This window comes from uncultured Brachyspira sp. (genome assembly GCF_910588665.1).
In the GTDB taxonomy this organism is placed as follows: Bacteria; Spirochaetota; Brachyspiria; order Brachyspirales; family Brachyspiraceae; genus Brachyspira.
Genome location: NZ_CAJUPR010000010.1, coordinates 1 through 57,671 on the forward strand (window position 1 = coordinate 1; position 57,671 = coordinate 57,671).

The 57,671-nt window shown below is 31.0% G+C and carries 45 protein-coding genes and 1 tRNA gene (1 of these 46 running past the window's edge); 22 read left to right on the forward strand and 24 right to left on the reverse strand.

Features of this window, described 5'->3' with window-relative positions:
• On the reverse strand, positions 1–604 hold a 604-nt coding region (locus QZ306_RS08140; RefSeq protein ID WP_295162888.1), incomplete at its 3' end, for a restriction endonuclease subunit S.
• Positions 605–630: 26 nt separating this feature from the next.
• On the reverse strand, positions 631–1,557 hold the full coding sequence (lgt, locus tag QZ306_RS08145; RefSeq protein WP_295162890.1) for a prolipoprotein diacylglyceryl transferase: 927 nt from the start codon (positions 1,555–1,557) through the stop codon (positions 631–633).
• 283 nt (positions 1,558–1,840) lie between these two features.
• Here lgt and QZ306_RS08150 point away from each other — a divergent pair, with 283 nt between their 5' ends.
• The 3 genes from QZ306_RS08150 to QZ306_RS08160 all read left to right on the forward strand — a co-directional run bounded on the left by QZ306_RS08150 (position 1,841) and on the right by QZ306_RS08160 (position 5,193).
• Positions 1,841–2,125 carry a hypothetical protein gene (locus QZ306_RS08150; RefSeq protein ID WP_363322651.1) on the forward strand — a complete coding sequence of 95 codons (285 nt, stop codon included), beginning with the start codon at positions 1,841–1,843 and terminating at the stop codon, positions 2,123–2,125.
• A gap of 23 nt (positions 2,126–2,148) precedes the next feature.
• On the forward strand, positions 2,149–3,366 hold the full coding sequence (locus QZ306_RS08155; RefSeq protein WP_295162893.1) for a tetratricopeptide repeat protein: 1,218 nt from the start codon (positions 2,149–2,151) through the stop codon (positions 3,364–3,366).
• Positions 3,367–3,510: 144 nt separating this feature from the next.
• On the forward strand, positions 3,511–5,193 hold the full coding sequence (locus QZ306_RS08160; RefSeq protein ID WP_295162895.1) for a GerMN domain-containing protein: 1,683 nt from the start codon (positions 3,511–3,513) through the stop codon (positions 5,191–5,193).
• Positions 5,194–5,338: 145 nt separating this feature from the next.
• Here the strand turns inward: QZ306_RS08160 and QZ306_RS08165 are convergent, their stop codons facing one another.
• The 3 genes from QZ306_RS08165 to QZ306_RS08175 all read right to left on the reverse strand — a co-directional run bounded on the left by QZ306_RS08165 (position 5,339) and on the right by QZ306_RS08175 (position 10,457).
• Positions 5,339–6,919, reverse strand: a complete 1,581-nt coding sequence (locus tag QZ306_RS08165; protein ID WP_295162897.1) for a peptide ABC transporter substrate-binding protein — start codon at positions 6,917–6,919, stop codon at positions 5,339–5,341.
• Positions 6,920–7,241: 322 nt separating this feature from the next.
• Positions 7,242–8,843 (reverse strand): peptide ABC transporter substrate-binding protein, encoded by a 1,602-nt coding sequence (locus tag QZ306_RS08170; RefSeq protein ID WP_295162898.1) that lies wholly within the window; start codon positions 8,841–8,843, stop codon positions 7,242–7,244.
• 9 nt (positions 8,844–8,852) lie between these two features.
• The gene (locus QZ306_RS08175; RefSeq protein WP_295162899.1) at positions 8,853–10,457 is read right to left on the reverse strand and encodes a peptide ABC transporter substrate-binding protein; all 1,605 of its coding nucleotides are present in this window, start codon (positions 10,455–10,457) and stop codon (positions 8,853–8,855) included.
• 144 nt (positions 10,458–10,601) lie between these two features.
• On the opposite strand from QZ306_RS08175, the gene QZ306_RS08180 reads away from it, so the two are divergent.
• Both QZ306_RS08180 and QZ306_RS08185 read left to right on the forward strand, forming a co-directional pair.
• A complete protein-coding gene (locus QZ306_RS08180) occupies positions 10,602–11,831 on the forward strand; it encodes a DUF3298 domain-containing protein (protein WP_295162901.1) in 1,230 nt (409 codons plus the stop codon).
• A gap of 217 nt (positions 11,832–12,048) precedes the next feature.
• Complete coding sequence (locus QZ306_RS08185) at positions 12,049–13,200, forward strand: iron-containing alcohol dehydrogenase (RefSeq protein ID WP_295162903.1); 1,152 nt, start codon at positions 12,049–12,051, stop codon at positions 13,198–13,200.
• Here the strand turns inward: QZ306_RS08185 and QZ306_RS08190 are convergent.
• The 3 genes from QZ306_RS08190 to QZ306_RS08200 all read right to left on the reverse strand — a co-directional run bounded on the left by QZ306_RS08190 (position 13,197) and on the right by QZ306_RS08200 (position 16,387).
• On the reverse strand, positions 13,197–14,060 hold the full coding sequence (locus QZ306_RS08190; RefSeq protein ID WP_295162905.1) for a ribonuclease H-like domain-containing protein: 864 nt from the start codon (positions 14,058–14,060) through the stop codon (positions 13,197–13,199). The two genes, QZ306_RS08185 and QZ306_RS08190, sit on opposite strands and share 4 nt — an antisense overlap.
• Positions 14,061–14,084: 24 nt before the next feature.
• Positions 14,085–15,503: a cysteine--tRNA ligase gene (gene cysS, locus QZ306_RS08195; RefSeq protein ID WP_295162907.1), complete on the reverse strand. Its 1,419-nt coding sequence runs from the start codon at positions 15,501–15,503 to the stop codon at positions 14,085–14,087.
• A gap of 296 nt (positions 15,504–15,799) precedes the next feature.
• On the reverse strand, positions 15,800–16,387 hold the full coding sequence (locus QZ306_RS08200; protein ID WP_295162909.1) for a hypothetical protein: 588 nt from the start codon (positions 16,385–16,387) through the stop codon (positions 15,800–15,802).
• Positions 16,388–16,646: 259 nt separating this feature from the next.
• On the opposite strand from QZ306_RS08200, the gene QZ306_RS08205 reads away from it, so the two are divergent.
• The 4 genes from QZ306_RS08205 (at position 16,647) to ptsP (ending at position 20,986) form a co-directional block, all read left to right on the forward strand.
• The gene (locus tag QZ306_RS08205) at positions 16,647–18,041 is read left to right on the forward strand and encodes an HD domain-containing protein (RefSeq protein WP_295162912.1); all 1,395 of its coding nucleotides are present in this window, start codon (positions 16,647–16,649) and stop codon (positions 18,039–18,041) included.
• Positions 18,042–18,043: 2 nt separating this feature from the next.
• Positions 18,044–18,817 (forward strand): type III pantothenate kinase, encoded by a 774-nt coding sequence (locus QZ306_RS08210; RefSeq protein ID WP_295162914.1) that lies wholly within the window; start codon positions 18,044–18,046, stop codon positions 18,815–18,817.
• A gap of 128 nt (positions 18,818–18,945) precedes the next feature.
• On the forward strand, positions 18,946–19,212 hold the full coding sequence (locus tag QZ306_RS08215; RefSeq protein ID WP_295162916.1) for an HPr family phosphocarrier protein: 267 nt from the start codon (positions 18,946–18,948) through the stop codon (positions 19,210–19,212).
• Positions 19,213–19,240: 28 nt separating this feature from the next.
• Complete coding sequence (gene ptsP / locus QZ306_RS08220) at positions 19,241–20,986, forward strand: phosphoenolpyruvate--protein phosphotransferase (protein ID WP_295162918.1); 1,746 nt, start codon at positions 19,241–19,243, stop codon at positions 20,984–20,986.
• Between the two features lie 167 nt (positions 20,987–21,153).
• Here ptsP and dnaX read toward each other — a convergent pair whose 3' ends face one another.
• The 8 genes from dnaX to QZ306_RS08260 all read right to left on the reverse strand — a co-directional run bounded on the left by dnaX (position 21,154) and on the right by QZ306_RS08260 (position 30,556).
• A complete protein-coding gene (dnaX, locus tag QZ306_RS08225; protein ID WP_295162920.1) occupies positions 21,154–22,704 on the reverse strand; it encodes a DNA polymerase III subunit gamma/tau in 1,551 nt (516 codons plus the stop codon).
• Between the two features lie 247 nt (positions 22,705–22,951).
• Complete coding sequence (locus QZ306_RS08230) at positions 22,952–23,419, reverse strand: V-type ATP synthase subunit K (protein ID WP_008721414.1); 468 nt, start codon at positions 23,417–23,419, stop codon at positions 22,952–22,954.
• A gap of 79 nt (positions 23,420–23,498) precedes the next feature.
• Complete coding sequence (locus QZ306_RS08235) at positions 23,499–25,367, reverse strand: V-type ATPase 116kDa subunit family protein (RefSeq protein WP_295162927.1); 1,869 nt, start codon at positions 25,365–25,367, stop codon at positions 23,499–23,501.
• Positions 25,364–25,963 (reverse strand): V-type ATP synthase subunit D, encoded by a 600-nt coding sequence (locus tag QZ306_RS08240; protein WP_295162929.1) that lies wholly within the window; start codon positions 25,961–25,963, stop codon positions 25,364–25,366. Before QZ306_RS08240 ends, QZ306_RS08235 begins: the two co-directional genes overlap by 4 nt.
• 20 nt (positions 25,964–25,983) lie before the next feature.
• Positions 25,984–27,309, reverse strand: a complete 1,326-nt coding sequence (locus QZ306_RS08245; protein ID WP_295162931.1) for a V-type ATP synthase subunit B — start codon at positions 27,307–27,309, stop codon at positions 25,984–25,986.
• A complete protein-coding gene (locus QZ306_RS08250; protein WP_295162934.1) occupies positions 27,302–29,065 on the reverse strand; it encodes a V-type ATP synthase subunit A in 1,764 nt (587 codons plus the stop codon). Before QZ306_RS08250 ends, QZ306_RS08245 begins: the two co-directional genes overlap by 8 nt.
• Before the next feature lie 28 nt (positions 29,066–29,093).
• Positions 29,094–29,930, reverse strand: coding sequence for a DUF2764 family protein (locus tag QZ306_RS08255; protein ID WP_295162936.1), 837 nt, complete (start codon positions 29,928–29,930; stop codon positions 29,094–29,096).
• Positions 29,931–29,941: 11 nt separating this feature from the next.
• Positions 29,942–30,556 carry a V-type ATP synthase subunit E gene (locus tag QZ306_RS08260; RefSeq protein WP_295162937.1) on the reverse strand — a complete coding sequence of 205 codons (615 nt, stop codon included), beginning with the start codon at positions 30,554–30,556 and terminating at the stop codon, positions 29,942–29,944.
• A gap of 255 nt (positions 30,557–30,811) precedes the next feature.
• Between QZ306_RS08260 and QZ306_RS08265 the strand changes: the two genes are divergently transcribed.
• The 7 genes from QZ306_RS08265 to hpt all read left to right on the forward strand — a co-directional run bounded on the left by QZ306_RS08265 (position 30,812) and on the right by hpt (position 38,130).
• The gene (locus tag QZ306_RS08265) at positions 30,812–32,362 is read left to right on the forward strand and encodes an acyl CoA:acetate/3-ketoacid CoA transferase (RefSeq protein ID WP_295162939.1); all 1,551 of its coding nucleotides are present in this window, start codon (positions 30,812–30,814) and stop codon (positions 32,360–32,362) included.
• A gap of 28 nt (positions 32,363–32,390) precedes the next feature.
• The gene (locus tag QZ306_RS08270) at positions 32,391–33,782 is read left to right on the forward strand and encodes a GntP family permease (RefSeq protein WP_295162941.1); all 1,392 of its coding nucleotides are present in this window, start codon (positions 32,391–32,393) and stop codon (positions 33,780–33,782) included.
• A 105-nt stretch (positions 33,783–33,887) separates the two neighbouring features.
• Entirely contained in the window at positions 33,888–34,292 is a 405-nt protein-coding gene (locus tag QZ306_RS08275; protein WP_295162943.1) for a MaoC family dehydratase, read from the forward strand.
• A gap of 53 nt (positions 34,293–34,345) precedes the next feature.
• Positions 34,346–35,491, forward strand: a complete 1,146-nt coding sequence (locus tag QZ306_RS08280) for an acyl-CoA dehydrogenase (RefSeq protein WP_295162945.1) — start codon at positions 34,346–34,348, stop codon at positions 35,489–35,491.
• A gap of 37 nt (positions 35,492–35,528) precedes the next feature.
• A complete protein-coding gene (locus tag QZ306_RS08285; protein ID WP_295162947.1) occupies positions 35,529–36,314 on the forward strand; it encodes an electron transfer flavoprotein subunit beta/FixA family protein in 786 nt (261 codons plus the stop codon).
• Between the two features lie 35 nt (positions 36,315–36,349).
• The gene (locus QZ306_RS08290) at positions 36,350–37,372 is read left to right on the forward strand and encodes an electron transfer flavoprotein subunit alpha/FixB family protein (RefSeq protein WP_295162949.1); all 1,023 of its coding nucleotides are present in this window, start codon (positions 36,350–36,352) and stop codon (positions 37,370–37,372) included.
• Between the two features lie 227 nt (positions 37,373–37,599).
• Positions 37,600–38,130 carry a hypoxanthine phosphoribosyltransferase gene (hpt, locus tag QZ306_RS08295; protein ID WP_295162950.1) on the forward strand — a complete coding sequence of 177 codons (531 nt, stop codon included), beginning with the start codon at positions 37,600–37,602 and terminating at the stop codon, positions 38,128–38,130.
• A 50-nt stretch (positions 38,131–38,180) separates the two neighbouring features.
• On the opposite strand, the gene QZ306_RS08300 is transcribed toward hpt, so the two are convergent.
• From QZ306_RS08300 to QZ306_RS08325, 6 genes are all read right to left on the reverse strand, one after another.
• Positions 38,181–38,861, reverse strand: coding sequence for a uracil-DNA glycosylase family protein (locus QZ306_RS08300; protein WP_295162952.1), 681 nt, complete (start codon positions 38,859–38,861; stop codon positions 38,181–38,183).
• A gap of 47 nt (positions 38,862–38,908) precedes the next feature.
• A complete protein-coding gene (locus QZ306_RS08305; protein ID WP_295162954.1) occupies positions 38,909–40,348 on the reverse strand; it encodes an NAD(P)/FAD-dependent oxidoreductase in 1,440 nt (479 codons plus the stop codon).
• A gap of 73 nt (positions 40,349–40,421) precedes the next feature.
• Positions 40,422–41,903 carry a glycerol kinase GlpK gene (gene glpK / locus QZ306_RS08310; RefSeq protein WP_295162956.1) on the reverse strand — a complete coding sequence of 494 codons (1,482 nt, stop codon included), beginning with the start codon at positions 41,901–41,903 and terminating at the stop codon, positions 40,422–40,424.
• Between the two features lie 21 nt (positions 41,904–41,924).
• Positions 41,925–42,665: an MIP/aquaporin family protein gene (locus tag QZ306_RS08315; RefSeq protein WP_295162958.1), complete on the reverse strand. Its 741-nt coding sequence runs from the start codon at positions 42,663–42,665 to the stop codon at positions 41,925–41,927.
• Positions 42,665–43,162 (reverse strand): ferritin family protein, encoded by a 498-nt coding sequence (locus QZ306_RS08320; protein ID WP_295162961.1) that lies wholly within the window; start codon positions 43,160–43,162, stop codon positions 42,665–42,667. Before QZ306_RS08320 ends, QZ306_RS08315 begins: the two co-directional genes overlap by 1 nt.
• A gap of 472 nt (positions 43,163–43,634) precedes the next feature.
• On the reverse strand, positions 43,635–45,557 hold the full coding sequence (locus QZ306_RS08325; RefSeq protein WP_295162964.1) for a hypothetical protein: 1,923 nt from the start codon (positions 45,555–45,557) through the stop codon (positions 43,635–43,637).
• Positions 45,558–45,876: 319 nt separating this feature from the next.
• On the opposite strand from QZ306_RS08325, the gene QZ306_RS08330 reads away from it, so the two are divergent.
• From QZ306_RS08330 to QZ306_RS08355, 6 genes are all read left to right on the forward strand, one after another.
• Positions 45,877–47,481: a peptide ABC transporter substrate-binding protein gene (locus QZ306_RS08330; protein ID WP_295162966.1), complete on the forward strand. Its 1,605-nt coding sequence runs from the start codon at positions 45,877–45,879 to the stop codon at positions 47,479–47,481.
• Positions 47,482–47,658: 177 nt separating this feature from the next.
• Positions 47,659–48,852 carry a bifunctional phosphopantothenoylcysteine decarboxylase/phosphopantothenate--cysteine ligase CoaBC gene (gene coaBC, locus QZ306_RS08335; RefSeq protein ID WP_295162968.1) on the forward strand — a complete coding sequence of 398 codons (1,194 nt, stop codon included), beginning with the start codon at positions 47,659–47,661 and terminating at the stop codon, positions 48,850–48,852.
• Between the two features lie 36 nt (positions 48,853–48,888).
• Complete coding sequence (locus tag QZ306_RS08340) at positions 48,889–49,596, forward strand: ABC transporter ATP-binding protein (protein ID WP_295162970.1); 708 nt, start codon at positions 48,889–48,891, stop codon at positions 49,594–49,596.
• A 35-nt stretch (positions 49,597–49,631) separates the two neighbouring features.
• Positions 49,632–51,953, forward strand: coding sequence for an ABC transporter permease (locus QZ306_RS08345; protein ID WP_363322625.1), 2,322 nt, complete (start codon positions 49,632–49,634; stop codon positions 51,951–51,953).
• Positions 51,954–52,078: 125 nt separating this feature from the next.
• Positions 52,079–52,151, forward strand: a tRNA-Thr gene (locus QZ306_RS08350).
• A gap of 86 nt (positions 52,152–52,237) precedes the next feature.
• Positions 52,238–53,272, forward strand: coding sequence for an N-acetylneuraminate synthase family protein (locus QZ306_RS08355; protein WP_295162975.1), 1,035 nt, complete (start codon positions 52,238–52,240; stop codon positions 53,270–53,272).
• 59 nt (positions 53,273–53,331) lie between these two features.
• Here the strand turns inward: QZ306_RS08355 and QZ306_RS08360 are convergent, their stop codons facing one another.
• A complete protein-coding gene (locus QZ306_RS08360; protein ID WP_295162977.1) occupies positions 53,332–56,454 on the reverse strand; it encodes an efflux RND transporter permease subunit in 3,123 nt (1,040 codons plus the stop codon).
• A 65-nt stretch (positions 56,455–56,519) separates the two neighbouring features.
• Positions 56,520–57,671 carry the final stretch of a DUF445 family protein gene (locus QZ306_RS08365; protein WP_295162978.1) on the reverse strand. Its footprint extends 2,691 nt past the window's final position, so 1,152 of the gene's 3,843 nt are visible here — the last part of the coding sequence; the start codon falls outside the window, past its right edge; its stop codon occupies positions 56,520–56,522.

Consider the following 57,671-nt stretch of genomic DNA (forward strand, 5'->3'; position numbering starts at 1 on the left):
GTTTGCGGCGCTCTGCGCCGATTAGTTCATCGGCGGAAGTGAGGAAGGAGGCGATTTTCTGCTGTTCGGGGAGGGTTGGGAGTAAAATATTTAAATTTTTCATTTCTCTTATAGGCAAGCTTTGTATAATGGAGCCTTTAATTTTTAAAGAATACATATTTTTTATATACGGAGATTGTAAAGAATAAAATAAAAAATCAGATTTTAAAATTTCTTTATTGGGCTTTATTGCATATATACTTTCATTTATATTCCAATTATTAGGCTGTTCTTTTATTATATATATTTTTCCTATAGTGCCTGTTCCTGAAAATAATATGTCTCCTACTTCTAAATTAGAACGATTATTGCATAGCATTAAAGCGTTATTATTTATTTTATCTGTATTCTCGTTAAATATTATAGAATTATTTTGTATTTCTTTAGCAGTAATATAATAATTCTTGGCATCTTCCGTATTAAGTTTGAAAAAATTACGAGGATTTAAACCTGTATTAAATGATGTAATAAGTTCTTCCAATTTTTTTTCTTCCCATTCGCCTGCTGTTTGGAATTCGGGGAATCTGAGTTTCGGGATTAGTTTTTTATTATTTTCATAAATCATATATTTTATAAAGCTTTATATTTTTTTTAATTATTATTTTTTATATTTACTTCAATTGCAGAACCGTTATCTTTTTTAGCATAAGTATAAATAAGCATAAAAGCGCCTATTATAACCATAAAAATAGAATACAGAGCACCTGCCGTAACAGATCCGAGCGTCCATTCTGTAACATCTCTTATAAATTGCTCTATTAAAGTTCTGAAAAGTCCGTAAAGCATAATCCAAACCCAAAGCCTTGTGCCCCGTCTTATTTTCTTATTTTTTTCGCTTAAACAGCCTATTAAATAAGACACTAAAGCAAGAACTAATCCTTCAAGCAGGGCTTCATATATCTGAGAAGGATATCTGGGCTCAGTATAAGGTCTTATGGCAGGATACATCAATGCCCATTTTTCATAACCGCCCGCTGCATCATATAAAGGAAATTTCATTGAAAAAACGGAATCTGTAATTCTTCCGTAAAGCTCGGCATTCATAAAATTCCCTATTCTTCCGAAAAATAAGCATATACTTGCAGGCAATGTTAAATTATCCGCTAATATATAAAAATCATATTTATATTTTTTACTGAATATAAAAAGAGAGGTAAACATTCCTATAAATCCGCCATGAAATGACATTCCTGCAAAACCGTAAAATGAAAAACCATTGTCAAGATTAATTCCCAATATTTCCCAAGGAGTTAAAAAGCTTTTAGGAGAATAAAAAATAAAATAGCCTATTCTGGCACCCGCTATAGCTCCGACAGCTGCATAAAATACCAAGTCATACATTCCGCCGTTTTTTTCATTCGTATTAAATTTTATCCACCCTCTTTTTTGAATAAAGTAAATAATAATGCATGAAGATATAATACCCGCTATATACATAAGTCCGTACCATCTTACGGCTCCCAATATAGGTATGCTTGGCGGAAAAACAAACGGAGTAAAGATTTCAGGATACATCATAATTTAATTTCCTTAAAATATACTATTATTTTCTATTAGGTATAAAATAATACATTGAAATCATTAATCTATCAAGTTTAATAATATTAAAAAATTTTCTATGCGTATTAAATGCATATTTAAGAAATCTATGCATTTTCAAAAATTGTTTATGAATGATGCCGATTTTAAGTAAATTTATTTAATTTTATTATAAATTTGCATAAAATTTTCATTAAAAAATCTAAATTCATTGCAAATTTTTATCTTTATTCTATAATAAAGCCTTATGTATAAAATTATTATGTTTGAAAAAGTAAAAAACTTTTATAAATCTAAGAAGATTTTATTTTTTATAATTGTATGCGCTTGGCTTTTATTAACAATACTGATAGGTATATTAATAGGGTTAAACTCTAAGCCTAATGTAATACATTTAACGCCTGAAGAAGAAAACTCCAAATCTGTAAATATAATGAAAGAAGATGAAGAAAAAATATTAAAAGGAGAAATGCTTTCCACTAAAGAAAATCTGAGTCTTGAAGATTTAGAATACTCAAGGAATTTTACAGAAAGCCGAAAAAAATAATAATAACTTTTAGGAGATGAATTATGCGTGTACTGCTATGTTCAAGTATGTTAATTATGCTTTATGCTTTTAGTGCGGCATCTGCTCAGGAAACTATCACAGTTCAGCCTGATAATCAAGTTGTTACCAATGCCGCATCTGCCCGTATTAAAGGCGGACCTATTGAAAGCGACTTGATAAAAACTGCAGATTTATCTGAAAATACGCTTTTTTCAATAAAATTAAATGCAGCAAACTTTGACAGATATATCCGTATAACAAGCTATTCAACCAACTTAGATTTTATAAGATTTACCAGAGATAAAACTAATGCATTTCTTACTTTCAGAACTTTAACTGCAGGAATAGGAAAGCTTAATTTTCAAGTTGATAATGAAGAAAGCATTATAAGGAAATATTTATATACCATAAATGTTACTAATAATATGAATATGGATTCTGCGGAAACTAATACCGTATTAGACCCGGAAAACGAAACTAATAATATTATGATGACTAATGATAAAGATTCAAATAATACTGAAGCTAATCAAACAGTTAATACAAACAATACTCAAAGTTCCGTAATTAAAAAAAATACTCAGTCAAAAACACAGATTCAGTCAGATCCTAATGCATTGGCATTATTTAAATCTGCTGAGGAATTAAAAAATATAAAAGATTATAATAATGCTCTAAAAGCATACAGCAATATTATAAATGAATATCCGAATTCAAAATATTCAATATACAGTCATTTCAGAATAGGAGATATTTATAATCAGAAAAAAGATTACGGCAATGCTTTTAATATCTATAATGAAATTCCGAAATTAAAGGATGCAGGCATCAATGAAAAAGCAGCCGCCGTTTATTCTATGGGAGTAATAAAAAAATCTGAGAATAAACATGAAGAAGCTATTGAATACTTTAACGATGTAATTAATAAATATCCTCAAAGCTCTGCATACGGAAATGCAGCCTATGAACTTGCAGACAGCTTAAAGCAAATAGGTAAAATATCCAATGGGCTTTCTATATTAGAAAAATCTTTAGAAAAAAAAGAACAATTCTCTAAAAGAGGAGATTCTATACTATTATTAGCTGAAATATACGAAAAAGGCGATAACAATACAAGAAACTTTGAAAAAGCATATAAAACCTATAATCAATATTTAACCGAATACCCTGCATCTTCAAAAGCAAAATATGCCAATGACAGAAAAAATTTCTTATCGCGCAATGCGGTGCATATACAATAATTAATAAAGAATTATTAACCTTTGGAAATATTTTCCAAAGGTTTTTTTATTAAAAATACCAAAATATCATTATTAAATAAAATTCTAATAGTATTTATATTTTTATCGATAATAAAAACGATACATTACACTTGGAGCAATAAAGTGCCGAGATACGAGCAGCTTAAAGTTAAATCTAAATGCAGATCATATACAAGACAAATTAAAAATGAAAGCAAAGAAATAAATCTAAAAAAAACCTTAATAATTTCAGCAGCTTTTATAATAACTGCAGCCTTAATATTTACGGCAGTTAAAAAATATTCTCCTATGGTGGATATAGCAGTAAAAGATTTCTTCTCATTTAATCACAGAGAAGCATTAGTTTTAGAAAGCGGCGGTATGACGGAAGATCAAAATAAAATGAGCTTTTTAAATAATATACCTCTGTTTAATTTCTTTATTAAAACAGATACTAATAAAACTTTATCGGTTATGACTTATGAAACTAATTCAAAAATAGAAGCCTCTTTAGAAAATAATAACTTCACTAACTCAAGTATAATAACAAGAGAATCTTTGCTTCCTTTTTTTAACAGCAGCGGTAAAAACAACTCTATTATTTATGACAGCGATTATATAGATTATGAAGATAAACATCATTCTATACTTTTTTCAAATGAAAGTAATCCGCTTAACTCCAATATAAACAGAATATATGAAGATAATATTTCAAATACGGAAACAAAAGAAAATATAAATAAAGCTGAAGAAAATCGGGAATATAACTATTTAGAGCGCATTATATCAGAAAATAGAAAAAATAATAATACTGATAATATATCAAAAGAAAGCAGTAATCAGACTGCAAAAAGCATATTTAATGATATACTTAAGCCTAAAGAAAATCCTAAAAAAGAAATCACAACTATGAAGCCCGCCGCATCGTCTGTATCTTTCAATGGAGGCTATGTTAATAATACAAAAGAAAATAATACGGACACAAATAAAAAATATAATTTTGATATTGATGAATATTTAAAAAATAATAATGTTAAAGAAAACAATAATAAAATAAATAATAGTAAAAATACAGAGGCTGAAAATTATATAAATAATACTGCAAAAGATATAATGCAGAGCTCTGTTTATACTATTACAAATTATTCTTATGATGTAAATGCCGATTACAATAGGGTTATAAATGACATGGTAAATCCTAATAATATAAAAAAGGATAATAATATAAATATTAATAAAGAAGAAAATAAAATACCAAGAGAACAGTCATATATAAAAGAAAATATCATACAAAATAATGAATATAAAAAAGAAATTATTAAAAAAGCTCAGAACGATATTAAAAATTACAATATAAAAAAAGCAAATAATAATATTACCAGAGAACTTAAAGAAAGAAATCTTAAAGAAAATATTAATGAAGGCATATATTTGGTTGAATACAGCGAATCAACGGGATCTATTACATTAATATTCAGAGAAAGAAAATTTAATAATAAATCTTCCATTGAAGAGGCTATAAAAAAATTGCTGGAAGGCGCTACCGATTATGAAAACAATAGAAATATAATAAGCTGCATACCTAAAGATACAAAACTGCTTGATATATTTATTGAAAATAACACAGTATATTTAAATTTTAATGATAATTTTGAATTTAATCCTCTTGGAAATGATGGGACTATGGTGCAGATTTATCAATTTGTATATACGGCTACGCAGTTTGAGGGAATAGATAATGTTATATTTCTTATTAACGGCAGACTTAATGAAACTATAGGAGCGGAAGGCGCTATTGAAAATATGCCGTTTAGAAGATTTCAATAAATTAATTTCATAAAAATATTATCAGCATATTAAAATTATATATTTGAATTAAAGAGAAGCCTGTATTTAATTATTTCTAAATGCAGGCTTCTTTATTATTATGCTGTATTAATATAATCGAAAAAAAATATTTAAAATATAATTTTTATTTAACATAAGCATAAAAAAATCTTCTTATTTCCAATGTATCGACAGCTACATTTTTAAGCTTAGGATTTTGCATAGAAGGCGAAGTATAATGATAAATAGGTATAAAAGCCATATCATCTCCTATAAGCATATCCTCAGCCTTATGCATATTATTCATTCTTATTTTATTATTCATAGTATTTTTAGCTTCTGATATAAGCTTATCATAATCTGCATTATTATAACCCACCCTATTGCCCGCACTCATACTTGTAAAGAGGTCTGCAAAAGTCATAGGATCCAAATAATCGCCTATCCAATCTGCACGGCAAACAACATACTGTTTAGTCTGCCTGTTTTTCTGAAATACAGCCCATTCTTCCTGAATAATAGTCATATCTATATTGAGATGTTCTTTCCACATCTGCTGAACCGCTTCAGCTATGGTTACGCCTGCACCCGGATTAGTTTTAAACTCAAGAACTGGAAAATTATTGCTGTAGCCTGCCTCATACAAAAGTTTTTTAGCTTTTTCAATATTTGAATTATAATCTTCTTTTTTTATGCTGTAATATCCTCCTCCGTTTTCTCTGAAATCGCCTTTAATGTCTTTAAGACCGTAAGGTATAAATGCGGCGGCTGGTATTTCGCCTCCTTTTGTAATATTTTCTACTATATAGTTTCTGTCTACAGCAAGAGATAAAGCCTGTCTTACTCTTTTATCTTTTAAAACTTCATTGGTGTTATTTAAAGCATAATAAGCAGTTCCAAGAGAAGGAGTTACAACTAAATATCCCTCTTCTTTTAAAAGATCAATATTTGCTGTCGGGATTCTGTATGAATATAATATAGAACCTTCTTTAATGGCATTATAGGCAGTTGAGGCATCAGAAAACATTATAAAATCTATTTTTTCAGCCGAAATAGAATCTTTATTCCAATAATTAGTATTTAATTCCAAAGATATTATTTCATCTTGTTTTCTATCTGTCATTTTATAAGGTCCGTTGCCTATATAAGTATCAGGAGATAAAGTCCAAGTATCGCTTATAAGATCCTCTCTAAGAGGAGAAAATATAGGTATAGCGGCTAATTCTAAAAAATAAGCAGTAGGAGTCTCAAATCTGATAATTAAAGTTTTATCATCTGAAGCTTCAATGCCAAGCTCCTCTTTAGGAAGTTCTCCTTTTAATATTTTATCAGCATTTTTTATAGGGCTGATTAAAAAACTATATGAAGATGCTGTTTTAGGATCGGCAAGCCTTCTAAATGAATATACAAATTCATCGGATATTAAATCTTTTCCGTCAGACCATTTAGCATTATCTCTCAAATGAAATGTTATAGTAAGACCGTCATCGGATATATCCCAGCTTTCGGCAGCTCCGCCCGTTAAATTATTATTCTTATCTTTTGTTGTAAGTCCTTCAAATATATGAACAGCATAAATCATACTGTCTATTGCAGACAAAAAAGAAGGATCTATACTTTGAGGCTCGGCTCCTATGCTTACCCTTATACTGTCATTATTAGTTTTATTGCTGCCGCATGACAATAATAAAATAATAACGGATAATAAATAAAATATTTTTTTCATAATGCTAGTCCAATTTTTTAATATTATGTTAATATATTATTTATATCCTAATATGAATATTTGTCAATAAATAACTTTGCTGAAATTAAATATTTTTGATAAACTTAATATAATTTTTATATATATTATGTATATTAAAGACATCTTTATATAAGGATATATATACAAATGGCAGACATTATAAACATCATAGAAGACAGTATAATATATTTTGAAAGGGAAGAAAATCCAGATAATAATGAAAAACTGTATTTATTTGCATAAATATATAATAATATTAACGGAAGGCATATTCTCCCGTTAATATTATAATTATTACTTATTATTCAATATAACAGTAATTAAATTTATGTTTTCCTAAAGCATTATATACAACACCCTTCAATTTAGGATTAACCATTAAAGTAAATGCAGTATGATATAGAGGAACAAAAGGCATATCATCTATTAATATTTTTTCGGCATTTATCATATAATTCATTCTTAAAGAAGCATCGGCTGTTTTTCTTGCATTATTCACCAAAACATTATAACTAGGATTGGAATATAAACCATAATTAAAAGGATTTCCTGCAAGCATTATTTCAAGCATAGTCATAGGATCTCTGTAATCAGCATTCCAATTCATAGCCCCGATATCAAAATTTCTCTCAAGCAAATACTGCAAAACCATAGGATATTCATCAATTTTTAATGTTGCATCAATATTTAAATTAGATTTCCACATCTGCTGTATAGCCTCGCATACTGTAATATGAAGTCCTGGAGAAACTCTTATCTCCAATATAGGAAAACCTTCTCCGTTTGCATACCCCGCTTCAGACATTAAAGCATTGGCTTTTTCTATATTTAAAGAATAATTATCAGTATCTATTAATATACCCGCATCAGCTCTGTATGAATTGTTAATACCGTCTATTGTAGGAGGTATGAAACCCTGAGCAGGCATCTGTCCTCCCATAGTTATATTTGATACTATATAATTTCTATCAACGGCAAGAGATAAAGCATGTCTTACCCTTTTATCTTTTAAAGCATCATTTGTAATATTAAGAGATAAATAGAAAGTACCTGCAGCATCTCTGAAAACAATATAATTTTCAGACTTTAATTTTCCTATTTCATTTGAAGGCGGCTCCAATGCTGAAAAATGTATAGTTCCTCCCCTTATTCCTGCAATGGCAGTATTAGGATCCGCCATAGATATAAAAGTTAATTTTTTAGCAATTGTCTCTTCAGCATTATAGTAATTGTCTCTAGCCTCAAAAATTATATACTGATCCATCACTCTTTCCGTCATTTTATAAGGACCATTGCATATATAAGTTTCGGGAGATAAAGTCCAGTCATCTCCATACTGTTCTATAATATCTTTTCTTATAGGAGAAAAAACATTTACTGCCGTCATAAACTCCAGAAAATAAGCAGCTGGATCAACCAATTGAACTTCAAAAGTATAATCATCTAAAGCCTTTACCGCAATTTCATTATAATCCATCTGTCCTGCATTAATCTCTTTGACATTTTTAATAAGCTCAAGCAAAGATGCATATTCTGCCGCCACATCAGGATTAATAACCCTTTTCCAACCATATTCAAAATCATAAGCGGTTACAGGTTTTCCGTCAGACCATAATGCATTTGTTCTAAGATGAAAAGTATAAACTCTTCCGTCTTCGGATATATCCCAGCTTTCAGCCATACCTCCTGTAACTTTACCGTCAGAACCTATTTTAGTTAAACTCTCAAAGGCATGAAAAAGTATAGCGGAAACAAAATTCAGATTATTTAAACTAGGATCTATCGTTCTGGGCTCTGCTCCCATATTAATTACTATAGAATCATTTTTATTTCCTCTTATGCCCGAACATGATAATAAAAATATAGAATTGATAATAAAAAATATAACGGCTATTTTTTTCATAATATACTCCTACTTTCTATTAATATATGCATAATTAAATTTATGTCTTCCTAAAGGGTTTAATACCACTCCATTTAATTTAGGATTTTTTATAAAAGAATCTGCTCTGTAATAAAGAGGAATTATAGGCATATTATCCATAAGTATATTTTCAGCCTCAGCCATAGCGGACATTCTAACTGCATTATCGGCAGATCTTTTTGCAATTAATAAATTATTATCATACTCTTTACTTGCAAAACCTGTATGATTTATACCGCCGTAGCTTATCATAACATCAAGCATTGTCATAGGATCATTATAATCTCCAGTCCACCCCATTCTAGCCATCTGATAATCTTTTTCTATTAAAAACTGAAGCGTAATAGGAAACTCTTCCTGTACCAAATATACGCTTACATTTAAATTTTCTTTCCACATCTGCTGTATAGCCTCGCCTACAAGTACATAAATACCCGGAGAAACTTTTAATTCTATTACAGGATAATTATTTCCATTGGGATAACCTGCATCAGCCATTAATTTTTTTGCCTTCTGCACATTAGCTTCATAATTATCAACATCTATATATTCTTTATTCTCATTTCTGAATGTGGTTCTTAACCCCCTAACCTCAGTCGGAACAAAAGCACCCGCAGGAACTTGTCCGCCTTTGGTAACATTTTTCACTATATAATTTCTGTCAATTGCAAGCGATAAAGCCTGTCTTACTCTTTTATCTTCAAATGCCTTATTTGTAATATTTAATTCTATATAATAAGTACCTATGGCATTATTAGCGGCTATATAACCGTCATTTTTTAATGTTTCTATTTCGGCAGAAGGAGGTTCTAATGCAGAAAAGTGTATATTTCCTCCTCTTATACCAGCAATAGCAGTATTAGGATCGCTCATAAGCACAAAATTTATTTCATCAGCTATCTGCTCATCTTTTGCATAATAGTTTGTATTTATATCAAATACTATTTTTTCATCTATTATCCTTTCTTTCATCTTATAAGGACCATTGCATATATAGGTTTCAGGAGAGAGAGTCCAACTGTCGCCGTACTGCTCTATAATATCCTTTCTTACGGGTACAAAAACACCTGTGGAAGCAATAAACTCTAAAAAATATGCAGTAGGATTAACTAATTCCACTTGAAAAGTATAATCATCAATAGATTTTGCCGACAAATTAGTATAACTTATGATGCCTGCATTTATCTCCTCAGCATTCTTAACTATTTCCATCATATACGAATACTCAGCGGCTGTATTAGGATCAACAGCTCTCTTCCAAGAATATTCAAAGTCATCTGCCGTTACAGGCTTTCCATCAGACCATAATGCATTTGTTCTTAGATGAAAAGTATAAACTTTTCCGTCTTCGGATATATCCCAGCTTTCAGCCATACCAGACTGCACATTATTATTTGAATCTATTTTTGTAAGTCCTTCAAAAGCATGAAGTATATAAGAAGACACAACATTAATTGAATTTAATGTAGGATCCATTGTCTTAGGTTCAGGTCCTAAATTAACAGTTATCAAAGAATTATTTTTTGATGAAGTTTCAGAACATGATGCAGTAATTAAAACTATAACAGATAAGATAATTAATATTCTTTTCATAAAAAATCCTAATATATAATTTTTTATTCATATTATACTATAAGCTTTATAATGTCAATAAAAAAATTCTTTATATAGTAATATATTTATTATTGACAAAAATCTAAAACATAATATACTGTATTTACTGATTATTTTTACGGAATGATTAAAAAACAATCTATGATTAATAAAAATATATTAATTATATTATTTTCTATTTTTATAATATCATGTTCAGATAAAGCAAACAATAATACAAATAATAATTTAAAAGACAATCAAACTAATGAAGAAGAAACAAAAGAATTAAAAACTGATTCAAAATTATATAAAAATAAAGGTATAAAATGGATATCTCATCATTACTATATGAAAGACAATGAAGGAAATTTTTTTTCCGTATATTTAAATGATAGATGGATAGACCCCAATAATATGGATTATGATGAATTAATGCCATATTATGAAATACCAAAGGCTGTTATTTATTATAAAAATTTATATGATATAAATCAATTTTATGGATATAACAGCATTCTTGATATAGAAAATAATAAAATATATGCGGAAGCTGAAAACGGAGACAGCATAGAAAGCACATATTCAAATATTATTTCATTTAATATGACTTCAAAATCATTAAATAGTTCGTCTAAAAAAATAAATATAAACTCATCATTAAAAGCGGTATCTTACAACTATATATATACAAATGTTTCAGATACAAATGGCTACGGAAGCGCCTCAACATTTTCATATAAGGATTCAATATTTCTGCTTGTGCCAGATAATACCAATAAATTAAAAGTATATGATAAAATTTCTTCAGATATAAATAAAGATTTTAAGTTAAATAGCATAAAAAGGAATGATAATTTAGAATTAAAAGAAAATGCTTTGAAACTATTTAATAATGCTGTTAAATATCCTTTTGAAGAGTGGATAACAGATCCTTCATTCGGCTATGAATCAAGCAAATCAATAAGAGTAATTTACTTTAATGATAAAAGCGTATCAATAAAAACTTCTTCAGCCCTTTATTTGAGAGGAGCTCATGGAATTTATAATAATTATAATTCAGTATATTCTCTTGATACAGGAGAAAAAATAGAAATTACTAATTTTATAAAAGATTTTTATGATGCTATGCTATTTAATGCTGTGAAAGATAAACTTCTATCTATAGAAGGCAGAAGCGAAGAAGACTATTTGATGCCTTTAAGCGAAATAACTTTAAAAGATACAAGCTTCTATATAGATGAAGGCAGAGTTCACTTTATATGGTCTATATATGCAATAACTCCTTATGTTCTAGGCGAGACTGAAATAATTTTCAATTTTGAAGAGATTAAGCCTTTTATAAATGAAAAATATTTATATTTATTAGAATGATTTTTTTAATACATTTATTATTATTTATTTAATCATTCATATTTTTAATAAATTAAAATTATATGTCTGTAAAATTTTATATTCAAATATTTGAATTTACAAGTTTTTTTAAAACAATCTTAATTTATAAAATTATAAGCATACTAATTAAAAATTAAGGCATATATTTCCGATATCTATAATAAGAAAAATAAAATACATATAGTAGAAGTATAATATGGCTATAATAGAATTCAATATACCGACAAAAATAACATTAGGAGTAGACTCTCTTGACTGCTTGGCGGACACAATAAAAAAATACGGAGGAAGAACAGTATTAGTTACAGACGGTTCTTCATTCAATCAGACAGGATTAATAGATCAAATAGTAAATAAGCTTCAGGATAAGTTTATAAATGTAATGGTTTATTCCGATGTAAACTCTACAAGCACAAGCGATGCAGCCGATATAATTGCCAACTTGGTAAGATACAGCAAGGCAGAATCTATAGTTGCAGTAGGAGGATTTAAAATACAGAATACAGCTAAAGGATCTGCCGTTGTGGTAACCAACAGCGGAGAGGCTTCAGATTATATCAACGGTCAGCCAGTTTATCATAAACCTCTTCCGATCATAGCCGTACCTACAATATTAGGCTCATTATCTGAAATAGCTACAGGTATGTGCCTTTATGATAAATATGATGAAATAAATAAAGAAAATAATGAGGCAAATGTATATACTTCCAACTGTATTATAGACCCTGCTTTATATGCAACCGTTCCTGTAAAATATACTATAAGCAGTGCATTATCCGTATTTGCATTATCATTTGATATATATATGAGCAATACGCTTACAAGCATAACGGAGCCTTTAATAGTGCATGCTATGAAAATAAGCATGCAAGGACTGAAAAAACTTATTTCTGACAGCAATAATATAGATAATATAACAACTTTAGCCACAGCTAATATGCTTTGCGCAGCTTCCGCATGCCATAGCAGTTTAGGAGCCATAAGAGCTTTATCTATTGCAATAAACAGCGTATATGCCGTTAATAAATCTATGGTATGCACTATACTTCTTCCTCATATAATGGAATATTATATTACAGTTGTGCCTGATAAGTATGTAGTTCTTACAAATGTTATAGACGGATTAGACCCTGAAATGACTCCGTTTGAAATTGCAAATCAATCTGCGCAATATATAAAGCAATTTCTGCATAATATAAATCTGCCTACAAGATTAAATGAAATAAATATAGACAGAAGTAAATTTGATAAGGTTGCAGATTTAACTTTAAAATATAAGGGTATGGATAAGCTTCCAAGAGCTATGAATTTTGATTCTATAATGACTATACTTGAACAGGCATATTAATCTTCGCTTTTAGGAGCGTATTTATAAGGTTTTTTATGCAAAGCATCTATAAGTTTTTTATTAGGCTTATAATTATCTATAGAAGGCAAAGTTTTATATTCTAAAGTACGGCAGTTATAACTCTCCGCATATTTATTGTATGCCAAGCAAAGCAGATGTTCCAAATTAATAGTATCAAGCAGATTATAATGTATAAGAGAATCTATTGCCGTTTCGTCTTTAGTGTCCTCATAATAATTCCAAAGTAAAACAGCGGTATATCCATTAACTCCGTCCATGTCATCGCCTCTGGAAATTCCGACATCCTGTTCTATTTTTTTTAATCCTCCAGTATAGCCAAGATCCTTAAGTAAAAAACGCAAATCTATCTGAGCACATTTTATAGTTGAGGCAAAATATCTCTCTAAAAACGGTATGTCAAAACAAGAGCCATTGAATGTAACAATGATAGAATAATTTTTTATATAATCTAAAAATTCATATTCATTTCTTCCATGCACAAATACTTTCATTTCTCTGCCGTCATAACAGCCTATAACAGTTACATGCGCTTTAGAAGGCTTTATTCCTGTGGTTTCTATATCCAGAAATACAGTTTTATCCATAAAAAGAGGATAAAGTCTGTATATTATAGGAATCGGAAATCTTTTTAAAAAGTAATTATAATTTTTATTTTTATAATTATAAATACTTCTAGGCAATTCATCTTTTAAAGATTCCCTTATACTTACGGGCATAGCATAATAATTTATGTTTTTTAATGTATCTTCCCAATCAGAGGCTCCCTCCTCCCATAACAAACTTTCTTTTTTAGGTCCGATGCCGTCTATATGCTGAAATGTTCTTTTTAGTAAATCCACATAATTACCCTTATTTCTATATTGCTATTTTCTTTTCCACTTTACTCCTTGCGGCGTATCCATTACCTCTATACCCATAGAAAGCAATTGATCTCTTATTTCATCTGCTTTTTTATAATTCTTTTCTTTTTTTGCTGAAGTTCTCTCTTCTATAAGCTTATTTATTTTATCATCATCTTCATTTATGCTTTCATTATCATTTATCTTAAAGCAGTTTATAATATTATTAACTCTGTCAATAAATTTTAATATCTTATCTCTTGCATCATTATTAATATAATCAAAAGAAGTGTTTATATTTTTTATAAGAGTAAACAGCACTCCAAGAGCCTCTGAAATATTTAAATCATTATAAATAGACTGCGAAAACTTTTCATGGCTTATTTCTAATTCCTTTAATATATTATCATTAATTTTATTTTCTTCATTTCTTTTTATATTATGCAATCTGAATATTAAATCATTAACTCTGTCAATTGCGCTTTGAGACTGTTTAATTCCGTCTATAGTAAAATTTAATTGTTTTCTGTAATGCGAGTTTATAAGAGAATATCTTATAGCTTCAGGAGAAAGCCCTTTATCAAGCAAATCTCTAAGAGTATAAAAGTTTCCTTTAGATTTTGACATCTTCTCGCCATTAACTATCAAATGTTCGCAATGAAGCCAATAATTTACAAACTTCTCATTAAATGCCGCCTCATTCTGCGCTATTTCATTTTCATGATGAGGAAATTTATTATCAATTCCGCCAGTATGAATATCAAAATGCTTTCCCAAATACTTAGAACTCATAGCCGAACATTCTATATGCCAGCCGGGTCTTCCCTTTCCAAACGGTGAATCCCAATAAACATCTCCGTCCTCTTTTGTATATGCCTTCCAAAGTACAAAATCGCTTGCATTTTCCTTATCATATTCATCATTAAGAACTCTTCCTGAAGCATTTTCTAATAATTCCTGCTTGTCAAGATTAGCCAATTCTCCGTACTTAGGAAAAGAACTTATTTTAAAATATATAGATCCGTCCGCCTCATAAGTATAACCGTTTTTTTTAAGAAGTTCTATAATATCTATCATTTCTTTTATATGATCCGTAGCAGAAGGATTTTCAGACGCTTTTTTTATACCCAAAGTTTTTATATCTTCAAAAAAAGCTTCTTTATATTTTTTTGTATATTCATTTAAAGATATATTACTTTCTTTAGAGTTTTTTATAGTTTTATCATCAACATCAGTTAAATTCATTATAAGCTTTACATTATACCCATAATCTTCTAATACTCTTTTAAGCAAATCGCTGAAAACATAAGCCCTGAAATTACCTATATGAGCATAATTATAAACTGTAGGTCCGCATGAATACATGCCTACTTCATCGGCATTAATAGGTTTGAATACTTCCTTTTCTCTGGTAAGCGAATTGTAAAATACTATATTTTTCATTTAAAAATTTCCCTTAAATATTATTAATATTTTACTTAAAAGACTTTATTTGTCAAGGCGGTATATTTATTTTTTAAAAGCGGTGGGCATAAAATAAAAAAGCCGTTCTTAAAACATTTTTAAGAGCGGCATAATATTTTCTAAATATAATAATAAAAAATTAAATTCTTTTGCCTTTTTTTATTACCACAGTAGCCTGTTTTTTATATTTAGATATTAGGCTTTTGAGATCTTTTTTCTCCTTCTCTTGCGGCTGTTCCATTATTTAATTCCTCCTTGAATACTGAATAATGTCTTTAGAAACTTCCCTCTCTCCATACTTTAAAATTGGGATAGTCTAATTTATGGGATTTATCTTCATACCATTTGCAAACGGCTGCAGACATATTAATAACATAAAAATTAAATTTAGTCTTCCAGCCTTCATTTTTAAACTCTGCAAATGACGGTATAAATTTATTATTGATGGAATTATATATATTATTCTGTGCAGATTCTGCAGGAATATTTTTATCCTTTATAGCTATTCTCAATATTAAATGTATAGACATACAGGAAAGCGTTGATGTAATTCTGCTGTATTCATTAAACATTTCCTCTTTTGTATAATTTGCAGCTAAAGTATCCATCCACATTTTTATTATATTGCCTAATGCCTCCAATTGTTCCGCCTCAGCATTTTCATTCATAATAATATCCGAATAAGCTTCTGCAAGCTGTATAAAAGTCATACTTGAACTTTCATCTGATATTGACATATATGCGTCTTTTTCTTCTATCTGCATAGATTTTACCATATCATTAATAAATGAAGAGTCATTTTTAGCATAAGCATTAATAAAAAATAATGAAGCAAATAATAAATTAATAAAAATCTTCCTCATAAAATATTTCCGTTATTATTTATATATTTTATTATCGTCATCAATTAATTTATCAATACACTTATTTTTAATATTATAAATCAGGTCAAAAATCAATTATAAATAAGGTTTAGCCAAAAATAAATAAGACTGAACCTTATTTATAATAGCAGAATATATTTTATATGAAACTGTATTTAATATAAATTTGTATAAAAAATTTGTAATTAATTCAAAATTTTATATACTATATAGAGTATATAAAATTATGGGATATTAAGTGAAGAAAATATTTACAGATATACCGCATCCTATAAAAGAAGTTGCCAGAATACTGCATGTAGAAGGCTTTCAATGTTTTTTGGTAGGCGGAGCGGTAAGAGATTCTATAATGGGGATAACTCCTAATGAATATGACATAACTACCGATGCCAAGCCCGAAGATGTGCAGAGGATATTTAAATATACAATTCCTACAGGCATAAAGCATGGCACGATACTTGTTATAATAGAAAATATGCATATTGAAATAACAACATTCAGAAGCGACGGTAATTACAGCGATGGAAGACACCCTGATAATGTTGAATATGCCTCAAATATAGAAGAAGATTTGCCTAGAAGAGATCTTACAATAAACGCTATGGCTTATAATGTATTAGACGGTACTTTAATAGATATGTTTGACGGTATGAAAGATATTAAAAGAAAAATAGTAAAGTCTGTAGGAAATCCTTATGAAAGATTCAGTGAAGACGGACTTAGAATAATGCGTGCTGTAAGATTTGCAACTAAATTAAATTTTGATATGGAAAAAGAAACATTTGAGGCTATAACTCACTCTACAGGAATGCTTGCATCAATTGCATCCGAAAGAATAAGAGAAGAATTTAACGGAATATTATTATCAAAAAATCCTTTCAGAGGTTTGGAACTATTAAGAAAAACTGGTATATTGGCTTTAATACTTCCCGAGCTTATGCAGGGATTTGGAGTAAATCAGAATAAATTTCATAAATATGATGTTTATTATCATATACTGCATACTGTTCAGGAAGTTGAGCCTTTGGAAACTGAAGAATTAACTTTATTGGTGAGGCTTTCAGCTTTATTTCATGATATAGCAAAACCTATGGTGCAGAAAAAAATATCAAAACAGGACGATCCTGTTTATTATAATCATGAGGTTGTCGGAGCTAATGTTGCTAAGAAAATAATGAAAAGATTAAAGTATTCAAACTCTGAAATAGATTTTGTAACATTATTGGTAAGACAGCATATGTTTTATTATCAAGATGAATGGACTGACGGTGCAGTAAGAAGATTTATGCGCGCTGTTGGAGTTGAAAATATAAAACCTCTCTTAAGATTAAGAGAAGCAGACAGACTTGGAAGCGGAAATAGAAAGGATAAGGAAAGCAAAGCCATACCTAAATTATTATTAAGAATAGATAAAATAATAGAAGAAGAAAATGCAATAACAGTTAAAGATTTGAAGATTGACGGAAATGATCTTATTGATGAATTCAATTTAAAACCTAGTCCTCTTATAGGAAAAATATTAAATTATTTACTTGATTTAATATTAGATGAACCTAATTTGAATAACAAAGAATTTTTATTAGAAAAAACAAGAATTTTTTTGGAAAGCAATAATATAAAAGACGGGGCTTAAAAATGTACTTGCTTGCAGATATTGGAAATACCAGAGTTAAATTAGCAATGTTTGAAGATAATAACAGCATGCCTATATATTATAAGGCTATAGAACACAGCAATGCTCTGGATTTAGTTGCCGCATTAAATGAAATAAAAAATAATCATAGCCATATAAAAAATGTATTGTACAGCAGCGTATCATTAAAGGTAAATGATTTATTTGAGGGAAGTACGGAAGACTGTTTTAATATAAAGCCTTACAGAGTTACTCATAATGATATAAATCTAAAAAATAATTTATATGAACCGAAAGATTCCGTAGGCATAGATAGAATTCTGTCAACTTACGCCTCTATTAAGCTTGAAGGATGCAACGATAAAGACAGATATGCATCCATAGTTATAGATATGGGAACAGCCACAACAGTAAGTGTTATGCTGTCAGATTTTACATTTTTAGGGGGAATGATAATAGCGGGTACAAAAACAAGCTGTCAGGCGCTTTCAAATATAACATCTCTGCCGTATTATGAAATAGGACCTATACATTCCATACCTAATCCTATAAACAATAATATAAAAGACGCTGTAGTTTCAGGAGCTATATATAATACTATAGGAACTGTTAATTATTCCGTTATAGAAACTAAAAAGTATATTAAAAATAAATATAATATAAAATCTAAAATATTTCTGACAGGCGGAATATCAAATTTAAGGCTTTTAAAATGCAAAGTTTATCCTTTTTTGGTATTGCAGGGAATTTATTTTAATACAATAGGCAATAAATAATATATTATTAAAGGTATTTATACAAAAAATATAATTCGGTAGTACATATATGCGCGGCATTTGACAAACAAAAAAAAACTTATATACTTTAAACCGTATATCTAAGAAAAAGAATGGAGGAATTTCTAATGACTACAGGTAAAATTACTATACAAAATGATACAGGGCTTCATGCCAGACCAGGCAATGAATTTGCAACATTTATAAAATCATTACAGAATTGCAAAGTAGAAATAGAAAATGAAGCAGGCAAAAGAGTTAATGCTTCATCTCTTTTGAAGGTCTTATCTTTAGGCGTAAAAAAAGATTCTGTGCTTACTGTTTACTGCGATGGAGAGAATGAAGAGGAAAACTTAAAGAAAATAGAAGAATTTATATCTAACTTAAAAGACTAATTCAATTTTATTTTTTTGGAATTATAATATGGAAAAAAGAATTACTGGAATTGGGGTTTCTCCCGGCATAGCTATAGGAAAAGTATATCTGCTTATAAAAAAGGATATTGTAATATCTAAATATCCATGCAAAGATACAGCAGAGGAACAAAAAAAATTATTAGATGCCAGAAATAAAACCAAAGAGCAGCTTCTAAAAATAAGGGAGACAACGGCAAAAAAAGTTTCAGAGGAAAAGGCGTCTATATTTGATGCTCATATAACTTTGCTTGAGGACGAAGATCTGCTTGAAGAAGTTAATAATATTATAGCAGATGATAAGGTTTGTGCAGAATATGCTTTATCTCAGGGTATAGAAGTATACACTAAAATTTTATCTGAAGTTGAAGATGAATATTTAAGAGAAAGAGCAGGAGATTTAACTGATATATCCGATAGATGGATAAGAAATATACAAGGCGAAGAAATAGCCGAAGTATCAAATTTACCTAAGAATTCTATTGTTGCAGCCAGAGATCTTACTCCTTCCGATACTGCAAATTTAGATTTAGATAATACTTTGGGCTTCATTACGGAAATAGGAGGCAGAACTTCCCATACATCTATTATGGCTAGGTCTTTAGAAATTCCTGCAGTTGTCGGTATAGGCAATATTTTAAAAGATTTGAAAAATGAAGAAACTATAATAGTTAATGGAAATACGGGATCTGTTATAATAAATCCAAGCGAAGAGACTATAAAATACTGCTTAAATCTTAAAGACGAATTCGATAAAAAAAGAACTTTATTAAAAGAATATGCTCATAAAGATGCAGTATCAAAAGACGGTACAAAAATAAGAGTATATGCTAATATAGGATCTCCTGCAGATTTAGGCGGAGCTTTAAAAAACGGTGCAGATGGTATAGGGCTTTACAGAACTGAATTTCTTTTTATGGAAAATACAGATTTTCCTACAGAAGAGGAACAATTCAAAGCATACAAAGAAGTGGCTGTTGCTATGAGCGGGCATACTGTTACAATAAGAACTATGGATATAGGAGGAGATAAATATCTTCCTTATTTAGAAATGCCTAAAGAAGAAAATCCTGCTTTAGGCTGGAGAGCTTTAAGAATATGTTTGGATAAAACATCTATTATTAAAACACAGTTCAGAGCATTGCTTAGGGCATCTGCTTTCGGAAAGATAAAAGTTATGCTTCCTATGATAGTTGCCATAGAAGAACTTCGTAAAGCTAAAGCCATATTCAATGAATGTAAATTAGAGCTTATAAAAGAAAATATACCTTTCAATGAAGCTTTGGAATTAGGAATAATGATAGAAACTCCTTCTGTTGTATTTAAAGCAGAAACCTTTGCAAGGGAGTCTGATTTCTTTTCCATAGGAACTAATGATTTAACACAGTATACTTTGGCTTCCGACAGAGGAAATGAAAAAATCGCTGCTATATGCGATCCTTATAACCCTTCTGTTCTTATTGCAATAAAGATGGCTATAGAAGGAGCTCATGCAAATGGTATCATTATATCTATGTGCGGAGAATTAGCAGGAGATTTACTCGCAGTACCTTTATTATTTGGTTTAGGTCTTGATGTATTTTCTATGTCTGCTATATCAATACCTGAAGTAAAAAAGATGATAATTTCTTTGGAAAAATCTGAATGCTGTATGCTTGCAAAGAGAGTTCTTTCTCTGGATACCGCTGAAGATGTTAAAGCCGAATTATTAAGATTTATAGAAGTGCATGAAAAAGGCGGAACTGTAAGTTATTAAAAATATTTTGAAAATAATAGGGAGTCTGAAATAGGCTCCTTATTTTATATTCTTTATTTCTTTTATAATTTTAATATATGTATTAAATATGAATTTTCTATATTATTTTTTCTCTCTTTATATTTTTTATTACTGCCAATGATAAACTTGCCTATAGTATTTAAAAATTATAAAGAATCCTCTTCTACTTCCGTTGCCTGAAGTCTGCTTTTTAATTTATCTATCATATTTCCTTCAACCGCTCTTTCAAACTGTATAGCAACATCTTTATTCTTTGTAAATCTTGGTATAGCTTTTGATATTAAATCGTTAATTCTTTTATCTGATTTAGTCATTTCATATATATGATCTGGCAATGCAACTATTAAAACAGCTCCTTTGCTCTCTATAGGATTTCCCTGAGACAGCAGAGAATATATTGTAGGGCTTTCATTATCTATAAAAGAAAGTATTTTATTATAGAATACCTGTCTTTTATCATTAGGACTCAAAGCCGTATCATATTTAATATTATTCTCATTTGATGAAAAAGTATTTTTGGAATTATCTATATGAACCTCATTATTATTTTCAGTAAGCTGAATATTTGAATAAATTATATCTAAAGGGCGTATTAAATTATCTATATTAAGAAGCAAAAGCATACGCATTTCAAATATAGTTCTAGGATTAGATGCATTTCTTATACGCTCTTCAACAAGCAGTATATAATCAAGTATTCTTTCTATCTCATCATCATTATAATTATCTGCAAAACTTTTTAAATCATCTCTCTCATTTTCAGTAATTTCTAAAAGCTTTATATCATCAATAGAGCTTTTTATCATAAGAATAATACGCATATATTCTATTATACTGTTTATAAAAGTTCTTGGATCAACAGCCTCTTCAAATAATTTTTTTACAAATTCAAAATAAGATTTTTTATTTCCAGACATCATTATATTAAAAAACTCTTTAACAAAAGAAAAATTATTCCCTCCCACAACAGCAATAACATCTGCTCCTGCTATATATTTTTTATCTATTGTGTAGGCTATCATTTTTTCTAATATTGTTTCACTGTCGCGCACTGATCCTCTTGCCTGCTTCGCTATTAAAAACAGAGCCTCATTATCATATTTAATATTTTCTTTATCAAGTATTCCTTTTAATATTCTTTCTAAATCTTCTATACCCAAAGATTTAAAAGTATACTGCTGACATCTGCTTCTTATAGTAGGAAGCACCCTGTCAGCCTCTGTAGTGGCAAGTATAAAAACTACATGAGAAGGCGGCTCCTCCAAAGTCTTAAGCAAAGCATTAAAAGCTTCATTTGTTATTTGATGAACCTCATCTATAATATAAACTTTATACTTTCCAGCGGCAGGAGATATGCGTACATTTTCTATAATAGTTCTTATATTCTCTATACCTCTGTTGCTTGCGCCGTCAATTTCTATAACATCAAGAGGAGTTCCGTTTTCTATCTGACTGCAGGAAGGACAAACTCCGCATGGCTTATCTGTAGGACCATTTATACAATTTAAAGCTTTAGCTATAATTCTTGCAAGCGAAGTCTTACCTACTCCATGAGCTCCCGAAAAAAGATATGCATGGGCTATTTTATTCTGAGCTATACTTTTAGATATTGTTTTAGTTATATGTTCCTGACCTATTACTTCTTCAAAAGTCTGAGGACGGTATTTTCTCGCTATTACTTTATAATTATCTGCCATTTTATATATTCCATTTAGTTTTTATTTTAATATTTTAACAGACATATTTTATTTGTCAATTTTAATTTTACTGATGAATGCATCTTCTTATATATTATATATAAAGCTTCAGACTTTGCTATTTGATTTGCAGTTATATCAAAAATAAGAGATTATTGAACTCAATACAATAATATAATTAAATAAAAAATCCGTAAGAGCAGCTCCTACGGATTTCTATTTATTTCACTTTTATTAATTACTTAATTTAAGCACCTAAAACACCGCTGATTAAGAATGCAGTGGCAAAAGAAACAATAGCGTAAAGTTCAGGGAATACAGCAACGATGATAGTATTGCCGAATACATCATATCCGTTGCCTATAGCTTCAACACCATTAGCGCAAACTTTACCTTGGAATATAGCTGAAACCATACAAGCTAAACCAACAGCAATACCTGCACCTAATATAGCAGCTCCTTGGAAAATGCTTATATCGGCTGTCAAATAAGGCTGCATAATGAAGAAAGCGGCAAAACCGTAAAGACCTTGAGTACCAGGTAAAGCGCTCAAAACAAGACAGCTTCCGAATGCATCTTTATTTTTCTTTAAAGCGCCGACTGTAGTCATAGCAGAAATAGAAGTACCAACCGCACTGCCGATACCAGACATACCAACCATTAAACCTGCTCCTAAATATCCTAATAAAAGCGCTGTGTTCATTGTAAAACCCATAATAAAATCTCCTTTTTTAGATTAATTAATGAAATATAATTTTTTATGTTATGTTAATAAAATAAAACCTAAGCTAAAATTAAGCCGCTTTTTTAAGAGGCTTATACTCTTTACCTCCGCCTTCAAAACCAACATTATTGTAGAACTCTACAAATGTTAATCTCAAAGGGTGTACCAAAGCACCAAGTATGTTTAATAAGAATATAGCAATATGTCCCACAACTAGGAATACAACCATTATCACAATACCTACACCCGGTATAGCCTTGAAACTCATACCTATTTGATTTATTACCAATGCCAATATAGAACCTGATGCTCCCAAAGCAAACAAACGGATATAAGAAAGCGTGTCTCCCATTATACCTGTTGCCGCAAAATATACGCCAAGCACAGAGTTAAGCACATCAGGTTTTTTACCCACATTAGAAAGTATCACTAAGAATATCAGACCTATAACTATTAAAGCATAATATATGCTGCTGAATTGCCTTATAACTTCCATTTTCTGCATATCGCCCAAAAACCATAAAATAAGACCCGGTATAAATAAAAGCTTACCGACAGCACCTAATATATCACCAATAGATCCCGTTTTAATTCTGTCTATAACTCCCACAACTAGGGCAAAGCATATATGAATCACGCCTAAAAGCAAAGCAGTATTAAACGGAGTTAAGAACCAATTTTCTTTAATATCAGTAATTATCAAATACTTTCTTAAAGCGGCAAATATAGGTATTTGGGTATTGGCAGGTATGCTTATACCGAAGAAACTTCCGCCGTTAATAATACCCATAATAGTTGTACATATACCCAATGTTAAAGCAAGTATTCCTATGCCTCTTAATTGTCCTTTTAATACGGTAAATAAACCTATTAAAGCCACTATAGTTAATACTATGCCGTAACCTGAATCACCGAAACAATAAGCAAAAAACAGAGGATAGAAAATTGCTATCATAGGAGTTAAATCTATCTCAAAATAATTTGGTAATTGGAATAATTTGGTAATAAGCTCATAAGAACCAAAATATTTGTTGTTTTTAAGCTCAACAGGAACTTTATCTTCTCTGCTAGGATCTTCCAAAATATAAGCTATTTTTTTACTCTCCAATAAAGATTTAACTTCGGATTCTTTATCTTTCGGCACATAAGCTTCAACATAAAGTATTTTGCCTTCGGTGCCTTCGCTGGCTGTAAAACTCTCTTTAGCCTCTTCAAAATTATTTTTTATATTAAGATTATCTATTTCTTTATTAATATTTTCAATATACACTTGATTTTTAATAATTTCGGTATTATTAACCTCAATTTCTTTATCAAGTTTTTCTATAGCTGCATTTATCTCGTCATAAGATTTTTCAGGCATATTAACTATATCAAAAGGAATAGTTTCATTGGTGCCGTATTTTTTAAAGGCAACAAAATAAAGTTTTCCCGCCTCCTCTTTAATAGGATAGGTAAATATATCCTTAATTTCAGAGAAGTTATAATCATTATACTCTTTAGCATTAGCATTATAGAATACAATATCATATCCTGACTTCTCTTTTAAGCTGTTAACCCTATCTAAACTGAAATTTCCGAAAGGAGCGGCAATAGATAATTCTTTTTTAAGAAAATCCCTTTCCGCTTTTAATTTATCCGAATTATGAGAAGTATTAATAACAGCTTCTATAACCTTATCTGTGCTTTTGGATAAAATCTCAGCTTTAATATCAGAAACATCTTTTTTAGCTTTTTTAGCATCAGCTAAAGTATTATTAATAATATTTTTTGCTCTTACAGCATCATTCTTTTTACCTGCAATAGCCTCTATATTTTCACTTGACACACCATTAGCTATTTCAATATGAACAAGCCCAAGCGAAGCTAAATCGCTTAAAGTTTTTTCCTTATCCTCATGAAAGACAAAGAGAGAAAGTTTCTTCATTTTCCTAATCATAAAGACGCCTCCTTAGCTCTGTTTCTTTCTTTAACTATTTTTTGAGAAGATTTACTTAAATTGTCCTCATCTTCCATATACCTTTTTATCTTGATTATAGCTGTTTTATACTCTGGAATTTGAACTTTTTCATAAAGATTAACTTTCTGAGTAGTTTTTTTCCTAGCATAAGCCAAAGCATTAAGTCTATCCTCAGTCATTTCAATTTTTATTTGAATAGTCATAAGACGCTCAAACATACTTATGGCAAGTCTAATCCAAGAAGGCATATTAAAAAGGCTGACATTTTCAATATCAAAATCTATATCCGAAAGTATGTAAACTTTAACACCGGCAATATTTTTTAATTCCGAATTGATTTTTTTAATTTTTACTATTTCAGGAAAATCAGTCCAAAAGCCGTTGTAGTTTTGATTTTCTTTAACTAATTTCTGATATTCTTCTTTAAGCAATTCAATCTCAGCGGTAATCTTCCTCACTTCAAGACGAAGGGCTGCCTCTTTACTTTTCAAAGTAGGCAGTGCTTTCTCACGGATAGAAAGCTGGCGTCTTAAACTTTGAAGAGCCGTTTTATTGTATTGAAACTTTAATGCCATATTTTACCTACTTTAATTAATTAGTTATTTTTCCACTTACCAAATTGTTCAGCAAGCGAATCTTTTACGCCTACTTCCGCTTTGCTGAAATATTTACCCATTAATTCCCAGCCTGTCTCAAGCATCTCATCAATTTTAATATTAATATCTATGGCAAGAAGTCTTTCAGAATATTCAGCCGCATATTTCAAGCATCTTTCATCATATTCAGTTAAATCAAAACCATTTTCTTTTTTCATTTTGGCATTAGCAGCATCTGAATAAAGACGCACTAAAGTATTCATAACTGCAGGGTGATCTTCTCTGGTTTTCTTACCTATAACAAGCTGCTTCAAACGGGAAAGACTTCTGAAAGGATCAATAATTGTTTTACCTATATCAGAATCTCTTCTTAAATAAAGCTGACCTTCTGTGATGTATCCAGTATTGTCAGGCACAGCATGAGTAATATCTCCTTCATTAAGTGTTGTAACAGCTATAATAGTAATAGATCCTCCGTCAGGAAATTGAGCCGCTTTTTCATATATTTTGGCAAGATCCGAATATAAAGAACCAGGCATAGAGTCTTTGGAAGGAATCTGATCCATTTTATTAGACACTATAGCTAAAGCATCGGCATAGAGAGTCATATCTGTAAGAAGAACAAGAACTTTTTCTTTTTTCTCTACTGCAAAATATTCGGCAGCTGTACAAGCCATATCAGGAATTAAAAGTCTTTCTACAGGAGGGTCATCTGTAGTATTTATGAAACATATAATTTTATCTAAAGCGCCAGCTTCGGTAAATGTGTTTTTAAATGATAAATAATCGTCATTGGAAAGTCCCATACCGCCGAGTATGATTTTATCAGCTTCGGCTCTTAAGGCTACCTGGGCCAATACAGCATTATAAGGCTGATCGGGATCTGCAAAGAACGGTATTTTTTGCCCTGTAACAAGAGTATTGTTAAGATCAATACCTGCAATACCTGTGGCAATAAGCTCCGAAGGCTGTTTTCTTCTTACAGGGTTTACGGAAGGTCCTCCGATTTCTACCTCTTTTCCTTCAATCTCAGCACCGCCGTCAATAGGCTCTCCGTAAGCATTGAAGAATCTTCCAGCAAGAAGTTCGCTTACTTTAAGTCTAGGAGGCCTGCCTAAAAATACCACTTCGGCATTAGTAGGTATACCTTCAGTACCTTGGAAAACCTGAAGCGTAACAATGTCCCCAATCATTTTTACAACCTGAGCAGGTCTGCCCGCCACAAGGGCCATCTCATCATTACCGACATTTTCAGCTCTTAAAGATACGGTTGCTTTAGTAATCTGTACTAATTTTGTATATACTTTTTGAAATGCTTTAGGCATGAGTTATACTCCTTTCAGCAAATATTGATTCCATCTCAGCTGTGTATTTTTTATGGTCATCAGACTGATATACAGAATAGTTCATCTGCTTAAATGCGTTAATAAGTCTTTTAAAATAGGTACCTACTTCGCTGTAGTCTTCAAATCTGTAATCAGCATCTACAACTTTCATAACTTGATTTAATAATTCTTTTTGTCTTTCTATAGGACAGTTTTTATCTACTTTATCAAAAGCGTCCTGCTGCAATATAACAAAGTCTATTAACTCAGCTTTCCATAAACGCTGATGGTATTCAAGAGGCACTGCATCATCACCGAGAATACTTATTTGGTCATTGGCTTCCTGTCCTCTTCTGGCTATATCCTTAGCTTTTATAACCTTTTCAGACCAACCCTTTTCTATATTAGTATCTGAGAATTCTATAAATTCAGGATATTCAATATATTTAGAATAGGAATCAAGCGGATCAACTGCAGGATATCTTTTACTGTCTGCGCGTTTCTGAGATAAAGCATAGAAGCATCTTGCAGCTTTACGGGTAGATTCTGTTACAGGCTCTTTTAAGTTTCCGCCTGCAGGAGATACCGTACCTATAAATGTAATAGAACCTGTTTCTCCGTTATTTAAGTACACAAAACCTGCTCTTGCATAGAAACTGGATATAATTGCAGGCAAGTCAATAGGGAATGCATCTGGTCCCGGCAATTCTTCAAGTCTGTTTGACATCTCTCTTAAAGCCTGAGCCCAGCGAGATGTAGAATCGGCAAGAAGAAGAACTTTAAGCCCCATAGATCTGTAATATTCTGCTATAGTCATACCAACATATACTGAAGCTTCACGGGCTGCAACAGGCATATTTGAAGTGTTGCATATAATAGTAGTTCTTTCCATTAAACTTCTGCCTGTTCTAGGATCCACAAGTTCAGGGAATTCCGTAAATATTTCAACTACCTCATTAGCCCTTTCTCCGCATGCCGTCATTATAATTAAGTCAGCATTTGCATTAGTAGCCAAAGCATGCTGCAATACTGTTTTTCCAGCTCCGAAAGGTCCTGGAATAAATCCCGTACCGCCTTCTGTAATAGGGTTGAAAGTATCTATAGTTCTTACGCCTGTTTCCAGCAATTTAAATGGTCTCGGCTTTTCTTTATATGATTTAATAGTAAGCTTTACAGGCCATCTCTGTATCATAGTTACTTCTGTTTTTTCACCGTTAGGCGATTTTATAACAGCAATTGTGTCGCTTAATCCGTAAGTGCCTGAAGATACCACACTTTCAATAATGCCTTTACCTTCAAATTTAAAAGGAACCATTATTTTATGGTCAATCCAGCCTTCTTTTACTGCACCTATCCAATCTCCAGCCTGTACTTCATCTCCCTGCTTAGCTATCGGAGTAAAGTCATATTTAGATTCTTTATCTTCAGAAAGATTATTATATTTGCCTCTTTCTAAGAATACGCCTTGCAATTTATCAAGGTCGTTTTGAAGTCCGTCAAAGTTTTTACCCAAAAGTCCGGGCCCTAATTCAATTTCCAGCATTGAACCAGTAAACTCTACGGCATCACCTAATTTTACACCCCTAGTAGATTCAAATACCTGAGCACTAGCACTAGCACCTGATATTTTAATAACCTCAGCCATAAGTTTCGCATTGCCGCAAGATACATAGCATATCTCGTTTTGCGAAACAGGACCGTCTACCTCTATTGAAATTAGGTTTGATATAATAGCAGTTACATTACCTTTAGTCATTTCAATCTCCTAATTAATTATACATACATTACATAGCAGACGCTTTTGTTTTTAAAGCACCTATAAGCGTCTCCAAATGCTTCTTACCTTTCTCTTCATTTCTTCCGTTTATACTAACAGCATAACTAAGATTTATATAGTAAGCAAAAACATTATCCGTCGTGAAAGATTTAATAGATGTTATTCTATCCAAAAACTCTTTTACTAAAAGATATTCTATATTTTCCATATTATACGGATCCGCCTTATCTGATGAATTGAATGTTTCTATAATAGTATTGATATATGGCATCTCTCTGCCTACTCCGAAATCAGATGCTGTTGATTTTGTCAATGCAGATATCAAAGAATAATCGCCTATAAGCTCTTTTGATATCAATTCGCTTGAAAAACCTAAGGCTCTTCCATTTAAAGCGGCTAAAACATTCTTTAAATTACGCATGAATAAGGAATAATTTTTAATAAAATAATTTCCGCTTTCTATCATCTCATCATAATATAAGCTTAAAAGTGTATTTTCTATATGTCTTGCATTTTCCCATTCCGTATTTTTATTATCCTCTAAAAATTTACTCATATATGAAGGCAGATTAGAAATATTATTATATTTCTGAATATCATCTCTTCCGAATATTGACGGTTCTAAATGCTCTATATAAGGAGTAAATAATCCTTTTTGTATGGCTATTGAACTTACCAGATTTCTATTATCATTCTGATATATAAGATAACGGAAATACTTAGCATCTTTACCGCTTAAACTGGATAATATGTTCTGAGCAATTTCATTAATATCATATTTAGCCTTAGAATCTGAAAGTTTTACTTCGGGAAGACCTGAGATAAGATAATAATATGATCCCATAATCACCCCTCTTATTTACTGAAAATTACTTCTTCCGTTTTTGCTTTTATATAGTCGCTGAAAAACTCCACGAAATCTTCATCTGTGAATTGTAATTGATAATTGCCGCCTTCAGGTACGATTTTAAATCCGTTTGACAATTTTTTATCAAAGCTGATAACGGCATTTTTTATTGCGCTTTTTATAGATCTTTCAAATGAAGCGTCTATATCGGATTTCTTAGATTCCGGAAAATATACAGTTACATCTGAATCGCCTGAGGAAATATCCCATTTCTTAACCACTTCAAGGATTAAATCTTTCAAAAAAGAAGTATCTGCAAATGCTTCTTTTAAGCTGTCTTCCAATACTTTAGCTGTTACCAATTCTTTTATTTTCTGCTTTAAAGCACTGATAGACTGCTCACCTGCCATACGGACATCAGTTATTGTATTTTTTCTAAGCTCTTCCGACTTTCTTTCTGCTTCTTTAATGATTTCTTCAGATTTTGCTTCAGCTTCTTTTAATATTCTGTCAGCTTCGCTTTTAGCATTTGAGATTATTTCATCAGCTTTTTTGTTAGATTTTTCAACACCATCTTGATATATACGCTCAAGAAGGGAGTCTAATTTTTTCTCTTCAGCCATAATAACTCCTTAACTTTTTATAAAATTGATTTACAGAAATTGTAAAAATTTTCTCCGCACACTACTATAATATAACATTATCAAATTTTTTAAAAAAATCAAGCAAAATACATAAAATATAATTAGTTATATTATTTTTTTACTAATTTTTTAATATTTTATCATATCATATTATGTTTATGCCTTGATTTTTAATAAAAAATATACTATTCTTAATTTAAGAAGAAGTTAAATTATTTTAAGGAAAGCAGCAATATGAAATTTATTAAAGCAAATCAAGTTAGCGGGCTTATTAACAGCAACTCTTTTATAGGACTATGCGGGTTTGTAGGCATCGGATCTGCTGAAGAAATTCTATCTCAGATTGAGAAATCATTTTTAGAAAAAGGACAGCCTAATAATTTAAGCGTCATTTTTGCAGCAGGAATCGGAGACGGCAAAGGAAGAGGCGCAGGACATTTAGGGCATAAAGGACTTGTAAAAAGAGTTATAGCAGGACACTGGGGATTAGCTCCAAAACTCGGCGAATTAGCCAATAATAATGAAATTGAAGCATATAATCTTCCTCAGGGAGTTATTTCTCAAATGTTCAGAGAAATGGCAGCAGGAAAACCCGGAATACTTTCGCATGTAGGACTTGGAACTTTTGTTGATCCTGAACTTCAGGGAGGAAAACTTAACAGTGCAACAACTGAAGATATTGTTGAAAGATGTAAGTTTAGAGGACAGGATTTATTATTCTTCCATGCTCCGAAACTGGATTATGCCGTATTAAGAGGTACTTCAGCGGATGAAGACGGAAATATCTCTTTTGAAGAAGAAGCTCTTACGCTTGAAGCTTTATCTGTAGCTACTGCCGTTAAAAATAATGGAGGAAAAGTTTTTGTACAAGTTAAAAGAAAAGTAAGAAGAGGAAGTATACCTCCGAAAGAAGTAAAAATTCCAGGAATTTTAGTAGATTATGTAGTTATAGCTGAAACTCCTGAAAATCATATGCAGACATTCGGAGAATACTATAATGAAGGATATGTTAAAAATCACTTTATTGTAGAAGGAAGCCTTAAAGAAGTAAAACTTGATGAAAGAAAAATCATTTCAAGAAGATGTGCAATGCTTTTGGATAAGAGCAAAAAAATACTTAACTACGGCATAGGAATGCCTGAAGTTATAGCAATGGTAATAAATGAAGAAGGTCAGGAGCAATACTTTACGCCTACAGTTGAGCCCGGAGCAATCGGGGGGACTCCTATGGGCGGACTCAGTTTCGGAGCGACATATAATGCAACTGCAATAGTTGATCAGCCATATCAATTCGACTTCTATGACGGAGGAGGATTAGATATGGCATTTTTAGGACTTGCGCAATGCGATCAATACGGAAATATCAATGTTTCTAAATTCGGACCTAAGATCGCAGGCTGCGGAGGATTTATTAATATAACTCAGAATGCAAAAGAAGTTGTATTTTTAGGAACTTTTACAACAGGCGGATTAAAAATAGGTGTTGAAAACGGAGAACTTAGAATTCTTCAGGAAGGAAAAGTTAAGAAATTTGTTAAAAATGTAGAACAAATTACATTCAGCGGCAAGACAGCTAATGAAAACAATAAAAAAGTTACTTATGTAACTGAAAGAGCCGTTTTTGAGCTTGCTAAAGAAGGATTAAAACTTGTAGAAATAGCCCCGGGGGCGGATCTTCAAAAAGATATATTAGATCAAATGGAGTTTAAGCCTATTGTATCTGATGAATTGAAATTGATGAAATCAAAAATCTTTATTGATGAAAAAATGGGTTTGGTATTTTAATTAAAAAATAATAAAGGGGTTTTTTTATATGGTTTTTGGAACAATTGGTATTATATTATCATTGGCACTTTTAATGTATCTGGCATACAGAGGATTTTCGGTTTTAATTATATCTCCTATCCTTGCATGCTTGGCAGCAATATTGAGCGGAATTGACACAGGAAGCGTTCATATTTTAGCTACATATACGGAAACATTTATGAGCAGTTTAGCAGGATATGTAAGAAATTATTTTCCTATTTTCCTACTCGGAGCTATATTCGGCAAGGTAATGGATGATACAGGTTCGGCAAAAAGTATTTCATATTTTATCTGCGAAAAATTCGGTAAAGATAAAGCTATACTTGCTATAGTTCTTGCCTGCGCTGTACTTACTTACGGCGGAATATCTTTATTTGTTGTAGCTTTTGCTATTTATCCTGTTGCAGCGGCTTTATTCAGAGAAAGCGGAATACCTAAAAGATTCATTCCCGGAGCAATTGCTTGCGGAGCTTTCACTTTCACAATGACAGCTTTGCCTGGAACGCCTCAAATTCAAAATGCTATACCAATGCAGTATTTCGGAACAGATGCTTATGCGGCTCCTGTTCTTGGAATTATAGGGGCTATACTTATGGGAACAGGTGGTGTAGTATGGCTTCAGAGAAGAGTAAAAGCAGCTATGGCTAAAGGCGAGGGATACGGAATTCATAATAATGAACCACAGGTATCAGAAGAAAATTTAGTAAAACTGCCTCCGTTCGGAATTGCAATTCTTCCTATTCTTTTAGTTTTAATTGTAGGACTTATTACTTCTAAATTTATATTCCCTAAATTAGATCTTTCTTACCTTACAAATTACGGAACAACAGCTACAAAAGTTGTAGGAAACTGGAGCTTAATTATTTCATTAATAGTTTCTATAGTGGTTGCAATTCTTCTTAACTTAAAGAGAATGGAAAGCGTTACTAAAACTCTTACCAACGGAGTATCAGGAAGCTTCCTTGCTGTAATGAATACAGCATCTGAAGTAGGATACGGAAATGTTATTGCTTCAATGGCGGCATTTGCTGTTGTTAAAGGAGCTTTACTTGGAATTTCTTCAAACCCTCTTGTTTCTGAGGCAATCTCTGTTTCTGCCCTTGCGGGTGTTACAGGTTCTGCATCAGGAGGATTAAGTATAGCCCTTGAAGCACTTAGTCAGACATATTTAAAAGATGCTTTAGCTAATAATATAAATCCTCAGGTTCTTCACAGAATAGCTTCCATGGCCTGCGGAGGGCTGGACACAATGCCTCATAACGGCGCCGTAATAACAGTTCTTGCCGTTACAGGAATGACCCACAGGGAATCATATGGGGACATTGCAATGTGTACCGCCGTAATTCCTGTTATAACAGTTGCAATTTGTATTGTGCTTGCTAGTTTTGGCGTATGCTGATTTTATTATCATTAAAAAAATTAAATCATAACGGCAGAAATTAATTAATATAGAAAATATTTTTATTAAAATAAAATTTTCAAAAATAATTTAGGAGGAATAATTGTGAAATTTGAAGATTTAAAAGTGGGAATGAAAGCTGAAGTTTCTAAAACTATAACTGAAACAGATGTAGTTTTATATGCTGGAATTACCCTTGATACGAATCCTGCTCATTTAAATGAAGTTCATGCACAGCAAACTGCATTCAAACATAGAATAGCTCATGGAATGCTTACCGCAGGACTTGTATCGGCAGTTTTAGGAACAAAACTTCCGGGAGAAGGAAGTATTTATATGGGACAGGAATTAAAATTTACAGCGCCTGTATATTTTGGAGATACAATCACAGCCTGCTGTGAAATTGTAGAACTTATACCTGAAAAAAACAGAGTAATTCTTTCTACTACTTGTACAAACCAAGATGGAAAAGCTGTTCTAACAGGAAAAGCAACTATAATGAAAAAATAAAATAATTAAAAATAAAAAAAATTGATTTAAAGATTATCATCAGGAGGACCAGAATGGAATTTAATTTACCTAAAACACATGAGCTTTTCAGACAAATGATTAAAGAATTTGCTGAAAAAGAGGTAAAACCTTTAGCAACAGAACTTGACGAGGAAGAAAGATTTCCTGTTGAAACTGTTAAGAAAATGGCAGAAATCGGACTTATGGGCATACCTATTCCTAAAGAATACGGCGGAGCAGGCGGAGACAATTTAATGTATGCTATGGCTGTTGAAGAATTATCAAGAGTTTGCGGTACTACAGGAGTTGTTCTTTCAGCACATACTTCTCTTGGAACTTGGCCTATACTGCAATTCGGTACAGATGCTCAAAAACAAAAATATGTTCCTAAACTTGCAAGCGGAGAATGGATAGGAGCATTCGGACTTACAGAACCAAATGCAGGTACAGATGCAGCAGGACAGCAGACAGTAGCCGTATTAGATGAAGCTACTAATGAATGGGTAATTAACGGTTCAAAAATATTCATAACAAATGCAGGATATGCGAATGTATATGTAATATTCGCAATGACAGACAAATCAAAAGGATTAAAAGGAATTTCATCATTCATAATAGAAGCTGGAACTCCTGGATTTACAATCGGTAAAAAAGAGAAAAAATTAGGAATCAGAGGTTCTGCAACCTGCGAATTAATATTTGAAAATGCAAGAATACCAAAAGATAATCTGCTTGGAGAGGTAGGAAAAGGATTTAAAATTGCTATGATGACTCTTGACGGAGGAAGAATAGGAATAGCATCTCAGGCATTAGGACTTGCACAAGGCGCTCTTGATGAGACAGTATCTTATGTTAAAGAAAGAAAGCAATTCGGAAGAGCAATAGCTAATTTCCAAAATACTCAATTCCAATTAGCTAACCTTGAAGTAAAAGTAGAAGCTGCAAGACTTTTGGTTTACAAAGCGGCATGGAGAGAAAGCAATCATCTTCCATATTCAGTAGATGCGGCAAGAGCAAAACTATTTGCATCAGAAACAGCAATGGAAGTAACAACTAAAGCAGTTCAGCTTCATGGCGGATACGGATATACAAGAGAATACCCTGTTGAAAGAATGATGAGAGATGCTAAGATAACAGAAATTTATGAAGGAACATCAGAAGTTCAAAGAATGGTAATAGCAGGCAGTCTTTTGAAATAAGCCAATTAGCAAATAAAATATTTATGGAGGAATAGAAATGAAAATAGTAGTTTGTATAAAACAGGTTCCAAATACAACAGAAATAAAACTAGATCCTGTAAAAGGTACATTAATAAGAGATGGGGTTGTTAGTATAATGAATCCTGATGATAAAGGCGGATTAGAAGAAGCTCTGAAATTAAAAGATAAATTCGGAGCACATGTAACCGTAATAACAATGGGACCTCCTCAGGCAGAAGCTATATTAAGAGAAGCTTATGCAATGGGAGCAGACAGAGCAATTCTTTTAACAGATAGAAAATTTGGCGGCTCAGATACATTAGCAACTTCTAATGCATTAGCGCAGGCTTTAAGAAATATAGAAGCTGACCTTATTATTTCAGGAAGACAGGCAATAGACGGAGATACTGCTCAAGTTGGTCCTCAAATTGCAGAACATTTAGGATTACCTCAAATATCTTATGCAAAAGAAATAGAATATAACAAAGCAGATAATTCATTAACAGTAAAAAGACTTATAGAAGATGGATACTATTTACTAAATGTTCAATTGCCTGCTCTAGTAACAGTATTATCAGAAGCTAATACCTCAAGATACATGAGAGTAAAAGGGATAGTAGAAGCTTATGATAAAGAAATTGAAACATGGTCAGCAGAAACTATAAAAATAGACACAGCATTGATAGGACTTAGCGGATCTCCTACAAAAGTAAAAAAATCATTTACTAAAGGAGCTAAACAAGCAGGTAAAGTATTTGATGTGGATACAAAAGAAGCTGTTAATATCATAATTGAAAAATTAAAAGAAAAATTTGTTATTTAATTAACAAAGAACCTTAGAACGAAGGAGATAAAATAATGAATTTAAGCGATTATAAAGGAATATTAGTATTTGCAGAACAAAGAGACGGCGTACTTCAGAATGTAGGTTTGGAATTAATAGGAGAGGCAAAAAAACTTGCAGCTAAACTGGAGGTACAAACAGTAACAGCCACCTTAATAGGACATAATATAGGAAATTTAGCTCAGACTTTAATAGAATACGGTGCAGATAAAGTATTAGTAGTAGATAATGAAACTTTAAAACAATATGATACCGAAGCTTATACGCAAGTATTTAAAGCAATAATAGATGCTAAAAAACCTGAAATAGCATTATTCGGGGCAACAACTTTAGGAAGAGACTTAGCACCGAGAGTATGTTCAAGACTTGCAACAGGACTTACAGCAGACTGTACAAAATTGGATATAGATGATGAGACAAAAGTCTTCGGAATGACAAGACCTGCATTTGGAGGAAACTTAATGGCTACAATAGTATGTCCAGACCATAGACCTCAAATGGCAACTGTAAGACCCGGCGTAATGCAGAAATTAGCTAAAGAAGCAGGAAGAAAGGGAGAAGTAGAGCAATTCCCTGTAACAATAGACACATCTAAAATGAAAGTAAAAATCTTAGATATAGTAAAAGAAACAGCTAATAAAATAGACATAACAGAAGCTAAGATATTAGTGTCAGGAGGAAGAGGAGTAGGCTCAAAAGAAAACTTTAAGAATCTTGAAGCAGTAGCATCTAAAATAGGAGCTGTAGTATCAGCATCAAGAGCAGCAGTAGATGCAGGATTAATAGATCATGACAGACAAGTAGGTCAGACAGGTAAGACAGTAAGACCTAATATATACTTTGCATGCGGAATATCAGGAGCAATTCAGCATATGGCTGGAATGGAAGAATCTGAATTTATAATAGCAATAAATAAAGATAAAGATGCTCCTATGTTTGGAATAGCAGATTTAGGAATAGTGGGAGATGTAAATAAAGTACTTCCTCTATTGGCTGAAGAGTTAGGAAAAGCAATAGATGCTAAAAAAGCTAAGTAATTAAAATAATTATTTTATTAATAAAAGAGAGCTCACAGATAAAATATAAAACATTTTGTCTGCGGGCTCTTTAATATTATATAGGATTTTATATATTTTGATGCTTATGTTTTTTAAATACTATATGATAAGCTTATTGAATATTAAAAAATCTTAATTAAAACAAAATAATTTACTTTATATTAAAATATGATAAAATTAAAAATATAATTTTCAAAGGTTCAAATATGCTTAAAAATCAAAATATATCAAAGATTCTAATCACAGAAGAACAAATAAATAAAAAAGTTAAAGAATTAGCTTCTCAAATTTCAAATGATTTAAAAGACAAGGAAAATATACCATGCATTATAGGATTATTAAAAGGTTCTTTTATATTTACTGCCGATCTTTCAAGATATATAGATGTTCCCATTGAAATTGATTTTATGATAGTATCAAGTTACGGAAATAATCAAATAGGTTCTGAAATTAAAATACTTAAAGATGTTGATATACCGCTTACAGGAAGAGATGTTATTATAGTGGAGGATATTATAGATACAGGATATACTTTAGAAAAAATATGCGAAATTCTCCGCACAAGAAATGTAGCATCTCTGAAAATATGCACACTTCTAAATAAACCCTCCAGAAGAAAAGTTGATATAAAAATAGACTATAACGGCTTTGATATAAATGATGAATTTGTTGTGGGATACGGAATAGACTATGCCCAGAAATACAGAAATCTTCCATATATAGGCGTTGTTGAATAATAAATAAATTGCTGATCATATTTTATTAGCAATAATAAAAAATTATTATTTTAATATAAGTTTAAATAATATTTATAAAGCTCTTTTTTTACGCAATATAAACTTACTCCCTTTATAGGACTTATTTTCAAAGTAATAGTAGCCAATTTTATTTTTCTTGCTTCATTAATATATAAATATCTTTCTCTCAAAGCATTTATAATATCTATAGTTATAATATTATCATTTACATTTTTAATATAATAATCATAAGCTTCGCTGATTTTTTCCATACTATAATCAATAGTATTAATTATATTAAAAAAATTATTTTCTGTAAATCGGCTTGTAAATATTATAAGCTTCAAATCATAATTTTCATCTGATAGAACTTTGCTTAAAATATTGTTGTATTCTAATATTATTAAATTGGTATCTCTAGCGCTGTCTTTATTTTTTCTTTCGCATTTTGAAAACACATCGGCTATGCCTACTTTATTTTCCTCAAAAAGTTTTTTCTTGTTCTGCTTAGAAGAAATAAGATAATTATAATCAATATCAAAACTATATGATATTATTTTCCAAAACTCGCTTCTTTTGCTTGCATAATACCAAGCATTTTCTTTTTCTCTGCAGCTCAATTTTTCGAATTTTTCTCTGTTGGTATACAAAGGCACAGGAAAAGTACCTAATATTAAAACCCTCATTTTATTAGGAAAAAAATTAATATCGTCAAATATATGTTCTTCCATAATACATAATCAAAACATTTAATGCATACAGCTATTTCAAATTCGCATTAAAGATCCTCTTTATTATATCCAGTAATTATTTCAGAACCTTTGCCGCATTTAGTAATAGCTATAGGAGAAACATTAAGCTCCCTAGACAATATCTCTATTATCTTAGGAGAACAAAATCCTCCCTGACATCTTCCAAGTCCTGCACGCACTCTTCTTTTTATACCGTCAATAGACTTAGCTCCTATAGGATTTTTTAATGCATCCAATATTTCGCCCTCCGTTACCTTTTCGCATCTGCAGATTATATGACCGTATAAAGGATTTTCTTTTATAAGTTTGTTTTTATCATCATTAGAAAGAGAATTAAAATGTACTATTCCTTTTCTCTTTTCTATAAAGCTTTCTTTTTTCTCAAGATTTGCTTTTTTACTTACAATATCTGCAATCATAAGACCGATGGCCGGGGAGGAAACAAGACCTGGAGATTCTATACCTGCACAATCAAAAAATCCTTCGCAGTCTTCAATTTCTTTAATAATAAATTCATGATTATCCTCATGAGGTCTAAGTCCGCAGAATGAAGTAATAACTTTATTATACGGTATATTTTTTACAGTAAGTTTTGACTTCTCTATAATCTGAGCAAGTCCTTCGGCTGTTGTATTTAATCCCTCTTTATCATCTATATCAATAGCGGTAGGTCCAAGCATTATATTGCCATGTACTGTAGGAGTTACCAATATTCCTTTACCTAATTTTGTAGGAAGAGCAAATATTGTTGAAGCTACCAAGTTATCAGCATCATTATCAAGAAGTATATAATCTCCTCTTCTAGGTGTAATATTTATTTTGTTTTTGCTCATCATATTATGAAACTTATCAGCATAAACTCCTGCAGCATTAACTATATATTTAGCTTTTATAATACCTCTATTAGTTTCGGCTTCAAATGTTCCGTCAGTAAGTTTTTTAATATTAGTTACTTCTGTATTGAATTTAAATTCAACTCCGTTGGAATAAGCATTTTCAGCATAAGCAATATTTAATATAAAAGGATCCACTATGCCTCCAGTAGGAGCATATAAAGCAGCCGCAACATTATCATTTAAATTAGGCTCTTTTTTATGAACCTCTTCTCTGTTTAATATCTGAAGTTCTTCAACTCCGTTTTTTATTCCTCTGTCATATATAGCCTTCAAATTAGGAATATCTTCCTCATTTGTGCATACCACCAAAGAACCATTTTGCCTAAAAGGAATATCTAAATCCTCCGCCGTTTTTTTCATCATCTTATTGCCGAGAACATTTAATTTAGCCATAAGAGATCCCGTCGCAGCATCAAATCCTGCATGCACTATTCCGCTGTTTGATTTTGAAGTACCAGAGCATACATCTTCTCCCATTTCAGCAACGCATATATCGGCTTTGTATCTGGATAATTCACGGGCAGAAGAAGTGCCTGATACTCCTGCTCCTATAATTAATACATCATACATAATATATATTTCCTCTATAAATTATTTTTAATTATATATTAAAGAATTTAATAAAAATATAGGCTTATTGCTGTTATGCCCAGCCTCTTGATCTTTCAACTGCTTTTTTCCAGCCCATATATTTTTTATTTCTCTCCTCTTCGGAAAGCAAAGGAATAAACTCTCTTTCTAATTTCCATCTGCTTGAAATTTCATCTTTATCCTTCCAAAATCCTACGGCAAGCCCAGCCAAATAAGCAGCACCTAAAGCTGTAGTTTCCGTTACCTGAGGACGCAAAACTTTTGTATTAATAATATCGGATTGAAACTGCATCAGGAAATTATCTCTGCAGGCTCCTCCGTCAACCTTTAATGAAGATAATTCTACTCCGCTGTCGGCAACCATAGCATCAATAACATCTTTACTCTGATAGGCTATAGCCTCCTCAGCTGCTCTTATTATATGGCTTCTATTAACACCTCTTGTAATTCCCACCAAACAGCCTCTGGCATACATATCCCAATAAGGAGCGCCGAGACCTACAAATGCAGGTACTAAATAAACCCCGTTGGTATCCTTCACTTTAGATGCAAAATATTCCGTATCTTTCGCATCATGAAGAAGTCTTAACTCATCGCGTATCCATTGTATAACTGCCCCTGCTATAAATACAGAGCCTTCCAAAGCATATTCTATTTTTCCATTGTGTCCGATGCCTATAGTTGTAATTAGTCCGTTCTTGCTTAATATAAAATTTTCTCCTATATTCATAAGGATAAAACTTCCAGTACCATATGTATTTTTAGTATCTCCTTTATTAAACCCTGCCTGTCCGAATAATGCAGACTGCTGGTCTCCTGCTATTCCAGATATAGGCACTTCTTTACCGTTGATATTGGCATAACCGTAAATACAAGAAGAATCTTTTACCTCTGGAAGCATACTTTCAGGTATATTCAATTCTCTTAAAATATTATTATCCCATTTCAAATCTTTTATATTATATATCATAGTTCTTGAAGCATTTGTATAGTCTGTAACATGAACTTTACCGCCCGTTAATTTCCATACAAGCCAAGTATCTATAGTACCGAAAAGCAAATCTCCTTTTTCGGCCTTTTCTCTTGCTCCTTGTACATTATCAAGTATCCACTTTATTTTAGTTCCTGAAAAATAAGCATCAACCACCAAACCTGTATTTTCTCTTATATAAGCATCAAAACCTTTTCTCTTTAATTCGTCGCAAATAGAAGCTGTTCTTCTGCATTGCCATACTATTGCATTATAAATAGGCTCTCCCGTATTTTTATCCCAGACAACAGTTGTTTCCCTTTGATTTGTAATTCCAATAGCTGCTATCTCTTCAGGCTTAACTCCTGCAATCTGTATAGCCTCCTGCAAAACGCCGAATTGAGTAGCCCAAATTTCGGATGCATTATGCTCAACCCAGCCTTCATAAGGATAAATTTGAGTAAACTCCTTTTGAGCAACAGACACCATATTTTGATCATAATCAAATACTATAGCTCTGCTGCTTGTTGTACCTTGATCTATTGCAACAACATATTTTGACATACTGATACTCCTTTAATTTTATTATTTTCTTGAAAATATTTTTCCTACAGTAAAATCATAAATAACGGCGCCTAAAACTCCTCCCGCTATAGGTCCCACAACTGGTACAATCCATATATTGGTGCCGTCTGTAATTCCGTTATTTTTAAATCCTGCGGCAACAGTAAAAAGTCTGGGAGCTAAATCACGGGCAGGATTAACAGCATAGCCATGCATAAATCCAAAAGATGTTCCAATGGCAACTATTATAAGACCGACTATTATAGGTCCTAAATTAGCTCCTGCAGGAATATTATCTGCATCCCCAGTTGCAAGTATTAAAAATACTAAGAGAAATGTGCCAGTTATTTGATCTATAAGGCCATATAAAAATCCAGATACAGCAGGAAAAGTTGCAAACACTCCCGCAGTATTTTCAAAATTAGGATCAATTTCTATCCATTTGCCGTAATAAACTGCAAATACTATAGCGGCTCCTATAAAAAAACCTATCATCTGTGCAAATATATAATACCAAACTTTAGACCATTGAAATCTTCCTGTAACAGCTAATGATAAAGTAACGGCAGGATTTAAATGCGCACCGCTTATTTTACTTGATGCATATATGCCGAATGTAACAGCAAGTCCCCAAGCTATATGTATATTTATAGCCGTTCCGTTATTTCCCACAACAACCGAAGCAACAACGCCTAATCCAAATAAAGCTATAATCATAGATCCTATTATTTCGGCTAAAAATTCGGATTTTCTGCTATACATTAATTAATTCCTCCTACTCTGTACTGTTCACATACAGGACATCTCTTTGGAGATTCAAAATCCGTATGCATATATCCGCATTTTCCGCATTGCCATTTATTTACACCCTCTATATTTTTTCCTAAATATTTTTCAAACATTTTTCTATGCCCTTCTTCTATTTTTCCAACATGCTCAAAAAGTATGGCTATATCATTAAAACCTTCTGCTCTTGCTGTTTCTGCAAATTTTAAATACATTTCTTCTGATTCATATATCTCTCCTTTAATAGCATCTTGCAGATTCTCATCTTTAGAAAATATGCCATGATAACGCTCAAACCAAAGCTTTCCATGCTCCTGCTCGTTTCTGGAAGCTTTTTCATAAAACAATGCCAAATCCTCCATACCTTCTTCCCTAGCTTTCTGTGCATAGTACATATATTTGCATCTGGCAATAGCCTCTCCTATAAAAGCCGTTTTCAAATTTTCATTTGTCTTTGAATCTTTTAAATCCATGCATTACCTCCGTAACTTAATTAAGCATATTAAATAGTATATAAACTTTATCGGATAAATATTTAATAAAGAAGCTTTTTTTAAAAAAATAAAAAATTACTTTAATTATTGCTAGGTTTTTATTTTTTAATTTTATTTCTTCTTGATTTTTCTTTTCTTCTCTTTTTTTTGCTAAAATAAAAAGTAAATAATGATTTATCATCATAAGTTTTATAAACTGTTTCACAAAATTAATTTTTTCATAAAATATTACTCCTAAATTTTTTAAGATTTTATTTATATTTATTTAACAATGAAGTTAAATCTTTAAAATAAATCTCCTAACATTTAATAATATAAAAGTATACACAATAAATTATTATTGTCTATTAAAAATATTATTAAAATTATAATGAATTTATATCAAATATAATGACATATTTAATTTATATGAAAAAAATAAACAATATGTAAAATATGTATTATATTATTTTTAATAACCTCTGCTTATTGCCAATACCACCTCTTTAGCTATTGCTCTGCCCGATAATTTAGCTACTTTATTAGCGTCTTTAATGTTTCCCGCATTTACAGTAATACCGCTTATATTAATAACAGGATTATTATTATTTATACTGTTTTTTAATTGCTGGCTTTGTATATACTCCCATTGCTTAGTTTCATTGTGATTTAATATTCTCTCGCCCTGAGAAGCCCATACTAAAGTTTTATCGGTGTTATTAGGGCTGCTTCCTATAAGATTTTTAAAATACTGCTCGTTAGAGCTAGGCACATAACCGCCAGATGAAAAGCTAGGTATTTCAGGAAGAGGCGTCATTGCTATAGCCGCTATCTGCCCTGCGGCTGCCGCAGTTACTAAACCTACATACAAAGGTACCAATACAGGAGGAAAAGCCGAACCTGCCGCTGCTGCCTGAGCAATACTGCTTGCTAATGCTACAGTGGCATTAAATATTCCTGCTGCCTTATCCATTACAGCTTGTTTTCTTTGCAGCTGCGCTTTTTTTATCGCCGCCTGTCTTTCTGCCTCTTCCTTAGCTAGCTGCGCTTCTTCCTCTCTTATTCTCTGCTGTTCTTCAGCCTCTTCCTGTGCCTGTCTGTTGGCTTCCAATGCCTGCTGTTCTTCTTCCAATTTATTTTCTAATGCCTCTCTCTGCTCCTGATATTTCAGATAAACCTCTTCGGTTTCATGCTCTCCGAGTTCCTCGTTTAATTCGGTTATTCGCTCCCTTATCTTTTCAATATTCTTTTCTCTGTCCTCTTCGGCCTTTTGTAAATCCTCCATTTGTTTTTCATATGCTTTTGTCTGCTTGTCAAGATTATCTTCTATAGCCTTAAGCTGCTTATCAAGACTGTCTTGTACTTTTTCTAAATTGTTATCCCACATTTCAGACCATATATTTGCTATAGAGTTAATAGCGTTCTGCGCATGTCCTAATATGCTTTGCCAGCTTTCCGCCAGTGCTTCGGAAATAGTTTTATCTTTAAAATTACTGAGCCTAGCCTCAGTATCTGCTATATCCTTATATAATGCGTCTAATTCTTCGGCTCTTGCATCCTGCTCCTCTTGGCTTAAAAGAAGTATTTCTCTTACTTTTCTTTTCTGCTCCTGAAGTCTGTCATTAAGATATTTTTTTTCATTTTCTAAAAGCATTTGATTTTTTTCTTTTTCGTCATCTATAGTATTGCTTATTATTTTTTTATTCGCCTCATATTCTTTTTCTATCCTTTTTATATTATCCTCTTCCTTCTTCCTTTTATTCAAGGCATCAAGCTTGTTTTTGCTTTCTGCAGCTATTTTTACTAATTTATTTAAATATGTTTTTTCTGCTTCAGTCTGATTTTTACCCTCCTTATTAAGATTAATATACAATTCTTCGGCAAGATTTAATTTTTTGCTGTAATATTCCTTATCCAGTTCTTCAAGCTCTTCATTTTTCTTTTCTTCGTCTTCTGCTGTCTTGTTAATAAGCTGTTTCTGCAGTTTATATCTTTCTTCAAGCTCTGCTAATTTATCTTTATCGGCTTCGGCTCCCTGCTTTACAGCCTCATTATATTCATTCTGCTTTTCAATATTTTTTCCTAAAAATCTATTTTGTATTTGCAGTGCTGCGGCAGTTATTTTATCTGATTTTTTTCCCGCTTCATTAAAATCTTCAAGTGCTTTGTTATAGTCTTTAAGCGCTTTGTTATATTCTTCCTGCATCATTTTATTTTTTGTTTCATCTATTTTTTGTCCCCCATTCCATATATCATCATAGTAATAAGTATAAGATGCATTTTTCTTTTTCTCTTGTAAGTTTTTTTCCGCCTCGTCTAAAGCCTGCTTTCTAGCCTCAACTAATTTTTTTGCCTCTTCAGATAATTTTTTATTATTTATTGGTATAAAATGCACTGAGCCTACCCTCTCTATATCTCCGTTAGCTTTATCTATTGCTTCTAGTAAAGTAGGGAATGCTTCATTTATACCGAAGTTTTTTAATGAAAATATTTTAGTTCAGGAATTAAAACTGGTTCTTAAGCTAAAAGAGATACCATTAGATAATACTAATACGCTTATAACAAATAAAGCAAATATAATAAGCATTAAATAAATTAGAGAAAGAAATCAAACAATAATATATAATACAGAATAATAAAATTATAATTTAAATACTATTGACTGTATTAGTATATGATATATAATTTTTATTTATAATTTAGGAGTATATAAAATGAAAACAAAAATATTCATATTATTTATTGCAATAATGACATTTATTACTGCATCATGCATATCAAACAAAACTGATAATAAAAATATTATTACTATTAATGCAGGATCGCCTCCGAAAACAATAGATCCAAGCTTAAATACTGCATTAGACGGATGCTATTATATAATTCATGCCTTTGAAGGATTAACTACAAAATCTAAAGAAGGAGAAATAATAGGAGGAGCCGCTGAAAACTGGGAAATATTGGATAACGGAACTAAATATATATTTCATTTGAGAACTAATGCCAAATGGTCTGACGGAAAACCTGTTACAGCTTCAGATTTCGTATACAGCTGGAAAAGAGTAGTAGATCCTGCGGTAGGAAGCAAATACAGTTTCCAGCATGAACCTGTAAAAAATGCAAAATCTATAACGGCAGGAAAAATGCCTGTTGATAGCTTGGGAGTAAAAGCCGCAGACGATTATACTTTAGAAGTTATATTGGAGGCACCGACAGCTTACTTTTTGGATTTGGTTGCCTTTACAACTTTCTACCCTATAAGAAAAGATATAATTGATAAATACGGAGATACTTGGAGTTTAAAAGCAGAAACTTATATAGGAAACGGTCCATTTAAAGCTTTGGAAATAAATCAAGATGAAAGCATAATTATGGTAAAAAACACTAATTATTATAATATAGAAGAAGTTGTACCTGAAAAATTAAAATTTGTGCTTATGCAAAATGAAACTGCATCTGTTGCAGGAATAAAGGAAGGCTCTATAGACTTCTCAAGAATAATTCCCACACAGGATATAAAATCATTAATGAAAGAAGGCTTATTACAAATCAAACCTGTACTTGCATCATATTTTTATTGTTTAAATGTAACAAATGAGGTATTAAGCGATATAAGAGTCCGCAAAGCTCTTGCACTAGCAATAGACAGAAATTATATAGTAGAGCAAGTTACAAAAGGAGGAGAAACACCCGCTGATGCTTTTGTTCCTTACGGCATTAAAGATATTGAAGGAAATTTCAGAGAAAACGGAGGCGGATTCTTTGATATAAACAAAGAAAATTATCAAAAAAATATAGAGGAAGCTAAAAGATTAATTGCTGAAGCAGGATATCCTGAGGGAAAAGGCTTCCCAGTATTTGAATTCAAATCGGATCCGGGATTTCATATAGCAGTATTTGAAGCCGTTCAGCAAATGTGGAAAGAACATTTAGGTATAGATACTAAAATAGTTCAGGAAGAATGGGCTGTATTCTTACAAACAAGATATGATAAAAACTTAAGCTTATGCCGAGGCGGCTGGTTTGGTGATTTTAATGATCCTATAAATTTTTTAGGATTATATACAAGTTATTCTCCGAACAATTACAGTTCCTACAGCAACGCTATGTACGATGCATACATACAAACAGCTCTTACTGCAGGAGATCAGAAAATAAGAATGGAAGCTATGCATAAGGCAGAAGAACTGCTTGTAAATAGTTTTGCAGTAATACCTATGTATTTTTACACAGAACCTTTGCTTATTAATCCCAAATTAAAAGATGTTTATTATGATGCTTTATCTATGCATAAATTTACTTATGCCTATAAAGAATAATAAAATAAAAGGCATTAATATTTTCAGAATTTTTAATTTTATTTTTTAATATAGCTGAAAATAAAAAAATATAAAAATATATAGACTATTTTTTTTATTTATAGTAATATATAAATGTTTTAATAATTAAATTTAATTTATTTAGGAATATAAGTTAATACAGCTTAAAGCATTATTATGAGAATACTAATTGCCGTTACAAGTTCAATAGCCGCATACAAAATCCCAATGATGGTAAGTATGCTTAAAAAACAAGGTCATGAAATAATCTGCGCCGTTACAAAAAATGCGCAGAATATGGTTGGAATTAAAGCTCTTGAAACTATGAGCAAAAATAAAGTAATAACGGATCTGTGGAATGAAGATGATGTTCTAAGGCACATTCATATCAATAAAGAAACGGATATAATGCTTATAGCTCCGGCTGATGCTAACATTATAGGAAAAATATCTAATGGTATATGCGATGATGCCGTAAGCACTATAGCATGCGCTTATACCAACAAAAAATATTTTGCTCCGGCTATGAACCCTTATATGTGGATTAATAAGGCAAATCAGAAAAATGTTAAATATATGATAGAAGAATTAGGATATGAATTAATAAGTCCTGAAAGCGGAGATATGGCTTGCAATGATGAGGGAGTCGGAAGAATGGCAAATATCGATTCTATAATTGAAACTATAACTTCAGGCACAGAAAAATATAATAATATTCATTTTACCATCACTTCAGGAGCCACAAGAGAATGGATAGATCCGATAAGATACATAACTAATAATTCAAGCGGAAAAATGGGAGCTTCCATATATAAGGAAATATATGATAACGGAGGAATATCCACATATATAGAAGGACAGGTTGATGAATCTGTTACGGTTGGAAAGAATGATAAAAAAATTAAGATTGATACCGCAAAAGAATTGCAGGACAATGTATTAAAAGAACTTGATAATACAGATATACTTATTATGTCTGCAGCGCCTTTAGATTTCAGACCTTCCGAATTTTCTGATAAAAAAATTAAAAAACAAAATATAGCCAGTATAGAATTAACCGCAAATGAAGATATACTGGCTTCTTCAAAAGATAAAAAAAGAAGCTCATCTTTAATAGTATCTTTTGCCGCCGAAACTGCAGAAAATGATGAAGAGCTTAAAGAGTATGCCATAGATAAAATGAACAGAAAAAATGCTGATATGATAGTAGCTAATAAAATAAAGGACGCAATTGGAAAAGATACCAATAAAATAACGATTTTCTTTAAAGATGGGAGATTTAAATCATACCCTATGCTTAGCAAAAGAGAATGCGCTAAAGAAATAGTGTATACAGCTGTTTGCGAATGGAAGAAAAAAAATAACATTTGATTGCTTATAAAAAATAATATTATAGGATTTTGTATAATGAGTTATCTTTATGAAATAAAAGAAATTAGTAAAATATACGGACATGGAGGCAGCGCAACTCAGGCGCTTAAGTCTATTAATCTTACAATAGAAGAAGGAAAACTTACAGCCATATTGGGACCGAGCGGTTCAGGGAAAAGCACGCTGCTTAATATCTTGGGTGCTTTGGATAAGCCTACTAATGGGCAGGTATTATTTTTGGGAGAGGATATATCAAATTACAGCAGTAAAAGATTAGCTAAATTCAGAAGAGAAAATATAGGTTTTGTATTTCAAAGCTATAATTTGCTTCCCAATTTAACCGCTATAGAAAATGTGGAATTTTCTACAGAAATAACTGGACTTTCAAGAGATAATGCAGAAGAGGCTTTGAAATTATTAGGACTTGAACAGAGAATAAAACATTATCCTACAGAATTATCTGGAGGAGAACAGCAAAGAGTAAGTATAGCGCGTGCAATAGCAAAAAAACCTAAAGTGGTATTATGCGATGAACCAACAGGCGCTTTGGACAATAAAACGGGAGTTATGGCTCTTAAAATACTTAGGGATTTAAACAAAAATTTAGGAACAAGCATAGTATTAATAACTCATAGCAAGGAAATAGCCAAAATGGCGGATACTGTTGTAAAAATTTTAAGCGGAGAAGTATTAGACAAGTATGATGTGGATAATCCTCTAAATCCAGAGGATATAGAATGGTAAATATAAATAAAATAATTAATGGATAAAAATAAACAATTATGAATATAAAAACTAAACTACTATTTAGAAAAATTAATAAACAGCTTGCAATATTTATATCAGCCGTATTTATAGTAACATTAGCAGTTCTTTTCTTTGTTGCTGTAAAAACCGTATACAGAGATTTTAAGCTATCAGCAGAAAATTATTTTAAAGAAAATATATTAGATGATTTAGCGTTATTCGGAACATTCAATACTAATGATGTAGAAACTTTAAATAAAATTAAGGGTATTGATAAAGTTACTGCAAAACATAGATTTCAGGGAAAAATAGAAAACACTGATGCTATAATATACGGAACTGATAATTCTGAAGATTCAATTAATAAGCCGTATATATACAAAGGAAAATCTAAAATTGAAACTAATGAAATAGCTATTAATAAAAATTTTGCGAATGCTAATTCATTAAATATAGGAGATACCGTAAAAATAACTTTTAATGATGAAACAAACTCTTTTACTATAGCGGCTTTAGTGTCTTATCCGAATTATGTATTTCTTTTTAAAGACGGTGCAAGTACAGCATCCAAGTCTAAAGATTTTGCTGTCATAGAAATAAATGAAGAGCATTTTAAGTATATGCCTTATAATTCAATATATATAAAGTATTCGGAAAATGCCAATAAAAAAAATACTGAAAACTTAATAAGAACTAAATTAAAGCAAAAAATATTTTTCTTCACAGACAGAGAGCAGTCTGTCAATTATATGAATTATGAGCAGACATTGCTTCAAATAGATTCTTTTTCATATATCTGTCCTTCAATACTTCTTTTTATGGCTATACTTCTTCTGTATATCATACAAAGAAGAAATGTTGCAGTTGAAAGAAAGCAGATAGGCATAATTAAAGCAATAGGGCTTACGGATTTTTCTATAATGTTTATGTATATTAAATACTCTTTCTTAGTATCTTTTTTCGGAATACTTTTAGCTTTTATCTCAAATAAATTCCTGCTGCCTCCTATATTTAAAGCGCTTGGAAACATATTTGATATGCCTAATTTTACATACAATGTCTATATAGATCTATGGATAATATCAGCATTAATCATGCTGCTTGTATGCGTATTTTCAAATCTATTGGCGGCTGTTTCAATATTAAAGCTTAATCCCGCTCAATCTATGAGAGGAGAACCTCCTAAAAGCGGCGGAAAAACTCTTATAGAAAAGTTTAAAATTTGGAATAAATTTTCCTTCAATACCAGATATGCAATTAAAAATGCCTCAAGAAGCAAAACCAGATATTTAGCATCTCTTTGGGGAATGTTTGCAGCTATAAGTATGACAATATTTGCTCAGGGATTTAATAATTCTTTTGATTATTTTTTATATACGCTTTATGAAAAATTTGCATTATATGATGTTACCGCTACCGTAATACCTTCAAAATGGGAAGATAATTATGATATAACAACAAATGAAAGTGTAAAATATTATGATAAGGCGGCTATTTATCAATCAAGAATTTATCCTGCTTTTACTCATAACAATGAAAGTTTGTATATACCAGCTTTAATATATCAGGAAGGTTTTTCATCTCTTAATATACCTAATAATGAAAATGCAGAAGATTCAATAATGCTGCCTAAATATTTATCTGAAAAGTTAAATATAAAAGAAAATGATTATATAGGAATAGAATTATATACTCTTGGAAACAGCATAACAAGAAGGGTAAAAGTAAGTAAATTTTCAGACCAGCAAGGTATGTTCTATATTTATATGGATAAAAACTTTGCAGAAAAAACTTTTGAGATTCAAGATGTTTATAATACCTTATTTATAAGCACAAAAACAAACACCTCCAGAGATGAAATAAAAGATATATTGGATGCAAGCAAAGAAGTATCATATTACAGTTTTAGAAATGATGAATATGAAGCTTATAAAAATCAGATAGCCACTATATATTTATTAGTGCAGATACTCATATTCATTGCATTTTTACTTGGAGCCACATCTCTTTACGGAGTGGGAGTTATTACGCTTGCCACAAGAAGATACGAGTTTACGCTTCTTAAAGTTATGGGATACACCACTAAAGAAATTATGATTGCTTATTTAAAAGAAACAATAACACAGGTAATAATTGCAATTCCTTTAGGTATATCAGCAGGATATGGAATATTATATTTGGTAAAAAAACCATTTTCAAGCAAATTATTTTCATTTGTTCCGCATGTATACGAATCAAGCTATATACTTGCAATAGCGCTTCTTATAGCTGTTATATCATTTGTATCAATTATAAGTGCGCATTATATAAATAAATTGGATATGGTGGAAGGATTAAAAGACAGAGAAGAATAAAAAATATAAGAATAAAATATTTATAATTAAAAAGCATAATAAATATTTTTATAAAACAAATCTTTATAAAAGTTATAAAAAATACTTGACTTTTATTATCATTATAGTATAATAATAATCACTTCGCTGGTGTAGCTCAATTGGCAGAGCAGCTGATTTGTAATCAGCCGGTTGCGGGTTCAACTCCCATCACCAGCTCATTTTTTATCCCGCCTTAAATAAAAATACTTATAATTAATATTTCGATAATAAATTATAATCTGTAAGTTTAGGAATAATAATATATGTTTAAATTAAAAGATATAATTAATAAAAAAGGCGTATTTATAATAGCTGAGTCAGGATGCAATCATGAAGGAGATTTAAATACGGCAATAAAACTTGTTCAGGAAGCGGCTAAATCTGGAGCTGATGCCGTAAAATTTCAAAGCTTTACTCAAAAAACTTTATTCGCTTCTAAAGAATATACAAAAACTTTAAAATTAAAAGATAATGCTCTTGATGAAGTTGATAATATAGTATTTAAAAAAGAATGGTATAAACCTCTTATAAGAGAAGCTAAAAAAAATAAAATCATATTTATAACTACTCCTTTCTCAATAGAATCTATAAACGATATAGTTAATTATGATATACCTATAATAAAAATAGCTTCAGGCGATATAGATAATATACCTCTTCTTAATGCTGCGGCAAAAACTAAAAAACCTGTTATAATATCCGCAGGATTGGCTTCAAATAAAGATATAAAAGAAGCTTTAAAAATATTAAAAAACAATGAAACTGCTATACTTCATTGTTCGGTAGAATACCCTACTCCGATTGAGAATGCAAGACTCAACAGAATATCCGTAATGAAAAAACTATTTAAAAACCATATAATAGGATATTCGGATCATACAATAGGTATAGAAGCCCCTATTATTGCGGCTGGTTTGGGAGCAAAAATTATAGAGAAACATTTTACTGCATCTCCTGAAAAAAAGACGGGGGATCATATTATAAGCTTGGAAAAAAATTCTATGAATGAAATGATAAAATCAATTAAAAGCACATTAATAATGCTTGGAGGAGATTCGGCAGCTAAAAACGAACATATATTAAGCAGACAGGAAAAAAAAGAGCTTATATATGCCAAAAGAGGAATTTATCTAAATCATGCTATGCTTAAAGGAGAAGTTATTACTGAAAAAGATTTAATTACTTTAAGACCCTGTATAGGAATAGCCGCTAAATATTATAAAAAAGTTGTAGGAAAGACTTTGAAAGTTGATAAAAAATCAAATACCGCTTTGAGTTTCAAGGATTTAAAAAAATAAAATTTTTATTCATTTTATAGATAATTAAAGTTATTATTGTTTTTTATATAAAATGCAATTTAAATGGCATCATAATAGTTTTTGCTTTCTAAATCCGATTTATCATAATTTTTTATAGGTATTTTATTTCTTATAGCTGCATAAACCGTAGGCACTATAACAAGAGTAAATACTGACGAAACTAAAAGCCCTCCCAGTACAGCAATGGATAGCGGCTTATATATTTCATTTCCGCTTCCCCCTAATAATGCCATAGGTAAAAGTCCTAGTATGGTTGTAAATGTAGTCATAAGCACAGGACGAAGTCTTCTAGGTCCTGCCTCCAAAGCAGCTTCATCCGAGTTTATATGTTTATTGTACATAAGCTGATTCATATAATCAATAAGTACGATTCCGTTATTAACTACTATACCGATAAGAACTATAAAACCTATTGCACTATATACATTTAAAGTCTGATTTCCTATAATTAATGCTGTAAGAGAGCCTGCAAATCCGAAAGGAATTGCTAAAGCTATAACAAAAGGAGCTATAAGGGATTCAAACTGACTTGCCATTACAGCATAAACTAATATTAAAGCCAATACTAAAGCTAAAAACAGCTGTCTGAAAGCCTCATTCATATCTTCAAAATCTCCAGAATAATTAACAGCAAAACCTGAAGGTATAAACACATCTTTTTTTATTTTTTCTCTTATATCAAGCATTATCTTATTTAAAGCGCGGTTATAACCTGATGCTTTTATAGTTGTTATTCTTCTGCTGTCTTTTCTTTCTATTTTTGCAGGTCCGTAGCTTTTCTGCGAATATGCTATTGAAGATATCGGAACTACTGCTCCTGAAGCAGGTATCATAAGTCTTGATATATCATCTATTTTTAATCTGTCGGACTCTCTCAATTGTACATTAACATCTATATCTGTAACATCTGAATTTGCAGGCGTCATAGTTGTAGCCTTAGTTCCTGCAAAACTAGTTTTAATAATATTTGCTATCTGCTTAACATTAACTCCCATTTTTGCTGCAATTTCCCTATTAATATATATTTTTAATTCGGGATTAGAATCGTCTCTTGTAAGTCTGGGATCTCTTATACCTTCTATATCGTATACAGCATTTATTATATTGCTCGCTATTTCTGCTGATTTATCCAAATCATCACCTGAAAGCTCTATTTTTATTTCCTGTGCTCCTCTGTCCGTTCCTGCAGTACCGATTGAAAAAGCTGATACAGGCGATAAATTAATTTTGGCTGGATATGATATTAACTCGTTTCTTGTCATCTCTATATACTCATCAACTGTTTTTTTTCTGCCGTCATTTTTACCGATTAACTGCACTCTTATCTCAGCTTTATTTTCCTCAGAGCCAGATTTTACTCTGGACTGCATTTTATCAAAATCTTTTCCTATAACCGACATTACATTATCTTCCATTCTGGAAACAAAAGTCTGCGTCTGCTCCGATTTAGTACCAACAGGCATTTCCACATCTATTTTAAATTGCCCCTCGTCCGAACTTGGGAATCCTTCCTTGCCTATAAATATTAAACCGAATACTATTACCGACATTATTAATGATAATGAATATATAATAACTTTTTTTTTATTTTTTATAGAATAATTCAAAACAAGCGAATAAAAATTATTAATCTTATCATGCAGATTTTTATTTACAAAATTTTCTATTGGAATTAAAACTTTAATTTTCTTATTTGTTACAAGTCTTGCACCAAGCATAGGAACTATTGTAAGAGCAACAAATAAAGAGCCTATCATAGAAACAGTAACCGTAATGCATAGATCTCTGAATAGCTGTCCCGTACGCCCTTCAACAAAAAGAAAAGGAAGAAATACCGCTATAGTTGTAAGTGTGGAAGCGGATATTGCAAGAGATACCGAAGAAGTGCCTTTTATAGCTGAGGAATATTTACCATATCCATTATTACGGTAATAGAATATATTCTCAAGAACCACAATAGAGTTGTCAACCATCATGCCTATTCCCAAAACAAGACCAGACAGAGATATAATATTTAAAGTAATTCCAATAAAATACATTAAAGTAAAAGTAATGATAATTGATATGGGTATGGAAACTGCTATTATTGAAACCGTTTTTATATTCCATAAATAAATCATAAGTATTATTACGGCAAACAGTCCTCCCTGCCAAGCTGTATTGAAAACAACATTTATAGAATCGCTTACATTATCGGCACTATTGAATAAAATATCATATTCCACGCCTTCTGGAAGATTAAGACTGTCTAACTGTTTTTTTACAGACTTAGATACATTAACAGCATTGCCTCCTGATTCTTTATTTACAGAAACGGATATTGCGGGCATACCATTAACTTTTACTATCTCGGAATCGTCGCTGTATCCCAAATATACCTTTCCTATATCCTTTAATTTTATAGTAGTATCATTTGTCTTAAGATCCACAACAATATTTTCAATATCTTCCGCTGATGTAAACTCTCCCATAGTTCTTAATGTGTATTTATAAACGCCTTCATAAGTATCACCCCCTGATAGATTTTTATTTTCTGAAGAAAGAAGAGAAACTATGCTGTTAATATCTATTGCATAAGCATGAAGTCTATTTAAAATCAAATCTACTTTCATCTCAGTTTTAAGTCCGCCTCTGATTTCAGCTCTTGCAACTCCTGATGCCTGCTCTATTTTATTTAATATCTGATTATCTATAAGGGTATATAAAGCGCTCATATTATCCGTACCGAAGAATGCTATTTCCATTATGGGAGTCATATCTGAGGAAAATTTCAATACGGCAGGAGTATCAGCATCATCAGGAATAGAGTTTTTTATTCCGTCTATTGCCTCCCTTACATCTGAAGCGGCTTGAGCTAAATCCGTACCCCAATTAAATTCTATAAATACATCGGACTCTCCTTCTTTAGAATCGGATGTAATCATATTAATACCGCTTATAGCAGAAACTGCATTCTCCACTATTCTTGTTACAGATTTTTCAACTTCTTCAGGTCCTGCATTTTCATATATTGTTTTTACAGTTATATACGGAAGCTCCATATCAGGTAAAAAATCAACCGCCAATTTACTTAAACTCACAAAGCCTAATATCAATACAGCTATTATACACATAAAAACTGCCACAGGTCTTTTTACAACTAATTCTATAAAATTTTTCATTAATACCTCAATATCATATTTAAGATTGATAATATAATATTTTTAATATTTTTCAATTGATGCGGCTATCTTTTAAATACCGTATTTCTGAATATACTTATTATCATAAATAAGGATAATACGCCAGATGCCGAAATAAGAATAATATTAAGAAAATCAGATAAATCAGCATTAAATTCTGATATATATTTTATTATAACTAATATAATTCCAACTATTCCTCCGAACATACCGTATAACTTTAATCTGTCAAAATATTTTTCTGCAAAAGAATTAAATATATCATGTATATTTTTAGGATTCATTTTATCTATTTTCTCTTTTGCAACATAAGAAAAATCTATAGAATCAATAATTAAATTAATATTATCTTTAGCGCAGTCTATAAACAAATTAAGAAAATAATATTTAGTTTTATTGTCTATAATATCTGGAAAATCATTTCTGAACTTTAATAATATCTTTTTTAATTCAGCATACAAATCATAATTCAGGTTTTCATTTAACTCTAATTCATCAAGAAGTTTATAAAAAATATTCAAATCAATTATATTATCATTATTCTGTACAGCAGTTAAAAACATTTCTATACAGCTTTTTGAATATTCTAAAATATCAGAAAATATATCATCAGAATATTTTTCTATACTTACACATTCTTTAATATCATAAGGATATATACTCTTTTTTATATAGTCTTTAATTCCTAAAGATAGTTTTTCTTTATTATTACATGACTTCATAATTAATTCATAAAAATCATAGTCTGTATTTTTTATAAATAAATCTATATATTTATAAACAAATTTATAATCTATATTATTTACAGCCAAAATAAATAATCTCTCTGAAACATTTGATATAAGCTCCTGATTATTATTTATAATATCATTTAAATATACTCCCAAACTTTCTCTATTATAAAGTTTTTCCTCTCCGAATATATAAGAAATATTCTCTGATAAAATATTTTCATCTAAAAAATTAAAACTTGTATTTATGATGTTGTCTTTCATTTCATCAATAAAACTAGGAATTTTTATATTAATTAAATTTAATATTATTCTGTCTGTTAAATCTATAACCAAATCATTTTTTAAAGAAACATTCTCTATAATCATATCTCTTATTTCATATCTGTTATTATTAAGAGTTTCATTTAATTTTTTATTTATCATAGAAAATATAAATTCATTATTGCTTTTTACAAGATTTAA

Bases quoted from the DNA above. Each gene is read 5' to 3' on its own strand.
- lgt (WP_295162890.1), bottom strand. From the start codon at position 1,557: ATGATGTATCCTGAAATCTTTACTCCGTTTGTTTTTCCGCCAAGCATA.
- QZ306_RS08150 (WP_363322651.1), top strand. From the start codon at position 1,841: ATGTTTGAAAAAGTAAAAAACTTTTATAAATCTAAGAAGATTTTATTT.
- QZ306_RS08155 (WP_295162893.1), top strand. From the start codon at position 2,149: ATGCGTGTACTGCTATGTTCAAGTATGTTAATTATGCTTTATGCTTTT.
- QZ306_RS08165 (WP_295162897.1), bottom strand. From the start codon at position 6,919: ATGAAAAAAATATTTTATTTATTATCCGTTATTATTTTATTATTGTCA.
- QZ306_RS08170 (WP_295162898.1), bottom strand. From the start codon at position 8,843: ATGAAAAAAATAGCCGTTATATTTTTTATTATCAATTCTATATTTTTA.
- QZ306_RS08175 (WP_295162899.1), bottom strand. From the start codon at position 10,457: ATGAAAAGAATATTAATTATCTTATCTGTTATAGTTTTAATTACTGCA.
- QZ306_RS08180 (WP_295162901.1), top strand. From the start codon at position 10,602: ATGATTAAAAAACAATCTATGATTAATAAAAATATATTAATTATATTA.
- QZ306_RS08185 (WP_295162903.1), top strand. From the start codon at position 12,049: ATGGCTATAATAGAATTCAATATACCGACAAAAATAACATTAGGAGTA.
- cysS (WP_295162907.1), bottom strand. From the start codon at position 15,503: ATGAAAAATATAGTATTTTACAATTCGCTTACCAGAGAAAAGGAAGTA.
- QZ306_RS08200 (WP_295162909.1), bottom strand. From the start codon at position 16,387: ATGAGGAAGATTTTTATTAATTTATTATTTGCTTCATTATTTTTTATT.
- QZ306_RS08210 (WP_295162914.1), top strand. From the start codon at position 18,044: ATGTACTTGCTTGCAGATATTGGAAATACCAGAGTTAAATTAGCAATG.
- QZ306_RS08215 (WP_295162916.1), top strand. From the start codon at position 18,946: ATGACTACAGGTAAAATTACTATACAAAATGATACAGGGCTTCATGCC.
- ptsP (WP_295162918.1), top strand. From the start codon at position 19,241: ATGGAAAAAAGAATTACTGGAATTGGGGTTTCTCCCGGCATAGCTATA.
- dnaX (WP_295162920.1), bottom strand. From the start codon at position 22,704: ATGGCAGATAATTATAAAGTAATAGCGAGAAAATACCGTCCTCAGACT.
- QZ306_RS08230 (WP_008721414.1), bottom strand. From the start codon at position 23,419: ATGGGTTTTACAATGAACACAGCGCTTTTATTAGGATATTTAGGAGCA.
- QZ306_RS08235 (WP_295162927.1), bottom strand. From the start codon at position 25,367: ATGATTAGGAAAATGAAGAAACTTTCTCTCTTTGTCTTTCATGAGGAT.
- QZ306_RS08240 (WP_295162929.1), bottom strand. From the start codon at position 25,963: ATGGCATTAAAGTTTCAATACAATAAAACGGCTCTTCAAAGTTTAAGA.
- QZ306_RS08245 (WP_295162931.1), bottom strand. From the start codon at position 27,309: ATGCCTAAAGCATTTCAAAAAGTATATACAAAATTAGTACAGATTACT.
- QZ306_RS08250 (WP_295162934.1), bottom strand. From the start codon at position 29,065: ATGACTAAAGGTAATGTAACTGCTATTATATCAAACCTAATTTCAATA.
- QZ306_RS08255 (WP_295162936.1), bottom strand. From the start codon at position 29,930: ATGGGATCATATTATTATCTTATCTCAGGTCTTCCCGAAGTAAAACTT.
- QZ306_RS08260 (WP_295162937.1), bottom strand. From the start codon at position 30,556: ATGGCTGAAGAGAAAAAATTAGACTCCCTTCTTGAGCGTATATATCAA.
- QZ306_RS08265 (WP_295162939.1), top strand. From the start codon at position 30,812: ATGAAATTTATTAAAGCAAATCAAGTTAGCGGGCTTATTAACAGCAAC.
- QZ306_RS08270 (WP_295162941.1), top strand. From the start codon at position 32,391: ATGGTTTTTGGAACAATTGGTATTATATTATCATTGGCACTTTTAATG.
- QZ306_RS08280 (WP_295162945.1), top strand. From the start codon at position 34,346: ATGGAATTTAATTTACCTAAAACACATGAGCTTTTCAGACAAATGATT.
- QZ306_RS08285 (WP_295162947.1), top strand. From the start codon at position 35,529: ATGAAAATAGTAGTTTGTATAAAACAGGTTCCAAATACAACAGAAATA.
- QZ306_RS08290 (WP_295162949.1), top strand. From the start codon at position 36,350: ATGAATTTAAGCGATTATAAAGGAATATTAGTATTTGCAGAACAAAGA.
- hpt (WP_295162950.1), top strand. From the start codon at position 37,600: ATGCTTAAAAATCAAAATATATCAAAGATTCTAATCACAGAAGAACAA.
- QZ306_RS08300 (WP_295162952.1), bottom strand. From the start codon at position 38,861: ATGGAAGAACATATATTTGACGATATTAATTTTTTTCCTAATAAAATG.
- QZ306_RS08305 (WP_295162954.1), bottom strand. From the start codon at position 40,348: ATGTATGATGTATTAATTATAGGAGCAGGAGTATCAGGCACTTCTTCT.
- glpK (WP_295162956.1), bottom strand. From the start codon at position 41,903: ATGTCAAAATATGTTGTTGCAATAGATCAAGGTACAACAAGCAGCAGA.
- QZ306_RS08315 (WP_295162958.1), bottom strand. From the start codon at position 42,665: ATGTATAGCAGAAAATCCGAATTTTTAGCCGAAATAATAGGATCTATG.
- QZ306_RS08320 (WP_295162961.1), bottom strand. From the start codon at position 43,162: ATGGATTTAAAAGATTCAAAGACAAATGAAAATTTGAAAACGGCTTTT.
- QZ306_RS08330 (WP_295162966.1), top strand. From the start codon at position 45,877: ATGAAAACAAAAATATTCATATTATTTATTGCAATAATGACATTTATT.
- coaBC (WP_295162968.1), top strand. From the start codon at position 47,659: ATGAGAATACTAATTGCCGTTACAAGTTCAATAGCCGCATACAAAATC.
- QZ306_RS08340 (WP_295162970.1), top strand. From the start codon at position 48,889: ATGAGTTATCTTTATGAAATAAAAGAAATTAGTAAAATATACGGACAT.
- QZ306_RS08355 (WP_295162975.1), top strand. From the start codon at position 52,238: ATGTTTAAATTAAAAGATATAATTAATAAAAAAGGCGTATTTATAATA.
- QZ306_RS08360 (WP_295162977.1), bottom strand. From the start codon at position 56,454: ATGAAAAATTTTATAGAATTAGTTGTAAAAAGACCTGTGGCAGTTTTT.